Annotated in this window: 56 protein-coding genes, 1 tRNA gene and 1 pseudogene (1 of these 58 cut by a window edge); 22 read left to right on the forward strand and 36 right to left on the reverse strand. The window is 72.5% G+C overall.

Annotated features, from left to right (window positions below):
* From EAH89_RS22330 to EAH89_RS22360, 7 genes and pseudogenes are all read right to left on the reverse strand, one after another.
* Positions 1–273: pseudogene (locus tag EAH89_RS22330) on the reverse strand (transposase); the annotation flags it as partial.
* Positions 274–318: 45 nt separating this feature from the next.
* The gene (locus tag EAH89_RS22335; RefSeq protein WP_140885923.1) at positions 319–1,146 is read right to left on the reverse strand and encodes a CheR family methyltransferase; all 828 of its coding nucleotides are present in this window, start codon (positions 1,144–1,146) and stop codon (positions 319–321) included.
* Entirely contained in the window at positions 1,143–2,444 is a 1,302-nt protein-coding gene (cheB, locus tag EAH89_RS22340; protein WP_140885982.1) for a chemotaxis-specific protein-glutamate methyltransferase CheB, read from the reverse strand. The genes EAH89_RS22335 and cheB overlap by 4 nt, the downstream gene beginning before the upstream one ends.
* A 71-nt stretch (positions 2,445–2,515) precedes the next feature.
* Positions 2,516–2,896 (reverse strand): response regulator, encoded by a 381-nt coding sequence (locus EAH89_RS22345; protein ID WP_140885924.1) that lies wholly within the window; start codon positions 2,894–2,896, stop codon positions 2,516–2,518.
* Positions 2,897–2,909: 13 nt separating this feature from the next.
* Positions 2,910–3,404, reverse strand: a complete 495-nt coding sequence (locus EAH89_RS22350; RefSeq protein WP_140885925.1) for a chemotaxis protein CheW — start codon at positions 3,402–3,404, stop codon at positions 2,910–2,912.
* A 31-nt stretch (positions 3,405–3,435) separates the two neighbouring features.
* Complete coding sequence (locus EAH89_RS22355; protein ID WP_140885926.1) at positions 3,436–6,144, reverse strand: hybrid sensor histidine kinase/response regulator; 2,709 nt, start codon at positions 6,142–6,144, stop codon at positions 3,436–3,438.
* An 85-nt stretch (positions 6,145–6,229) separates the two neighbouring features.
* Positions 6,230–6,838, reverse strand: coding sequence for a histidine phosphotransferase family protein (locus EAH89_RS22360; RefSeq protein WP_140885927.1), 609 nt, complete (start codon positions 6,836–6,838; stop codon positions 6,230–6,232).
* A 125-nt stretch (positions 6,839–6,963) separates the two neighbouring features.
* On the opposite strand from EAH89_RS22360, the gene EAH89_RS22365 reads away from it, so the two are divergent.
* The 4 genes from EAH89_RS22365 to EAH89_RS22380 all read left to right on the forward strand — a co-directional run bounded on the left by EAH89_RS22365 (position 6,964) and on the right by EAH89_RS22380 (position 9,425).
* Entirely contained in the window at positions 6,964–7,143 is a 180-nt protein-coding gene (locus EAH89_RS22365) for a DUF3553 domain-containing protein (RefSeq protein ID WP_140885928.1), read from the forward strand.
* Positions 7,140–7,895, forward strand: coding sequence for a sulfite exporter TauE/SafE family protein (locus EAH89_RS22370; protein WP_241667153.1), 756 nt, complete (start codon positions 7,140–7,142; stop codon positions 7,893–7,895). Before EAH89_RS22365 ends, EAH89_RS22370 begins: the two co-directional genes overlap by 4 nt.
* An 87-nt stretch (positions 7,896–7,982) precedes the next feature.
* Positions 7,983–8,984 carry a GTP 3',8-cyclase MoaA gene (moaA, locus tag EAH89_RS22375; protein WP_140885929.1) on the forward strand — a complete coding sequence of 334 codons (1,002 nt, stop codon included), beginning with the start codon at positions 7,983–7,985 and terminating at the stop codon, positions 8,982–8,984.
* A 24-nt stretch (positions 8,985–9,008) separates the two neighbouring features.
* Complete coding sequence (locus tag EAH89_RS22380) at positions 9,009–9,425, forward strand: hypothetical protein (RefSeq protein ID WP_140885930.1); 417 nt, start codon at positions 9,009–9,011, stop codon at positions 9,423–9,425.
* 37 nt (positions 9,426–9,462) lie between these two features.
* Here the strand turns inward: EAH89_RS22380 and EAH89_RS22385 are convergent, their stop codons facing one another.
* Complete coding sequence (locus tag EAH89_RS22385; RefSeq protein WP_241667154.1) at positions 9,463–10,305, reverse strand: tripartite tricarboxylate transporter substrate-binding protein; 843 nt, start codon at positions 10,303–10,305, stop codon at positions 9,463–9,465.
* A 227-nt stretch (positions 10,306–10,532) separates the two neighbouring features.
* On the opposite strand from EAH89_RS22385, the gene EAH89_RS22390 reads away from it, so the two are divergent.
* Genes EAH89_RS22390 through EAH89_RS22400 form a run of 3 tightly spaced genes read left to right on the forward strand, consistent with a single transcriptional unit; the run spans position 10,533 to position 12,864 of the window.
* Positions 10,533–11,882: a replication-associated recombination protein A gene (locus EAH89_RS22390; RefSeq protein ID WP_140885932.1), complete on the forward strand. Its 1,350-nt coding sequence runs from the start codon at positions 10,533–10,535 to the stop codon at positions 11,880–11,882.
* Positions 11,879–12,268 carry a fluoride efflux transporter CrcB gene (gene crcB, locus EAH89_RS22395; RefSeq protein ID WP_140885933.1) on the forward strand — a complete coding sequence of 130 codons (390 nt, stop codon included), beginning with the start codon at positions 11,879–11,881 and terminating at the stop codon, positions 12,266–12,268. The genes EAH89_RS22390 and crcB overlap by 4 nt, the downstream gene beginning before the upstream one ends.
* On the forward strand, positions 12,265–12,864 hold the full coding sequence (locus tag EAH89_RS22400; RefSeq protein ID WP_140885934.1) for a DUF938 domain-containing protein: 600 nt from the start codon (positions 12,265–12,267) through the stop codon (positions 12,862–12,864). Before crcB ends, EAH89_RS22400 begins: the two co-directional genes overlap by 4 nt.
* 1 nt (position 12,865) lies before the next feature.
* Here EAH89_RS22400 and EAH89_RS22405 read toward each other — a convergent pair whose 3' ends face one another.
* Positions 12,866–13,930 carry a GNAT family N-acetyltransferase gene (locus EAH89_RS22405; RefSeq protein ID WP_161993716.1) on the reverse strand — a complete coding sequence of 355 codons (1,065 nt, stop codon included), beginning with the start codon at positions 13,928–13,930 and terminating at the stop codon, positions 12,866–12,868.
* A gap of 99 nt (positions 13,931–14,029) precedes the next feature.
* Here EAH89_RS22405 and EAH89_RS22410 point away from each other — a divergent pair, with 99 nt between their 5' ends.
* Positions 14,030–15,004: an RluA family pseudouridine synthase gene (locus tag EAH89_RS22410; protein ID WP_140885936.1), complete on the forward strand. Its 975-nt coding sequence runs from the start codon at positions 14,030–14,032 to the stop codon at positions 15,002–15,004.
* A gap of 34 nt (positions 15,005–15,038) precedes the next feature.
* Positions 15,039–17,555, forward strand: coding sequence for an AsmA family protein (locus EAH89_RS22415; protein WP_140885937.1), 2,517 nt, complete (start codon positions 15,039–15,041; stop codon positions 17,553–17,555).
* A gap of 59 nt (positions 17,556–17,614) precedes the next feature.
* Here the strand turns inward: EAH89_RS22415 and EAH89_RS22420 are convergent.
* Positions 17,615–17,687 (reverse strand) — tRNA-Ile (locus tag EAH89_RS22420).
* Positions 17,688–17,706: 19 nt separating this feature from the next.
* Complete coding sequence (locus EAH89_RS22425; protein WP_140885938.1) at positions 17,707–18,939, reverse strand: E22 family MetX-like putative esterase; 1,233 nt, start codon at positions 18,937–18,939, stop codon at positions 17,707–17,709.
* A gap of 221 nt (positions 18,940–19,160) precedes the next feature.
* On the opposite strand from EAH89_RS22425, the gene ppa reads away from it, so the two are divergent.
* Complete coding sequence (gene ppa / locus EAH89_RS22430; RefSeq protein WP_140885939.1) at positions 19,161–19,685, forward strand: inorganic diphosphatase; 525 nt, start codon at positions 19,161–19,163, stop codon at positions 19,683–19,685.
* Positions 19,686–19,822: 137 nt separating this feature from the next.
* On the opposite strand, the gene EAH89_RS22435 is transcribed toward ppa, so the two are convergent.
* Together EAH89_RS22435 and EAH89_RS22440 are read right to left on the reverse strand one after the other, a co-directional pair.
* Positions 19,823–21,025 (reverse strand): MFS transporter, encoded by a 1,203-nt coding sequence (locus EAH89_RS22435; protein ID WP_140885940.1) that lies wholly within the window; start codon positions 21,023–21,025, stop codon positions 19,823–19,825.
* Positions 21,026–21,145: 120 nt separating this feature from the next.
* Positions 21,146–21,970, reverse strand: coding sequence for an alpha/beta hydrolase (locus EAH89_RS22440; RefSeq protein ID WP_140885941.1), 825 nt, complete (start codon positions 21,968–21,970; stop codon positions 21,146–21,148).
* Positions 21,971–22,196: 226 nt separating this feature from the next.
* Here EAH89_RS22440 and EAH89_RS22445 point away from each other — a divergent pair, with 226 nt between their 5' ends.
* Complete coding sequence (locus tag EAH89_RS22445; protein ID WP_140885942.1) at positions 22,197–22,499, forward strand: hypothetical protein; 303 nt, start codon at positions 22,197–22,199, stop codon at positions 22,497–22,499.
* A 16-nt stretch (positions 22,500–22,515) separates the two neighbouring features.
* Here EAH89_RS22445 and EAH89_RS22450 read toward each other — a convergent pair whose 3' ends face one another.
* The 4 genes from EAH89_RS22450 to EAH89_RS22465 form a co-directional block, all read right to left on the reverse strand.
* Positions 22,516–23,067 carry a GNAT family N-acetyltransferase gene (locus EAH89_RS22450; RefSeq protein WP_140885943.1) on the reverse strand — a complete coding sequence of 184 codons (552 nt, stop codon included), beginning with the start codon at positions 23,065–23,067 and terminating at the stop codon, positions 22,516–22,518.
* A 10-nt stretch (positions 23,068–23,077) separates the two neighbouring features.
* Positions 23,078–25,018, reverse strand: a complete 1,941-nt coding sequence (gene rpoD / locus EAH89_RS22455; RefSeq protein ID WP_140885944.1) for an RNA polymerase sigma factor RpoD — start codon at positions 25,016–25,018, stop codon at positions 23,078–23,080.
* Between the two features lie 76 nt (positions 25,019–25,094).
* Complete coding sequence (gene dnaG / locus EAH89_RS22460) at positions 25,095–26,987, reverse strand: DNA primase (protein ID WP_140885945.1); 1,893 nt, start codon at positions 26,985–26,987, stop codon at positions 25,095–25,097.
* 44 nt (positions 26,988–27,031) lie between these two features.
* Positions 27,032–27,490: a GatB/YqeY domain-containing protein gene (locus EAH89_RS22465; protein WP_194152357.1), complete on the reverse strand. Its 459-nt coding sequence runs from the start codon at positions 27,488–27,490 to the stop codon at positions 27,032–27,034.
* 155 nt (positions 27,491–27,645) lie between these two features.
* Here EAH89_RS22465 and carA point away from each other — a divergent pair, with 155 nt between their 5' ends.
* The 5 genes from carA to EAH89_RS22490 all read left to right on the forward strand — a co-directional run bounded on the left by carA (position 27,646) and on the right by EAH89_RS22490 (position 34,620).
* Positions 27,646–29,034: a glutamine-hydrolyzing carbamoyl-phosphate synthase small subunit gene (gene carA, locus EAH89_RS22470; protein WP_140885947.1), complete on the forward strand. Its 1,389-nt coding sequence runs from the start codon at positions 27,646–27,648 to the stop codon at positions 29,032–29,034.
* Positions 29,035–29,065: 31 nt separating this feature from the next.
* Positions 29,066–29,314, forward strand: coding sequence for a hypothetical protein (locus EAH89_RS22475; RefSeq protein WP_140885948.1), 249 nt, complete (start codon positions 29,066–29,068; stop codon positions 29,312–29,314).
* Between the two features lie 86 nt (positions 29,315–29,400).
* The gene (gene carB, locus EAH89_RS22480; RefSeq protein ID WP_140885949.1) at positions 29,401–32,649 is read left to right on the forward strand and encodes a carbamoyl-phosphate synthase large subunit; all 3,249 of its coding nucleotides are present in this window, start codon (positions 29,401–29,403) and stop codon (positions 32,647–32,649) included.
* 197 nt (positions 32,650–32,846) lie between these two features.
* A complete protein-coding gene (greA, locus tag EAH89_RS22485; protein WP_140885950.1) occupies positions 32,847–33,320 on the forward strand; it encodes a transcription elongation factor GreA in 474 nt (157 codons plus the stop codon).
* Positions 33,321–33,330: 10 nt separating this feature from the next.
* Complete coding sequence (locus EAH89_RS22490) at positions 33,331–34,620, forward strand: threonine ammonia-lyase (protein WP_140885951.1); 1,290 nt, start codon at positions 33,331–33,333, stop codon at positions 34,618–34,620.
* A gap of 8 nt (positions 34,621–34,628) precedes the next feature.
* Here EAH89_RS22490 and EAH89_RS22495 read toward each other — a convergent pair whose 3' ends face one another.
* Positions 34,629–35,108: an Lrp/AsnC family transcriptional regulator gene (locus EAH89_RS22495; RefSeq protein WP_241667155.1), complete on the reverse strand. Its 480-nt coding sequence runs from the start codon at positions 35,106–35,108 to the stop codon at positions 34,629–34,631.
* Positions 35,109–35,321: 213 nt separating this feature from the next.
* On the opposite strand from EAH89_RS22495, the gene trxB reads away from it, so the two are divergent.
* The 3 genes from trxB (at position 35,322) to EAH89_RS22510 (ending at position 37,961) form a co-directional block, all read left to right on the forward strand.
* Entirely contained in the window at positions 35,322–36,311 is a 990-nt protein-coding gene (gene trxB, locus EAH89_RS22500; RefSeq protein WP_140885952.1) for a thioredoxin-disulfide reductase, read from the forward strand.
* Positions 36,311–37,198, forward strand: a complete 888-nt coding sequence (locus EAH89_RS22505; RefSeq protein ID WP_194152358.1) for a LysR family transcriptional regulator — start codon at positions 36,311–36,313, stop codon at positions 37,196–37,198. The genes trxB and EAH89_RS22505 overlap by 1 nt, the downstream gene beginning before the upstream one ends.
* 388 nt (positions 37,199–37,586) lie before the next feature.
* Positions 37,587–37,961 (forward strand): DUF6481 family protein, encoded by a 375-nt coding sequence (locus EAH89_RS22510; protein WP_140885953.1) that lies wholly within the window; start codon positions 37,587–37,589, stop codon positions 37,959–37,961.
* Positions 37,962–38,033: 72 nt separating this feature from the next.
* Here EAH89_RS22510 and EAH89_RS22515 read toward each other — a convergent pair whose 3' ends face one another.
* Positions 38,034–38,939, reverse strand: coding sequence for an NAD-dependent epimerase/dehydratase family protein (locus EAH89_RS22515; protein WP_140885954.1), 906 nt, complete (start codon positions 38,937–38,939; stop codon positions 38,034–38,036).
* Positions 38,940–38,955: 16 nt separating this feature from the next.
* Complete coding sequence (locus EAH89_RS22520) at positions 38,956–39,966, reverse strand: Bug family tripartite tricarboxylate transporter substrate binding protein (protein ID WP_140885955.1); 1,011 nt, start codon at positions 39,964–39,966, stop codon at positions 38,956–38,958.
* 176 nt (positions 39,967–40,142) lie between these two features.
* Here EAH89_RS22520 and EAH89_RS22525 point away from each other — a divergent pair, with 176 nt between their 5' ends.
* On the forward strand, positions 40,143–41,024 hold the full coding sequence (locus tag EAH89_RS22525; protein ID WP_140885956.1) for an alpha/beta fold hydrolase: 882 nt from the start codon (positions 40,143–40,145) through the stop codon (positions 41,022–41,024).
* A gap of 94 nt (positions 41,025–41,118) precedes the next feature.
* A complete protein-coding gene (locus tag EAH89_RS22530; RefSeq protein WP_140885957.1) occupies positions 41,119–42,816 on the forward strand; it encodes a methyl-accepting chemotaxis protein in 1,698 nt (565 codons plus the stop codon).
* Positions 42,817–42,848: 32 nt separating this feature from the next.
* On the opposite strand, the gene EAH89_RS22535 is transcribed toward EAH89_RS22530, so the two are convergent.
* Positions 42,849–43,676, reverse strand: a complete 828-nt coding sequence (locus EAH89_RS22535; RefSeq protein ID WP_140885958.1) for an NAD kinase — start codon at positions 43,674–43,676, stop codon at positions 42,849–42,851.
* Positions 43,673–44,536, reverse strand: coding sequence for a carbon-nitrogen hydrolase family protein (locus EAH89_RS22540; RefSeq protein WP_140885959.1), 864 nt, complete (start codon positions 44,534–44,536; stop codon positions 43,673–43,675). The genes EAH89_RS22535 and EAH89_RS22540 overlap by 4 nt, the downstream gene beginning before the upstream one ends.
* A 156-nt stretch (positions 44,537–44,692) precedes the next feature.
* Here EAH89_RS22540 and EAH89_RS22545 point away from each other — a divergent pair, with 156 nt between their 5' ends.
* On the forward strand, positions 44,693–45,661 hold the full coding sequence (locus tag EAH89_RS22545) for a Bug family tripartite tricarboxylate transporter substrate binding protein (protein WP_140885960.1): 969 nt from the start codon (positions 44,693–44,695) through the stop codon (positions 45,659–45,661).
* Positions 45,662–45,671: 10 nt separating this feature from the next.
* On the opposite strand, the gene EAH89_RS22550 is transcribed toward EAH89_RS22545, so the two are convergent.
* The 14 genes from EAH89_RS22550 to rpsH all read right to left on the reverse strand — a co-directional run.
* On the reverse strand, positions 45,672–45,857 hold the full coding sequence (locus EAH89_RS22550; protein ID WP_140885961.1) for a hypothetical protein: 186 nt from the start codon (positions 45,855–45,857) through the stop codon (positions 45,672–45,674).
* A gap of 79 nt (positions 45,858–45,936) precedes the next feature.
* Positions 45,937–46,416, reverse strand: coding sequence for a hypothetical protein (locus EAH89_RS22555; RefSeq protein ID WP_140885962.1), 480 nt, complete (start codon positions 46,414–46,416; stop codon positions 45,937–45,939).
* Entirely contained in the window at positions 46,413–46,838 is a 426-nt protein-coding gene (gene rplQ / locus EAH89_RS22560) for a 50S ribosomal protein L17 (protein WP_140885963.1), read from the reverse strand. The genes EAH89_RS22555 and rplQ overlap by 4 nt, the downstream gene beginning before the upstream one ends.
* A gap of 25 nt (positions 46,839–46,863) precedes the next feature.
* Positions 46,864–47,889, reverse strand: a complete 1,026-nt coding sequence (locus EAH89_RS22565) for a DNA-directed RNA polymerase subunit alpha (RefSeq protein ID WP_194152359.1) — start codon at positions 47,887–47,889, stop codon at positions 46,864–46,866.
* Between the two features lie 16 nt (positions 47,890–47,905).
* Positions 47,906–48,304 carry a 30S ribosomal protein S11 gene (gene rpsK / locus EAH89_RS22570; protein ID WP_043835425.1) on the reverse strand — a complete coding sequence of 133 codons (399 nt, stop codon included), beginning with the start codon at positions 48,302–48,304 and terminating at the stop codon, positions 47,906–47,908.
* Position 48,305: 1 nt separating this feature from the next.
* A complete protein-coding gene (gene rpsM, locus EAH89_RS22575; RefSeq protein WP_140885964.1) occupies positions 48,306–48,683 on the reverse strand; it encodes a 30S ribosomal protein S13 in 378 nt (125 codons plus the stop codon).
* 199 nt (positions 48,684–48,882) lie between these two features.
* Positions 48,883–49,533 carry an adenylate kinase gene (locus EAH89_RS22580; protein WP_140885965.1) on the reverse strand — a complete coding sequence of 217 codons (651 nt, stop codon included), beginning with the start codon at positions 49,531–49,533 and terminating at the stop codon, positions 48,883–48,885.
* Positions 49,530–50,915, reverse strand: a complete 1,386-nt coding sequence (secY, locus tag EAH89_RS22585; RefSeq protein ID WP_140885966.1) for a preprotein translocase subunit SecY — start codon at positions 50,913–50,915, stop codon at positions 49,530–49,532. The genes EAH89_RS22580 and secY overlap by 4 nt, the downstream gene beginning before the upstream one ends.
* A gap of 97 nt (positions 50,916–51,012) precedes the next feature.
* The gene (rplO, locus tag EAH89_RS22590) at positions 51,013–51,504 is read right to left on the reverse strand and encodes a 50S ribosomal protein L15 (protein WP_140885986.1); all 492 of its coding nucleotides are present in this window, start codon (positions 51,502–51,504) and stop codon (positions 51,013–51,015) included.
* Positions 51,505–51,519: 15 nt separating this feature from the next.
* Positions 51,520–51,705 (reverse strand): 50S ribosomal protein L30, encoded by a 186-nt coding sequence (gene rpmD / locus EAH89_RS22595; RefSeq protein WP_140885967.1) that lies wholly within the window; start codon positions 51,703–51,705, stop codon positions 51,520–51,522.
* Positions 51,698–52,351: a 30S ribosomal protein S5 gene (gene rpsE, locus EAH89_RS22600; RefSeq protein WP_140885968.1), complete on the reverse strand. Its 654-nt coding sequence runs from the start codon at positions 52,349–52,351 to the stop codon at positions 51,698–51,700. The genes rpmD and rpsE overlap by 8 nt, the downstream gene beginning before the upstream one ends.
* 12 nt (positions 52,352–52,363) lie before the next feature.
* On the reverse strand, positions 52,364–52,726 hold the full coding sequence (gene rplR, locus EAH89_RS22605; protein ID WP_140885969.1) for a 50S ribosomal protein L18: 363 nt from the start codon (positions 52,724–52,726) through the stop codon (positions 52,364–52,366).
* Positions 52,726–53,259: a 50S ribosomal protein L6 gene (rplF, locus tag EAH89_RS22610; RefSeq protein WP_140885970.1), complete on the reverse strand. Its 534-nt coding sequence runs from the start codon at positions 53,257–53,259 to the stop codon at positions 52,726–52,728. The genes rplR and rplF overlap by 1 nt, the downstream gene beginning before the upstream one ends.
* A 15-nt stretch (positions 53,260–53,274) precedes the next feature.
* Positions 53,275–53,290, reverse strand: the final stretch of a protein-coding gene (rpsH, locus tag EAH89_RS22615; RefSeq protein ID WP_140885971.1) for a 30S ribosomal protein S8. Its footprint extends 383 nt past the window's final position; 16 of the gene's 399 nt are visible here — the last part of the coding sequence; its start codon lies off the right edge, out of view — the gene reads right to left on this strand; the stop codon is at positions 53,275–53,277.

A 53,290-nucleotide genomic window follows, 5' to 3' on the forward strand; every position in this document is an offset into this window, starting at 1 on the left:
GTTCCTGCGCCATGCTCAGCAGGCGCTCCCACACGCCCAGGCGCGACCAGCGTATGAAGGTCTGTGCAGCCAGCCCGTGGCGTTCGGAGCAGTGCTCCGAACCCACCAGAGCCCCTCCTCCACCGGCAGGGCCCGCCACTTCGCGCCGTTGTCGTGTCGCCAGAGGATCGCGCCGATGGTCCTGCGCAGGTGCTGCGGCGGCACCTTGGCGTGCGGGCGGCAGGCCTCGACCAAGGGCTCCAGCACTGCCCACTGCTGGTCCGTCAGCGCCATCGCACCCTCCGCAAAGCCGGAGAACACAGGCATCTTGCCAAGGATTCAGGCGCTAACAGACCCTAGAACTGGAGTGTGGGACAACGCATAGACGCCGCGCTCACCTTCGACTGACGCAAAACGTGTCGTCAAACCGAGCACAGTCTCCGCCCCACCAAGGTAGAGAACGCCATCCGGCGCCAACCGGTCCGCCAATGCGGAAAGCACACGCGTCTTCGTTGACGCGTCAAAGTAAATAAGGACATTTCGGCAGAAGATCACGTCGAAAGTTCCGAGCGGACGAAGATCAGCCAGCAGATTGCCCGTCTCAAAGCGTGCAAGAGCTCGCATGGCGGGTGATATCCGCCACTGTGTGCCTTCCTGCTTGAAGTGCTTCACCAGCATCTGAACCGGCAACCCCCGCTGCACTTCGAACTGGGAGTAGACGCCTTCACGAGCCCGACGGACCACGTCGGTGCTGAGATCAGTTCCGACAACCTCGAGGCGGGACGCCAAGCCGAGGGCGTCTGCCACCATGGCGACCGAATATCCTTCCTGCCCCGTGGAGCAAGCGGCCGAGAGGACACGCAGACGATGCCCGAGAGGGCGCGTTGCGGCCAAGCGCGGCAGGACGCGCCGAAGATGCTCGAAAGGCTTCCCATCACGAAAGAAGAAGGACTCGTTCGTTGTTAGGGCCTCGGTGACCGCCGCCGCCAGACGTTCGCTCGCTGGCCCGCGCAGCTTCGCCGCCACGGCATCCAGATCGGGCAACGCGTGCTCGCGCATCAAGCCACCAAGCCGTGTGTCGAGCATGTAGGACTTGTCGGCGCCCAGAACGATGCCGGCGCGCGCGTGCACCAGCCCAGCAATCGTCTCAAACGCAGTTCCGCTCACGACGCCATCCTCCCCGCCTCAGTCCCTACTCCGCTCAGCATCGCCGAAACCCGTGGTCCCAAACGTTCCGGCGGGAGGATTTCTCTCGCAAGCCCAGCACGCGCGACCGCGCCGGGCATTCCCCAGACCACGGAAGAAGCCTCGTCCTGTGCCAGAACGATACCGCCAGCCGCAACAAGGCTACGGCAGCCTTCAAGGCCATCCTGGCCCATACCGGTGAGGATCACAGCCAGAACGCGTCCGTCACACGCGCGCTGAGCACTGCGGAGCATTGGATCCACCGCAGGCCGGCAGAAGTTTTCGGGGGGGTCGTCCCTCAGCCTCGCGGTCAATCCACCGGTGCCGCGCTCAATGAGCAGATGCTTGTCGCCGGGTGCGACATAGGCTCGGCCGTTCTGCAAGACCTCCCCGTCCCTGGCCTCGGCGACTCGAAGCGAGCCGAGACGATCCAGGTGATCCGCCAACATTGCGGTGAATCCGGCGGGCATGTGTTGAACAATCACGATTGGAACGACGGGTGCCCCGTTGAGCGACCGAAGGAAAGCGGCAAGCGCTTGCGGACCACCGGTCGACGACCCGATGGCGAGGAGAGACGGCGCTCCAGAGGCCTTTCCTGCTCGGGACAACGCAGGGGGCGGAAGCTCGGACGCACTCGCGACGCCCGGCGCCGGTACGCGCGCCAAGACTCGCTTGACAGGCGGTGCCGCCTTGAACACCGAAGGCGGGGGCCCCGTTGGCCTTGGCGGAGGCATGGTCGTCGCGGATCGGAGAACACGAGTGTCTGAGGGAACTGGCTCGTCCGCGGTCGTGTTGGACATGACCGGGGTGGCCGGACCCGCGTTGGGCGAGACCACGGCGACAGCGCTCACGGGGGTGACCGGTGCAGCGGCCAGCGCGGCGGTCCGGCGGCGCATGCGTGCCCAGCCCTTGACCTTCTCCAGCAGCTCAGCCCGGAAGACGGGGTCCGATGCTCCGCCACGACCGGCACCGGGCTTCGGGATGTAGTCAGACGCGCCGGCCCGCAGTGCGGACATCGCCTCCGCCGCGCCGCGCTGCGTCACCGCGCTCGCGACGATAACCGCCAAGCGAGGGTCGGCGCGTAGCAGCCGAGGCAGAGCGGCAAGACCGTCCAGCACCGGCATTTCGAGATCGAGAAGAACCACGTCGGGTCGCGCTTCAGCCAAGGCATCCAGCGCTTGCTGCCCGTCGCCCACACGGGAGACGACCTCGATCTCAGGGTCGGCACTCAGCAGTCCGGCGAGGATGCCGCGCACGGTCTGGCTATCATCGCAGATCATGACGCGCACCGGGCGCCCTTGGGAGGGGGTGCCAGGCTTCGCGCCGGGCGACCCGCCCGGCCAGTCCCCGCTCACGCCGCCGCGTCCGGCAGCAATCCGAGCACTTCGAGCTTGCCTGCCAGGATCGCCTCGTCGAACGGCTTCATGATGTACTCCTGGGCGCCACCCTCGAGAGCGACGACGATCCGGGAGAAGTCGGTCTCCGTCGTACAGAGCATGATGCGCGGCTCATCCGGGCCGAACTCTTCCCGGGCAAGCCGGAGGAAGGTGATGCCGTCCATCACGGGCATGTTCCAGTCCAGCAGCACCAGCGTCGGCAGCGCGGCGCGGCAGGCCTCGAGGGCTTGCTGGCCGTCCTCGGCCTCCCGCACCACGAAGCCCTGCGCCTCCAGCATACGGCGCGCGGCCCGGCGGACGGTGCGGCTGTCGTCCACGACGAGACAGTCCGGCATCTCCCTTCTCCTCTCAACCGATGTCTAGGATGCGCTCGACATCCAGCATGATGAGCAGCCTTGAGGCGCCCCCACCGCTGCTGTCCGGCACGTCTTGGTGAACGCCGGCGCAGACCTCGCGCCAGAGGGGATCAAGGGTCGGCGGGTTAGGGGCCAGGCTCGCTTCCGGGAGCGCCAGCACGTCGCCGACGGAGTCCGCGAGCAGCGCGTAGAGCTCGCCACCCCCTTCCACGACCACGCTCATGGGAGGCGAGGCGTTGGGATCGCGCGACGGCAGGCCGAGACGGCGGCGCAGGTCGACCGCGGTCACGATGCGGCCGCGCAGGTTCAGGCCACCCGCGACCTCGGGAGGAGCCAGCGGGATGGGCGTGATGGCCTGCGGTCCCAGGATGTCGCGCACACCGAGGACGGGAACACCGCAGAGCTGTCCGGCGACCGTCAGGGTGAGAACAGAAGTTTCGGCGGTTGCCGGCACGGTGGCACGCCGGGTAGCGAGGGCAGCGTCCATGAGCATCTCCTAATGATCGTGACGGGTCGGCTCAGTTGCCGCCGGACGCCTGGACCGAGGCGAGGCAGCCGCGCAGCGCGCCCAGGAGGGCGTCGCGGTCGAACTTCGGCACGTGGTCCATGAAGCCCGCCTCCCGGCTGCGCCGGACCGAGGCGTCGTCCGTGTGCGAGGTGAGGGCGATCATCGGCGTCTCGTGCCAGCTGCCGCCATCCCGCACGGCGCGGGCGAGGCCCAGGCCGTCGAGCTCGGGCATCTCGATGTCCGACACGATGACGTCGAAGCTGTCGCCGGCCTCGCGCAGCTTCAGGGCCTGGGTGCCGCTGGCGGCCGCCGTCACCTCGAAGCCGGCGGCGCTGAGGGCGGGGACGAGCATGTTGCGGAAGAAGGCGCTGTCCTCCACGACCAAGACCCGTGTGCGGCGCGACGAGGCGGAGCGATTCGAGCCGAACCAGTGGTCCCCGGCCTGGCGCAGCCACCAGGCGCAGTCCACCACCTCCGTGGCGCGCCCCGAGATCACGGCCGTGCCGAGGTAGCCGGGGCGCTCCTGACCGCTCTCGATCTTGAGCATCTCCTCGACGACGTCGAGGATCTCGTCCACGGCGAGGCCCATGGCGCGGCCGCTGTCGTTGAAGACGAGCACGGCCTGGCGTCCGCCCGGCGCCGGCGGCACCCAGTGGTCCGACATCGGGACCAGCGGCATCAGGGCGCCGCGGTACTGGACGACCGGCTTGCCGTGGGACATCTCGATCCGCTCCGCGGGCAGGTCCTCCAGCCGGGCGACCAGCCCGAGCGGCACCGCGCGCGGCCCGCCGTCTCCCGCGCGGAAGAGCAGGAGGGACAGGCGCTCGGCCGAGGTGGCGGTGGTGACCGCCGCGCTCCGGCGATCCTCCTGCACGCCCTCGGCGCCGACGCCGGTGGCCCGGGCGATGCCGTTCGGATCGAGGATCATGATGACCGACCCGTCGCCGAGGATCGTGTTGCCGCTGAACATGGTGACGTGCCGCAGAATGGGCGCGACGGGCTTCACCACGATCTCCTCGGTGTCGAAGACGCGGTCGACAATGATGCCGAAGAGGTTCTGCCCCACCTGCGTGACCACGACGAAGCCGCCGCGCTCCGCGGCCGACGCGTCGGGCACCCGGTCATCGAGGCGCAGCAGCCGGGAGAGGGACACCAGGGGCAGCAGTCGGTCGCGGAGGCGCAGGACCGGAGCGTCCTTGATGTGCATCACGCCGTCGCCGGCCCGGACGAGCTCCACGACGCCGATCTGCGGGATGGCGAAGCGCTCGCCGCCGGCCTCGACGATCAGGGCGGAGACGATGGCCAGGGTCAGGGGGATCTTGATGAGGAAGGTGGTGCCCTTCCCTTCCCGCGACCGGAGGTCGATGGTACCGCCGATCTTCTCCACGTTGGTCTTCACGACGTCCATGCCGACGCCGCGGCCGGAGACGGAGGTGACCGCCGCGGCGGTGGAGAAGCCGGCGCGGAAGATGAAGCGCTGGATGTCGCGCTCGCCCATGCCGGCGAGCTCCTGCTCGGTGGCGAGGCCCTGGGCGAGCACCTTCGCGCGGATCTTCTCGACCGGCAGGCCGCGCCCGTCGTCGCCGACCTCGATGATGATGTGCCCGCCCTCGTGATAGGCGTCCAGGATGATGCGCCCGGCCTCGGGCTTGCCGGCCTCGCGGCGCTCCGCCGGCCCTTCGAGGCCGTGATCGCCGGAGTTGCGGACCATGTGGGTCAGCGGGTCGCGGATCATCTCGAGCACCTGGCGGTCGAGCTCGGTCTCGGCGCCGCGCATCTCGAGCTCGATCTTCTTGCCCAGCTCGCGCGAGAGGTCCCGCACCAGGCGCGGCAGGCCCTTCCAGGCGTTGCCGATCGGCTGCATGCGGGTCTTCATCACCCCCTCCTGCAGCTCGGAAGTGATGTGCGACAGGCGCTGGAGCGGGCCGGTGAGCGCGGTGTCGTTGCGGGCGCGGGAGAGCTGCAGGAGCTGGTTGCGAGTCAGGACGAGCTCGCTGACGAGCGTCATGAGGCTCTCGAGCACGTCGACGTTCACGCGCAGCGTCTGGGCCACGCCCACGCCTTCGGTGGCGGGGGCCGGCTCGGCCGGGGGCGCCGCCGCGCGGACGGGGACGGGGACGGGGGGCTCGGGGGTGGCGGGCTCGGGGGCGGCCGGGGCGCTGGCCGTCTCGGCCGGCGCGGGCTTCGCGCGGCGCGCGCGGGCGGGCTTCGCACCGCCCTTGGCGGGGGCCTGCGCCGCGGGCGCGGAGGGCGCCGCGGCGTCGACGACCGGCCCGGTCGCGCCGCTCGTCCCGCCGGCGGGCTCGCCGGCCGGCGGCGGGGCGGCGTCCTCGACGGGGGCGTGGCCCGCGAAGACCGCGTCCAGCTCGGCGATGATGGCGCTGTCGTCGCCGGCCGGCTCGTTCCCGGACGCTTCCAACCCGGCCATGATCTCGCGGACGCGGTCCACCACGCGCAGGATGAGCGACACGCCGCCCGAGGTGACGGCGAGCGAGCCGTCCCGGTAGCGGCCGAGGACGTTCTCGCCGGCATGGGCCACGCGCTCGAGGCGGCCGAGGCCGAGGAAGCCGCAGGTGCCCTTGATGGTGTGGATGAGGCGGAAGATCTCGCCGATCGTCCGGGGATCGTCCGGGTGACGCTCGAGTCGGAGGAGGGCCGTGTCGAGTCCGGCCAGCCCCTCGCTCGTTTCGGTAAGAAAATCGGCGATCAAGTCGTCCATGGGAACCCCGCGAGCCATATGCGGGGATCAACATGCCGGTCGGTGCCCGAAGATTTGGTAAAGCACCGCCCGATTCCTGGCGTCGCTAGGCGACGCGCTGCCTCGCTTCCGGCATGAGCGTGAGCGGGGCGGCGGCGCCGTCCCTCCCGAGCGCCAGGGCCGGCCCCATCCCCGCCGCGGCGGCCAGGTGCAGCAGCAGCGGCGCCATGACGTCGCGCGGGCCGGAGACCTCGTCGCCGGCCAGCGCGGCGGTCAGGCAGGGCGGCCAGGCGGCGTTGCGTCCCTCCGGCCAGACCGCCAGCCCGCTCGCCTCGCCCGCCAGATGGACCGTGCCGCCGCGCGGCAGGGCCTCGCTGGCCAGCATGACGGCGGCCAGCGCCGCCTGGGCCAGCGGCGCCGGGAGCGTCGCCTCGGACAGGCCCGAGAGGTCGGCGGTGACGCGGCCGCTGGCGAGCGCGCCGTCGAGCAGTTCCGAAAGGCCGTTGCGGCCGAGCGGCCCCGCCCCGGCCCCGGCCACCGCCCGCCAGAGGCGCAGCCGCAGCCGCATGGCCGCGGCCCCGTCGCGGGCGACGGAGAGGGCCTCGACCGGCTCCACCTCCGCGAGGTCGAGGGCTCCGGACAGCGCGCCTAGCGGGCCGCCGATGTCATGGCATATACGCGCGCTGAGGTCCTGCGCGAGGGACAGCACGTTCATCCGTGCGCTCCTGTTGGGAGTGCCGCTTTTGCCACTCCCGTGCTTGATGGCTAGTAAAGCGACCGGCCGGAGAAGTCGCACCCCGGCGTCCGCGGCGCGGCACAGGGAGCGGACTGCAGTATCATATGAACAGCATTTTCGAACCCGGCCAGTATGTCAGACACCCGGCCCGCCCCGATTGGGGAATCGGCCAGGTCCAATCCGTGGTCGGAGATCGCGTCACCGTCAACTTCGAGAACGCCGGCAAGCTGCTCATCAACACCGCGCAGACCATCCTGGAGATCGTCGACGGCGCCGGTCCGTGAGCGATCTCGCCGGCGCCTTCGCGGAGGCGGTCCTCCACCTGTCCTTTCTCCTCGCCGCGCTCGGCGTCGGGGTGGCGGGGGTGATGCGGGGCTATTCGGGATTCGGGACCGCCATCCTGCTGGCCCCGATCCTCTCGACCCTCTGGGGGCCGCGGGCGGGCGTGCCGGTGCTGCTGCTCATGGAGCTCGTCGTCTCCGTCCAGCTCCTTCCCCGCTCCTTCAAGGAGGCGGACCGCCGGATGGTGCTGCCGATCGGCCTGGCCGCCGTGCTGGCGACGCCGCTGGGGGCGGGGGTGCTGCTCTACGCGGACGGCCTCGCGCTGCGGCGGGCCATCGGGGCGCTGGTGCTCGTCTTCGGCCTACTGCTGCTCTCGCCCTGGCGCTACCGGGGCGCGCGGCCGCTCCCGCTCAACGTCCTCGTCGGGGCCGTCGGCGGGCTGCTCAAGGGGGCCACGGGCATGTCGGGGCCGCCGATCATCCTCTACTTCCTCTCGGGGCCGGAGGAGGCGCGGCGGCACCGGGCCAACCTGATCCTCTTCTTCGGGCTGATCGCCATCGTCGCGGTCGTCCCGCCCCTGATCGGCGGCCTGATCGACGCGACCGCGCTGATCCGCACCGCGGCCCTGCTGCCGCTGATGGTCCTCTGCGTCCGCCTCGGAACCCGGCTGTTCCACGTGATCCCCACCGTCTGGTACCGCCGCTTCGCCTTCGGTGCCCTCGTGCTGGCGGGCTCGATCGCGCTGCTGGCATAGCCGCCACCCTTGCGAAGGGCGGGGTGAGCGGCCCAAATCGGGGCGAGAGGCGCCCTCCCCGGCGCCCGTCGAGGAGTGCCCCCCTTCATGCTCGATCCGTTCCGCCGGCGGATCTCCTATCTCCGGGTTTCGGTGACGGATCGCTGCGACCTCCGCTGCGTCTACTGCATGGCCGAGGACATGACCTTCCTCCCCAAGCGCGAGCTCCTCACGCTCGAGGAACTAGAGCGGCTCTGCGGCGCCTTCATTGACCTCGGCGTCGAGCGAATTCGGCTGACCGGCGGGGAGCCGCTGGTGCGGCGCGGGGTCATGCAGCTTTTCGAGGCGCTCGGGCGCCGGATCGGCCCGAAGGAGGCCGGGCCCGGTCTTCGGGAGCTGACGGTGACCACCAACGGCACCCAGCTGACGAAGATGGCGGACGGCCTCTTCCGGGCGGGCGTGCGGCGCATCAACGTGTCGATGGACACGCTGGACCCCGCGACCTTCACCGCGGTCACCCGCTGGGGAAAGCTCGACCAGACGCTCGACGGCATCTTCGCGGCCAAGGCGGCGGGGCTGGCGGTGAAGATCAACGCGGTGGCGCTGAAGGGGGTGAACGAGGACGAGTACGACCGCCTGATCGCCTGGTGCGGCGAGCACGGCTTCGACCTCACCCTGATCGAGACGATGCCGATGGGCGACGTCGCCGGCGACCGGACGGACCAGTACCTTCCGCTCTCGGCCGTGCGGCGGCGGATCGCCGAGCGCTGGACCCTGGTGCCGAGCGAGCACCGCACGGGCGGCCCGGCGCGCTACGACACGGTGGCGGAGACCGGCCAGCGCCTCGGCTTCATCACGCCGATGACCCACAATTTCTGCGAATCCTGCAATCGCGTGCGGCTGACCTGCACGGGCACCCTCTACATGTGCCTTGGCCAGGAGGACGCGGCGGACCTTCGCGCCCCCCTTCGCGACCCCTCGGTCGGCGATGCGGGCTTGCGGGACGCGATTCTCTCCGCCATTGCGCGGAAGCCGAAGGGGCATGACTTCGTCATAGGGCGGGACGCCCGCCCCTCGGTCGGCCGGCACATGAGCGTGACGGGCGGTTGAGACGAGGGGACGGAGGGACGCGGCGTGCTGAATTCGGAACTCGCCGCAAGGCTGGCGATCCCGGGGCTGCCGGAATGGAGCGGGCTGGTCATCCTCCTGCTCGGGTTGCTCTTCGTCCTGGCCTTCGTGATGATGCCCTTCAGCGTCTTCGGCACGAAGTCGCGGCTGGACGCGATCGAGGCGCAGCTGGACGAGGTCCAGCAGGAGATCCGCAGCCTCGCCCTGCGCCTGCCGGAGCCGGGCATGCGGCGCCGCGCAGCGGCCGAGGACGGTTACGAGGATTCCGTCATGCGGTCGGACCCCTCCCCCCGGGATGACCGCTTCCGGGACGAGCGCGCGCCGCGCATGACGCCGCCAATCCCGCCCCCGCCGGCCTGGCCGGAGGCGGGGCGCGAAGCGGGACGGCGGGCCGAGCCGCGCCTGGGCCCGCCGCGGCGCTGAACGGGCGCCGGCCGGCGCGATACGCGGCGCCGCGCCGTCAGCCCGCCTCGATCCTCGCGCTCCGCACGATGTCGGCCATGGCCGCCCTCTGGGCCGTGACATAGGCCGCGAAGGTGGCGGGGTCGGTGCCGACCGGAATGGCGCCGAGGGCCTCCAGGCGCTGCCTCACCGTCCCATCGGCCAGCGCCGCCGTCGAGGCCTCGAACAGACGCTGCACCACCGGCGCGGGCGTCCGGGCGGGGGCGTAGAGCCCGTTCCACTCGTTCAATTCGTAGCCGGGGAAGCCCTGCTCCGCGATCGTCGGGATGTCCGGCAGGGGCGGGATGCGCGCCGCCGTGGTGACGCCGAGGGCCCGGAGGCGGCCGTCACGCACGAGCTGGACGGAGGAGGAGACGGTGCCGAAGACGAAGGCGGTGCTGCCGCTCATCATGTCCTGCAGCGCCGCCGTGCCCCCCCGGTAGGGGACGTGCTGGATGTCGAGGCCGGCGCGCTGGAGGAAGAGGGCGGCGGCGAGATGGGCGGCCGTGGCGTTGCCCGAGGACCCGTAGGAGAGGTTCGGCTGCCCCTTCGCCCAGGCGATGAACTCGGCAAGCGAGCCGGCGGGGACCCGGGCGGGGTCCACGACGAGGAGCTGGGGAAGCACCACCACCTCGCTGATGGGCGCGAAGGCCGTGCCGTAGTCGAAGGGCAGACCGCGCAGCACGAAGGGGTTCACCACATGGGCGAGGGCGTCGACCATGATGGTGTGGCCGTCCGGGGCCGAGCGGGCGAGCTCCCCGGCGCCGAGGCTGCCGCCCGCGCCCGGGCGGTTCTCCACCACGACGGGCTGGCCGAGGGCCGCGCCCATGGGCGTCGCGAGGAGGCGGGCGGTCGTGTCCACGCCGCCGCCGGGCGTGTAGGGCGCAAGCAGCCGTATCGGGCGGCTGGGCCAGGCGAGCTGGGCCTCCGCCCCTCCGGCCCGGAGCGCCGACAGGGCGAGGATGGCGGCGCCGAGGGCGCGGCGGGTCGGCTGGGGCCTGGCGATTCCTCCGTGCCTCCTGTCTAGCCCGGATCGGCCAGGCCGGCGCCCCCATCGAACCGCGAGCCGGCATCGCCTATCCTGGGCGCATGCCCCCCCGCCGCCCCGCCTCTGAGGATCTTTTCGGCGCCGACGAGCCGCCCCCTTCCGCCGCGCCCGCGGGCCCCCGGCCGCTGGCGGACCGGCTGCGGCCGCGGACGCTGTCGGAGGTGGTCGGGCAGGACCAGCTCCTGGGATCCCAGGGATCGCTGCGGCGGATGCTGGACCGGGGCGCCTTGGCCTCGCTCATCCTCTGGGGCCCGCCGGGGGTGGGAAAGACCACCATCGCCCGCCTCCTCGCCGAGGAGGCGGGGCTGCGCTTCGCCTCCCTCTCGGCCGTCTTCTCGGGGGTGGCGGACCTCAAGCGCGCCTTCGACGAGGCCCGGATGCGGCGGGCGGGCGGGCAGGTGACGCTGCTCTTCGTCGACGAGATCCACCGCTTCAACCGGGCGCAGCAGGACGGCTTCCTGCCGGTGGTGGAGGACGGGACCGTGGTGCTGGTGGGCGCGACCACGGAGAATCCCTCCTTCGCCCTCAACGGCGCCCTGCTGTCGCGCTGCCAGGTCATGGTCCTCAAGCGGCTGGACGACGCGGCGCTGGAGCTCCTCCTCGCGCGCGCGGAGGCTGAGGGCGGGCGGCCGCTGCCGCTGGACGAGGCCGCCCGGGCCACGCTGCGGGCCATGGCAGACGGCGACGGGCGCTACCTGCTGAACATGGCGGAGCAGCTTCAGGCCCTGCCCGCGGGGACGCGCGCACTGGACGTGGCCGGTCTCTCCTCGCTCCTGGCCCGCCGCGCCGCGCTCTACGACAAGGACCGGGAGGAGCACTACAACCTCATCTCGGCCCTTCATAAGTCCCTGCGGGGCTCCGACCCGGACGCGGCGCTCTACTGGTTTGCGCGGATGATCAAGGGCGGCGAGGACGCCCGCTACATCGCCCGCCGGCTGCTGCGCTTCGCCTCCGAGGACGTGGGGGCGGCGGACCCGGCCTCGCTCACCCTCGCCCTCGCGGCCTGGGAGACCTACGAGCGGCTGGGCAGCCCGGAGGGGGAGCTGGCCCTGGCGCAGCTCGTGCTGCACCTGGCGGCGGCGCCGAAGTCGAACGCGGCCTACGCGGCCTGGAAGGCGGCGCAGGCGGCCGCGGGCGAGACGGGCAGCCTGATGCCGCCCGCCAACATCCTCAACGCGCCGACGAAGCTCATGAAGAGCCTCGGCTATGGGCGGGACTACGCCTACGACCACGACACGGAGGAGGGCTTCTCCGGCGCGAACTACTTCCCGGACGGGATGGAGCGGCTGCGGCTCTACCGCCCGACCGAGCGCGGGGCGGAGGCACGGGTGGCGCGGCACCTCGAGCGGCTCGAAGCCCTGCGGGACGAGATCCGGGGAGGCGGCCGGTGAACCCGCTTTCGCTCGGGCCGGTGCTCTGCGTGGCCGCGGGCGGCGCGGTCGGCTCGGTGCTGCGGCACCTCGTGGGGGTGATGGCGCTGCGCCACGCCGGGGCGGACTTCCCCTGGGGAACCCTCGCGGTGAACGTGGTGGGCAGCCTCGCGATCGGCGCCATCGGGGGGGCCGTGGCGGACGGGGCGGCGCTGGCGCCGGAGCTCCGGCTTTTCCTCGTGACGGGCGTCCTCGGCGGCTTCACCACCTTCTCGGCCTTCTCGCTGGACACGGGCGCGCTGTTCCAGCGCTCCCCGGCGCTGGCCGCGCTCTACCTGGCCGTGACGATCGGCGGGGGGCTCGGGGCCTTCGCCCTCGGCTGGCTCCTCGGGCAGCGCGCGGCATGAGCGGCGACCCGCGCCGTCACGCGCCGGCGGCGGCGCGGAACCGGGAGCCCATCCTCGCGGTGCTGCGCGGCTGGCTGCCGGCCCGGGGCCTCGTGCTGGAGGTCGCGAGCGGGTCCGGCGAGCACGCCGCCCATTTCGCGGCGGCCCTGCCCGCCCTCGACTTCCAGCCGAGCGACCCCGATCCCGCGGCCCTCGCCAGCATCGACGCCTGGGCGGAGGGGCGGCCGAACATCCGGCCGGCGGTCGCGCTGGACGCGGCGGCGCCGGGCTGGCCGGTGGACCGGGCGGACGCGGTGCTCTGCATCAACATGATCCACATCGCGCCGCCCGCGGCGACGGAGGGTCTGCTGCGCGGGGCCGCCGCGTGCCTTCCGGCCGGGGGCACCCTGATCCTCTACGGCCCCTACCGGGTCGGCGGGCGCCACACGGCGCCGAGCAACGCCGCCTTCGACGCCGACCTCCGCGCGCGGAACCCCTCCTGGGGCCTGCGCGACCTGGAGGCGGTCTCGGCACAGGCGGCGGCGCAGGGCTTCGGCGCCCCGGATATCCGGGAGATGCCCGCGAACAACCTCATGCTGCGCTTCCGCCGGCCCTAGCTCAGCTTCGCGAGGGCTTCCGCCCGTGGGAGACCTCCGGCGTGCCGCGGAAGAGCGACATGTGGGTGTGGGTGGCCACCCAGGGGTCGCCGATCGTCTCGCGGGCGAAGGTGACGGTGGCGCGGCCGAGGCGGTCGAAGGGCGACCCGTCCTCGCGGTAGCCCGTGGAGTCCCAGACCGCCATGCCCGTCGCGTGGAGGCGGTCGGGCGAGACGACGGCCTGCACCCCGTCCAGCCGCCAGGTGAAGCCGTCGATGGTCGGCCAGACCCGGCGCCACTGGTTGGCCTCCGCGTTGTCGCGCCCGTTCATGAAGTCGGTGTGGGTGCCGAAGGCGATGAAGTCCTCCGCGAAGAGGGCGCGGGCCGGGGCGAAGTCCACGGCGCGGACGTGCTCGGCCAGCCGTGCGAACCAGTCCCGGATGAGGGCGATGTCCTCGGGGGCGACGGGGGTTCCTGCCTTCACGGCCATGGGGCGCTCCTCTGTTCCTGTGCCCTCCCGCTTGAGGACCGGGATCGCCGGCGGCGCAAGCCCCTCGCGGCGCCCCGGGGCGCGGACCTCGTGGACGACGATCCGTTCCTCCCGGCCACGGGCGGGCGCCAGGTCCACGCGCTCCCCCACCCGCCGCATGCCGAGGGCGCGCATGACGGCGAGGGAGGCGTGGTTGTCGGGCTGCGCGCCGGCCTCGACGACCGCGACACCGAGGCGGTCGAAGGCGGCCGGGAGCAGGGCCGCCGCCGCCTCGCGGATATAGCCCCGCCCCTGGTGGGGCTCCGCGCACCACCAGCCCATGGTGGCGCGGTCCGCGTCGCCGCGCTTGCGCAGCGCGTGGACCCAGCCGACCAGCGCCTCGTCCTCCGTGCGGCGGACGACGCCGGCAAGGCCGATCGCGCGCCACTCGACGATGCGCGCCCGCATGAGCGACGCCGTCCAGGGGATGGGCCAGGCGGCCAGGCGGGCGGAGATCGCCGGCGTCATCAGCGCGGCGAGCGGCCCCGCGTCCGCGCGGACCGCCGGGCGGAGGGTGAGGCGCGCGGTGCGGATCGGCGGGAAGTCGTGCTCGCGCATGCCGGGACCTTGCTCGAACGGGGCCCTGCTGCGAAGTGCCCCCGCTGCGAAGTCCTGGGGTGCGCGCCGCCCCGGGGGCGGTGCTAAACCCGGGCCACCATGAGCATCACCCATCAGACCGTTCTCGCCGACGAGGCTGACCTCCGGCTGGACCGCTGGTTCCGCCGGCATCACCCGAACCTGACCCAGGGGGCGCTGCAGAAGATGCTGCGCACCGGGCAGGTGCGGGTGGACGGCAAGCGGGCGGAAACCGGCACCCGGCTGGCCCCCGGGCAGGAGATCCGGGTGCCGCCCATGCCCGAGGCCCCCTCCCCCGAGCCGGCCCGGCCGGCGGTGTCGGAGCGCGACGCGGCGATGCTCGAGCGGATGGTCATCTACCGCGACGATTCCGTCATCGCGCTCGACAAGCCCCACGGCCTGCCCGTGCAGGGCGGCCCGAGCATCGCGCGCCACCTGGACGGGATGCTCGACGCGCTGCGCTTCGGGCACGAGGAGCGCCCGCGCCTGGTGCACCGCCTGGACAAGGACACCTCGGGGGTCCTGCTGCTGGCGCGCACGGCAACGGCGGCGGCGCGGCTGGCCGCGGCCTTCCGGGGGCGGGACGCGCACAAGACCTACTGGGCGCTCGTCGTCGGGCGCCCGCACCCGCTGGCGGGGCGCATCAACATGCCGCTCGCGCGCCAGGGCGGGCCGCGCGGCGAGCGCACGGCCCCGGCCGGCGAGGGCGACGACGGCGCGGCCGCGGTCACCGATTTCCGGGTGGTGGACAACGCCCGCAAGCACGTCTCCTGGCTCGAGATGAACCCGCTGACGGGGCGGACGCACCAGTTGCGCGTGCACGCGGCGGCCGCGCTGAAGTGCCCCATCCTCGGCGACGGCAAGTATGGCGGGGCGGCCGCCCACCTGGAGGGGATGTCGGGGCTGCTGCACCTCCACGCGCGCACGATCGAGCTGCCGCATCCCGAGGGCGGCACCCTCTCGGTCTCCGCGCCCCTGCCGCCCCACATGAACGAGAGCTTCGCCTTCCTCGGCTTCGACCGGCCGCGGACGCCGCCGGCGAAGCGGGTCCGCTGACGTTTCCAGCGAAGGTCACGCCAGGAGCCGCGCCATGAACCCGCCCCCACGCCAAGGATCGCCCCGCCGGATGCGGCCCTGGCTGGTCGGTCTGCTCGTGGTCCTCGTCGGCCTGCCGCTCGCCGGCTACGCCGCGCTCCTCCTCGTGCTGAACTCGGATTGGGTGCGGCCGCGGGTGGAGGCGGCGGTCCGGGAGGCGACGGGCCGGGACTTCACCCTGTCCGGCCCCGTCGGCCTCAAGGCCTCCCTGGTGCCGGTGGTCACGCTCGACGGGCCGGTGCTGGCGAACGCGCCGGGCGGCTCCCGGCCCGAGATGCTGCGCGCGCGCCGGATCGAGGCCGAGGTGGCGCTGCTGCCCCTGCTGTCGCGCCGGGTCGAGCTGCGGAGCCTGGCGATCCTCGGCGCGGACCTGCTCCTGGAGGTGGACGCCGCGGGGCGCGGCAACTGGCAGTTCGTGCGGGCGCCGCGGCCCGAGGGGGCGCCCTCGTCGGCCCCCGCCGCGCCCTCCCGGCCCTTCGGCCTCGATGTCGGCGCCGTGACGCTCGAGGCGAGCCGGGTCACCTGGCGGTCCGGCGGGCGGGAGGAGATGGTCGAGGTGCCGCGCCTCGTTCTGCGCGGGTCCGAGCAGGGCCTCCTCGCCGAGGGGCAGGTGGTCGCGCGCGGGGTGGCCGCCACGGTGAACGGCTCGGCCGGTCCGCTCGCCGCGCTGCTGGGCGAGGCCGCCGGCGAGTGGCCGTTCCGCCTCGGCCTCTCGGCCCCCGGGCTGAACGCGGAGGCGGGCGGGGCGCTCGCCCTGCCCTTCCGCGGCGGCTGGCGGGCGCGCCTGGCCGCCACGGCCGACACGGCGGCGCGGCTGGCGCCGGCCTTGCCGGGTGTTTCGCTGCCGGAGGCGCGCGGGTTGTCGCTGGTAGCGGAAACCGACGCGGAGAGCGGGCTGAAGGCGCTGCACGTCTCCCTGGCCGAGGCCACGCTCCGCCCGGGCGCGCCGGGCCTCCTGGCCGGGCCGCTGCGGATCGACGCCGCCGGGCCGGACGCGCCGGTCACGCTCGGCGGCACGCTGCGGAGCGGCGCGCTGGCTGTGAATCTCGGGGCGCAGGGCCCGTCGCTGCGGACCCTGGTGGCGGGCGGGGGCGGGCCGGTCGCCATCACCCTCGAGGGCGAGGGGCTGGCCGGAAGCGTGAACGGGGCGGTGGCGCCGGGGCGGAGCGTCGCGGGGACGGACTGGGTGGTCTCCCTCCGCGCGCCCGACCTCCGGGCGCTCGGCGCGCGGGCCGGCTTCGCCGCCGCGCCGGGCCTGCACGAGGCCGCGCTGGACGGCCGGGCGCGCGTGCTGGCGGACGGGGTGGACGTGCTGGAGCTCGTGCTGGCCTCGCGCGAGGCGGCGGGGCGGGCCAGCTTCGGCTGGCGCGTCGGAGCGGTGCCGCACGGCCAGTTGCGCGCGGTGATGGAACGGGTAGACGCCGACGCCCTGCGCGCTGCGGCGCCCGCCGCACCGGCCCCCGCCGAGGCGGCGCCGGTGACCGCGCCTACGCCCACTCCCGGCGCGCGGCCGGACGGGCGGGTCATTCCCGAGCGCCCGGTGGACGTCTCCGCGATCCGGGACGCGGGCTTCAGCCTCGACGCGGAGGCGACCGTCGCCCTGCTGCGCTCCGGCGGCGCGGACTGGCGGGACCTGTCGCTGCGGGCGGTGCTCGAGGGGGGCAAGCTGACCGCGGAGCGCGTCTCGGCCGTGACACCGGGCGGCCCGCTCGCCGGGCGCTTCGCCGTGGAGGCCGAGGGGCCGGCGCCGCGCCTGTCCCTGGCGCTCCGCAGCGGCGAGGGTGGGGTGGAGGTGGGCGCCCTCCTCCGGGCGCTGGGGGTGTCGCCGCCGGTCTCGGGTCCCGCGGCGCTCGACCTTTCGCTCGCCGGGACCGGCGCCAGCACGCGGGCGCTCGCCGCCAGCCTGTCGGGCCATCTGGGGCTCGCGATGACGGGCGGGCAGCTCGACCCGCGGCTGCTGGCCGGGGCGGCGTCGGCCCTGCGCGGCGCCATCCCCGGCGAGGCCCTGGGCAGCGCGTCGGAAATCCGCTGCCTCGCGCTCCGCTTCGACCTCGCCGGCGGCGTCGCGCAGTCGAGGGCGCTCCTCCTCGACACGCGGGTCGCGAGCACCACCGGCGCGGGCGCGGCCAATCTCGGGGACGAGACCCTCGCCTTCCGGCTGCGGCCGGTGGTGCGGGTCGGGGACCTGTCGATGACGACGCCGCTCGGCATCACCGGCCGCTTCGGGGCGCCGCGCTTCTCGGTCGATCCCAACGCCGCGGCGGCCGCGGCGGCGGGGGTTCTGGGCGGGTTGGCGCGGCGGTCGGACGACGGGGAGGCGGCCGCGCTCGGCGCCCTGGCCGAGGGGCTTCTCGGCGGGCGCGGCGCGGCCCCGGCCGGGGGGCACTGTGCGGCGCAACTGGCGGTGGCGCGGGGGGAGACGGCGGCGGTGGGCACGGCGCCCGCGGCGCCGGCCCCCCGGGCACGGGAGCCGCGCGTGCCGGACCTGCTGCGGGGTCTCCTCGGCCGGTAGGTCGCCGGCCCCGTCACCATGGGGGCGCGAAGGCTTGGCCTCAGCGGCGGTGAGAGGGATGGGCCGGGCAGGAATCGAACCCGCAACCAAGCCGTTATGAGCGGCCAGCTCTGACCGTTGAGCTACCGGCCCTTCCCCTGCGTTCCTTAGATCAGGCTCCGGTTCCGAGGAAGGTGCGGATCGCGCCCTCGGCCTTGTTCATGCTCGCGACGCCCTCGAGGTGGCCGAGCCCGCCCTCCAGCTCGAAGACCGTCACCGGGCGTCCCGCCTTGCGGAGGGTCTCGCCGAGGTCGCGGCCGTAGGCGATGGGGAAGATGTGGTCGCCCGGCGCGGGAAGGACGAGCCAGCTCGCCTTGCTGCGGGCCAGCGCCGCGGCGCTGTCGGGGTACTCGTTGAGGAAGAGCTGATTCGCGCGGGTGAGATAGATGAAGGCGTTGGCGTCCGCCGTCTTCGCGCGGGCCGCCGCGGCCTCGTCGAGGAAGCGCTCCACCGCGAAGCTGTCGCCGATGCGGCGGGCGGGGTCCTGGCCCTCCGGCGCGCGGCGGCCGAACTGGGCCAGGCTGCCGCGGTCGCGGGCCTGGAGGGTGACGATCTTCAGCGCCTCGGCCAGGCCGCGCAGCGGGGGCTCCCGCCCGGCGCCGTAGTAGTCGCCGTTCCGCCAGTTCGGGTCCATGCGGATGGGAACCTCCCAGATCTCCATCCAGCCGAGCAGGAAGGCGTCGAACTCGCCGGTGACCACCGAGGGCATGACGCGGTCGATCATGTCCGGGTAGGCGCAGGCCCACTCGATCGCCTGCAGCGCGCCCATGGAGGGCCCGGCGACGAGGGCGAGGCGCTTCACGCCGAGGCTGTCGAGAAGGCGCTTCTGCACCTCGATGAAGTCCCGCATGGAGACCACCGGGAAGGTCATGCCGAAGGGGCGGCCGGTGGAGGGGTCGATCGTCGCGGGGCCGGTGCTGGTGGTCGTCGCGTCGTTGAGGTTGAGGTTCACCAGCGTGTCGGAGGAGACGACGAAGAACCGGTCGGTGTCGATCGCCTTGCCGGGGCCGACGATGTTGTCCCAGTAGCCGGCGGGGCCGTTGGGCGAGAGGCGGCCGAAGGCGTGGCTGTTGGCGGAGAAGAAGTGGGTGATGAGGACGGCGTTGTCGCCGGCCGCGTTCAGCGTGCCCGCGGTCTGGTAGCCGATCCGCGCGTTGGGCACGACGCCGCCGCCGCGGGTGCGGTACTCGCCGGCCTCGAAGACCTGCTTGCGGACGACGAGCGGCTGGCCGGCCGGCGCCTGCGCCCGGGCGGGCCGCGGCGCGAGGAGGGCGGGGGCGGCGAGCGGCGCTGCGAGGAGGGGAGCGGCGAGCAGCGCGCGTCGGGCAATCGTCGGATGGTCCATGGCATGTCCCCTTCGCCGTTTCGGGCGCGCCATGCTGGCGGGGGAGCGGGGCGGCGGCAAGCCGGCGAATGGCTGGCCGGAATTGCTGCTCCGGGCCGGCGCTGCTAGAGCCGCCGCGATCGTTCGCCGCATTCCGCGGCGACGCGCCCCCGCCGCGTGGACGGGGATGCGCCGGCCGCGCGAGCGGCGCGGCGCCCACGAGAGCCAGGACCGCAGCCCCCATGAACCCGAGCCTCATCCCGACCGGCAAGGCCCCGCCCTACGACATCAACGTGGTCATCGAGATTCCCGAGGGTTCCTCGGTGAAGTACGAGCTGGACAAGGACTCCGGCGCGGTGGTGGTGGACCGCTTCCTCTTCACGCCGATGGCCTATCCGGCGGCCTACGGCTTCGTTCCCGGCACCATCGCCGACGACGGCGACCCGACCGACGCGCTGGTGCTCACCCCGGCCCCCGTGGTGCCCGGCTGCGTGATCCGCTGCCGCCCGATCGGCGTGCTGCTGATGGAGGACGAGGCGGGGCAGGACGAGAAGCTCGTCTGCGTGCCCCACGACAAGATCCACCCCTTCTTCTCCGACATCCAGTCCTGCGACGACCTGCCGAAGATCACGCGCCAGCAGATCGAGCACTTCTTCGCCCGCTACAAGGACCTCGAGCCCGGCAAGTGGGTGAAGATCACGGGTTGGGGCTCGGCGGAGAAGGCGGCGGAGCTGATCCAGCAGGGCATCGCGGCCGCGGCCAAGTAGGGAAAGGTGCCACCCCGGCGGCCCGCCTGCCGCCGGGAACCGGTCCCTCCCCTACCCCGGCGCTTTCGGGAACGATCCCGGCCGCCTTTTCTACGCCACGGGTGTGATGGGCTGCCGAATGCCCCACACCCTCCCCTTCATGGCCCGGGCCTCGCCGGTTCCGCCGCTTCGCGCGGCGTGACGCCGGCGCCAAGGCGGGGAAGGACGCGCGCTGCCAGGAGGGCCGCCGCGAGGACAATGGTGGCGCCCACCAGCCCCGCCGAGGCGAAGCCGAGATGGTTCCGGGTGAACCCGCCGATGGCCGCGCCCGCCCCCTGCCCGAGGGAGACCAGGGAACCGTTGAGGGCGAGGGCCAGGGGCGTCGCGGCGCCGGCCAGGGCCGCGAGGCGCGCCTGGAGGATCGGCACCACCGCGAAGAGGGCGCCCGCGCTCAGCACGATGGTCAGGGCCAGCAGCCAGGCCGAGCGGGCGCCGCCCCAGCCCGCGAGGAGCGAGGCGTAGGAGAGCTGGCAGAGCAGCAGGAGCACCAGCGCCGCGAGGAGCGCCGTGCGCCCCTTCGGCGAATCGGCGGTCCGGCCGCCGGCGGCGAGCCCGAGGAGGGACCCGACGCCGATGCAGGCCTGGAAGGGGCCGACGGCCGCGCCCGCGAGCCCCGTGACCTGGTTCACCAGCGGCCCCGTGAAGGCGACGACGCAGAAGGAGCCGACGAAGGCGAGGAAATTCGTGGCGAAGGCCGCGCGCACGGGGGGGATGCGCAGGAGCGCGCCGGGGCTCGGCCGTGGGCCCGGGATGGGCGGCACCCGGGGCATGACGGCGAGAAGGGCCAGGAGCGCCAGCGCCGCGATGGCGGCGCTGAGGGCGAAGCAGGCGCGCCAGCCATAGGCGCCGCCGACCGCGGAGCCCAGCGGAAGCCCGAGCATGAAGGCGAGGGTCAGCCCGCCGAGGACGAGGGCCAGCACCCGGCCGCGCTTCTCCGGCGAGACGAGCTGGGCCGCGGTGGCGCCACCGACCGCCCCCACGAGCGCCGCGCCCGTGCCCGTGACGAGGCGCAGGCCGATCAGGGCGCCGAAGCCGGGGGCCGCCATGCAGGCGAGGTTGCCGAGCAGCAGGATGGCCAGGCCGACGATGAGGATCGCGCGGCGCTCAAGGCGCGCGAGGAGGACGGCGAAGACGGGCGAGCCGATCGCGAAGGTGACGGCCGAGGCGGTGATCGCCAGCCCCGCCGTGCCGACGGGGATGCCGAGATCGGCCGCCATCTCGGAGAGAAGCCCCCCGAAGACGAAGCCCTGCGTGCCGACCGCGAAGTTGACGACGAGGAGCGCGTAGATCGCGGGCGGCATCAGCGGGCCCGCCCGGGTGATGCATGGAATCCGGGAGGCGGTGGCGGCTGCATGGTCCCATCCGCGTCCATGGCGTGGCCGGCGTCAACGGGGAAGGCGCGCCCTCCCCGTTGACGGGTTTCAGCCGATGCCCGCGAGGAGCTCCACCACGCGGCCGGGGTCGGGGATCTCGACGTCGTGCGGCACGGGCAGCTCCACGTAGCGCCAGCCCTGCTTGGCCTTGGCGCGCTGCCGGCTCGGCTCGATCGAGGCGAGCGCCGGGTTGGTGTAGGCGACGTAGGTGACGGGCAGCCCGGCGCCGGCCGGCTTCGCCAGGCGCATCGCGCTCTCGTAGGTGCCGATGGGATGCGGGCGCAGGCGGCGCATGAACCAGTCCTTGTTGGGGCTGGCCGGGATCGGGAAGCCCTCCGGCCCCGGCACCGGGAGGGCGACGCCGCCGCCCTGCTCCTGCGCGACCTTGCGGCGGCCGTCCGCCATGCCCGCCGGCAGGATGTCGAACACCTTCTCGCCGTTCTCCGGGATCAGGGCGTCGAGGTAGACGACGTGCCGGACGCGGTCCGTCATCCGGTCGGCGACGCCGGTGACGGCCACGCCGCCGTAGGAATGGCCCACGAGAATGATGTCGCGGAGCTCGTCGGTCTCGATGACGTTCATGACGTCCTCGACATGCGTGTCCACGGTGATCTGGCGGGAGAGGAGGTGGCTGCGCTCGCCAAGGCCGGTCTGGGTGGGGGTGCGGACCTCGTGCCCCATCCGGCGAAGGCCAGCGGCGACGTCGCGCCAGATCCACCCGCCGCCATAGGCGCCGTGGACGAGCACATAGGTCTTGGCCGCCCCCGCCGGCGCCGCGCCCGGGGCGGGCGCCTGGGCCTGGGCCTGCGCCTGGGCCAGCGTCGCGGCCGCCGGTGCGGTGGCGAGCGCGCCGATCATCGCCCTCCGGTTCATGGGGTCTTCCTCCTGGTTTTGTTGGACGGAAGGCTAGGGAGGCGCGGTGGGGGGGTCAACGGCCCGTCCGCCGGACGCGTTCCGGAGGCGTTCCCGGGGAGGCGCAACACAAGCCCGTCAGGCGGCGGCCGGCGGTCGCGACAACGACGTTTCATGAACCGTAAAGTCGCCCGGGAGATGGTGTGGCACCGTCGCGAACCCGGGGCAGAGGGGAAAGGAGGAATCCATGAAGGCCGCTGATCTCGAGGCAGCCTGGGCATGGGACCGCCTCGGCCCGGAGCAGCGGACCCGCTGGGGCCGCAGCGTGGTGGCCTCCCGCATCATCGACATGAGCCAGGCCCAGGGACTGACGGGACCGGCGCGGGACAACTTCGCGATGCGCGAGTGGATGTCCGCCTACTGCCTGGCCGACGAGCGGGCGAAGCAGGACAAGGAGGCGCAGGCGCTGTCCCAGTCGCTCTGGGTGCACTTCATCGCCGTGGCGACGCGCGGGTTCAGCGTGGTGGAGGAGTTCGCGCGGGAGCACTGACGGCGCCCCGCCCGTGCTATCCCGCCCGCTGCGGCAGGCGGAGGCCGAGGTTGTCCGGCACCGGCCATTCCTCCCGCACCCGGCGGATCACGCGGAAGCCGGCGGCGATATAGTTCGGCAGCGCGCGGGGATGGTCGGCCGTGCAGGTGTTGACCGTCAGCAGGGAGCAGGGCCCGGACCAGGCGACATCGATCGCGTGGCGTAAGAAGGCGCGCCCTAGGCCCTGGCCGATCGCGTGGGGCATGAGGCCGAAATAGGACAGGTTGGTCGTCCCGTCCCAGCGCCGCTCGATCTCGTGGAAGCCCGCGGGCTCGCCGTCGCGGTAGAGCACCTGAATGGAGGTGGCGGGGTCCCGCAGGATGGCCGCGATGCGCGAGTCCGGCAGCGTGCGGCGGAGCCACCAGCAATGGTCGCGGCCGACGCCGTCGTAGAGGTAGCGGTAGAAGCCGACGGTGCAGCGGGGCACCGGCAGCACGGCGACCCCGGGCGGAAGCGCCGCCGGCGGGTCGGCCGGCGGGCGCTCCATGCGGAGGAAGGTGACCTCGACCTGGACGGGGGTCGTGGGCATTCCCGGGGTCTTAGTTGTCGAGGAAGGAGCGCAGCTTGCGGCTGCGGGTCGGGTGCTTGAGCTTGCGCAGCGCCTTCGCCTCGATCTGCCGGATGCGCTCGCGCGTCACGTTGAACTGCTGCCCGACCTCCTCCAGCGTGTGGTCGGTGTTCATACCGATGCCGAAGCGCATCCGCAGGACCCGTTCCTCGCGCGGGGTGAGGGAGGAGAGCACGCGCGTCGTCGCCTCGCGCAGGTTGGACTGGATCGCGGCGTCGAGCGGGATGATGGCCGCCTTGTCCTCGATGAAGTCGCCGAGATGGCTGTCCTCCTCGTCGCCGATCGGCGTCTCGAGGGAGATCGGCTCCTTGGCGATCTTGAGGACCTTGCGGACCTTCTCCAGCGGCATGCCGAGCTTCTCGGCCAGCTCCTCCGGCTGCGGCTCGCGGCCGATCTCGTGCAGCATCTGGCGGCTGGTGCGCACCAGCTTGTTGATCGTCTCGATCATGTGCACGGGGATGCGGATCGTTCGCGCCTGGTCCGCGATGGAGCGCGTGATCGCCTGGCGGATCCACCAGGTGGCGTAGGTCGAGAACTTGTAGCCGCGGCGGTACTCGAACTTGTCGACCGCCTTCATCAGGCCGATGTTGCCCTCCTGGATGAGGTCCAGGAACTGCAGGCCGCGGTTCGTGTACTTCTTGGCGATGGAGATCACGAGGCGGAGGTTGGCCTCGATCATCTCCTTCTTCGCCTGCGTCATGTCGCGCTCGCCGCGGGAGACGGTCGCGTAGACGCGCTTGTACTCGCCCACCGGCAGGCCGGTGAGGGCGGCGACCTTGCCGATCTCGTTGCGGATGTTCTCGGCGTCGTCGCGCGAGTGGGCAAGGAAGGCCTGCCAGCCCTTGCCCTTCAGCTTGGCGATGCGGTCGAACCAAGCGGGGTCCATCTCGGCCCCGGCCCAGTGCTCGAGGAACTCGGCGCGCTTGACCTTGTGGCTCTCGGCGAGGCGCAGCACTTGGCCCTCAAGGCCGACGAGGCGGCGGTAGAGGCCCTTGATCTGGTCGACCAGCTCCTCGATCCGGTTGTTGTGCAGGTGCACCTTCTGCACGAGCGCCACGATCTCGAGGCGCTGCTTCTCGTAGGACTTCTCCGAGCGGCCGGCGAGCTCGCCGCCAGAGGTGTAGGTGTCCATCCGCTTGACGGACATCTTCTCGAGCTTGGCGTAGCCGGCCTCGATGGCCTCGAAGGCGGCGAGCGCCTCGGGCTTCAGCTTCTCCTCGAGGGCGGATAGGGAGAGGCCGACACCCTCGCCCTCCTCGCCTTCCTCGAACTCCTCGGCCTCGGGCGGCGGGCCGTCGGGCATGTCGGCGTTGTTGGTGGCCTCGAGGTCGATGACGTCGCGCAGCAGCATCTTCCCGTCGCGCACGGCCTCGTGCCAGCCGACGATGGCGCGGAAGGTGAGCGGGCTCTCGCAGAGCCCGCCGATCATCATGTCGCGGCCGGCCTCGATCCGCTTGGCGATGGCGATCTCACCCTCGCGCGAGAGCAGCTCCACGCTGCCCATCTCGCGGAGGTACATGCGGACGGGGTCGTCGGTGCGGCCGAGGGACTCCTCGTCGACGTTGCCGCCGGACTCCTCGTCGTCCGCCTTCTTCTCGGCGTCCTCCTCGCCTTCCTCGCCTTCCGCCTTGGCGACGGGCTTCTTGTCGGCCTCCTCGTCAACGCTCTCCTCGGCCTCGACGAGGTTAATCCCCATCTCCGAGAGGCTGGCCATGGTGTCCTCGATCTGCTCGGAGGTGAAATGCTCCTGTGGAAGGGCGGCGTTCAGCTCGTCGTAGGTGACGTAGCCGCGCTCCTTGCCCTTCGCGAGCATCTTCTTGATCGATGCCACGAGGCTGTCCTGCATGACGCCCTCGACCGCCTCGTCGCGGTGATCCGTCGTCTCCGTGCCGTTCGCCACCTTGGTCGCCATGCTCTTCTCCCGCCACGGGTGAACCCTCCGGGAAGCGGGTGCGGCCGCCGCCGGGGGGTCGAAAAAGGTCTCTACTCTATGGAGAGGCGCTCTCGGCTCCGCTCTCCAGCTCCGCCTCCAACCCCGTCTCGCCGCGGCGGAGCGCGGAGAGGGCCTGGCTGAGGCGGATGACGCGGGATTGGGCGGCGGCGTCGTTCGCTGCCACCAGGTCCCGCCCCGCCGCGTCCAGATCCTCGACCAGCGCGCCCTCGCCTCGAAGGAAGCCGAAGAAGTGCCACCAGCCGTCGAGGGTCTCCGCGGGCTGGGCATCGGGGCTCGCCTCCCGCGGGAGGCCGGGCGCGCCCATGACCCAGGCCCGGGCCTCCTCCAGGCCGGTCGCGTTCAAGTGGTCAACCAAATCGGCGGAGTCAAGCGACGCTGCCGCACCTTCTGACACATCCGTGAGGGCGCGGCCCGCGTGCCACGCCAGGAGCGCGGCCTGGAGGGCCGAAGGCGGGCCGTGGGGAAGCTCGAGCAGGGCGAAGGCCTCCTCGACCTCGTTCAGCAGCCAGGGATGGGCGAGGGTGATGGCCAGGAGGCAGCGGGCCTGCTGCAGACGCGTGTTCCCGGCCTCGGGCGCGGCGCGGGGCGGCAGGCGGGGCGGCGGCCGGAACGGGGCGCCCTTGCGGGCGCCGGGGGTGAAGGGCGGGCGGGGTGGACGCGGCGGGCGGCTGCTCTCGAAGAAGCGGTTGAGGAGGGCGCTGCGGTACTCGGAAGCGAGGGATTTGTCGGGGATGCGCCCGGCCGCGGCGGCCAGGTCGTTGCGGAAGGCGGCGCGGCCCTCCGGCGTGCCGAGCGGCCGGCCCTCCGCCATGAGGTCGTAGATGGCGACCGAGAGGGGCTTGGCCGAGGCGAGAACGGCCTCGAAGGCCGGGGCGCCCTTCTTGGCGATGAGGTCGTCGGGATCCTGGCCCTGGGGGAGCGTCGCGAAGTGCAGCGTGCGCTCGGTGCCGATGAGGGGCAGGACCATCTCGCTGGTCCGGGCCGCCGCGCGCCGGCCGGCGGCATCGCCGTCGAGGCAGAGCACTGGCTCGGGCGTGATGCGCCAGACCTCCTCCATCTGCTCGGCCGTCAGCGCGGTGCCGAGGGGGGCGACGGCGCCCTCGAAACCCGCCTGGTGGAGGGCGATGACGTCCATGTAGCCCTCGGCCACGACGAGGCGGGCCTTGCCGCGGAAGACGGCCTCCCGCGCCATGTCGAGGCCGTAGAGGGTCCGCCGCTTGGAGAAGACGTCGGTCTCGGGGCCGTTAAGGTATTTCGGCTGCCCCTCCCCCAGGATGCGCCCCCCGAAGGAGACGATCCGCCCGCGGCGGTCGCGGATGGGGAACATGACGCGGTTGTAGAAGAAGTCGTTGTAGGCCCCTTCCCGCCCCTCCGCCGGCTTGGTCAGCCCGGCCTCGGCGAGCTGGCGCGGCTCGATCCCCAGCGGCTTGAGGTCGGCGGCGAGCGCCCCGCGGCCGGCGCCCGACCAGCCAAGGCCGAAGCGGGCGATGGTTTCCTCCGTCAGGCCGCGCCCCCGGAGGTAGTCGAGCGCGGCCCGCCCCTCGGGCGCCCGCAGGCGGCGCTGCATGGCCTCGCAGGCGACTTGCAGGACGTCGTGCAGGTCGCGGGCCCGTGCCTCCTTCGCCACCTGCCGCGGGCTTTCGCGAGGGACCTCGAGGCCCGCCTCCCCGGCTAGGCGCTCGACGGCCTCGCGGAAGGCCAGGCCCTCGGTCTGCATGGTGAAGCCGATGGCGTCGCCGTGCTGGCCGCAGCCAAAGCAGTGGTAGTGGTCGTCGTAGACGTAGAAAGAGGGAGTCTTCTCGTTGTGAAACGGGCAGCAGCCCTTCCACTGGCGGCCGTTGCGGGCGAGCCGGACCCGGCGGCCGATGAGGGGCGCGAGGGGCGTGCGGGCGCGGAGTTCGTCGAGGAAGTTCGGGGGAAGGGCCATCCTGTCCCCCTTCTACCTTTTCGCCGGCCCGGGCTGTAGCGGTCTCAGCCGCCGAGCGCCGCCTTCACCATCGGCCCGGCCTTGCCCATGTCGAGCACCGCGGCGTGCTTTGCCTTCAGCGCCGCCATCACCTTGCCCATCTCCTTAACGGAGGCAGCACCGGTCTCGGCGACCGCCTCGCGGACCGCGGCCTCCATGGCGGCGTCGTCCATCTGCTGGGGCAGGAAGGACTCGATGACGGCGATCTCGGCCTCCTCCTTGGCGGCGAGCTCCTCCCGATTGCCCTGGCGGTACATCTCCACCGACTCCCGCCGGGACTTCACCATGCCGCGGAGAAGGGAGGTGATGGCCTCGTCCGGGATGGCGTCCACGCCTGAGGGGCGGGCGGCGATGTCGGCGTCCTTCAGCTTGGCCATGATCATGCGGATGGCCGAGGTGCGGGCGGCGTCCCCGGCGCGCATGGAGGCCTTCATCTCCTCGGTGAAGCGGGCGCGCAGGCTCATCATGGGTCTCCTTGGTCTCGCGGCCGCGGTTTAGAGGGGATCGGCGCGCGCGTCTGCCCGGGAATGAGGAAGCAGGGACCACTGGGAAGTGGTTTCCCATCCGGCCCGCCGTTTTCCCCTTCCATTGGGAAGTGGTTTCCCACATATCCCTGGGTATGCGAACGGTCGAGCAGATCCTGAGCCTCATGGGCGGCGCCAGCGCTGCGGCAGCGCATTGCGGCGTTGGCACGGAAGCTATCCGGAAATGGCGCCAGGCACGCGCCATCCCGCCGCGGCACTGGCCGGCCGTGCTGGCGGCGACGGGGCTTGCGCTGGACGATCTGCCACGCGCCGATGCTGACCCGACAACCACCCCGCCCCAGGAGCCCGTCATGACCCCTGCCCCGAACCAGACGGCCGACGCGGTGCCGGAGGGCGCGACGGCCTGCCTCGTCCTCGGCAGCGGCGCGGTGTTCTGGGGGCACGGCTTCGGCGCCGCCGGCAAGCGCGTGGGGGAGGTCTGCTTCAACACGGGCATGACCGGCTACCAGGAGACGCTGACCGACCCGTCCTACGCCGGGCAGATCATCACCTTCACCTTCCCCCATATCGGCAATGTCGGCGCCAACCCCGAGGACGTGGAGACGACCACGGCGGCCGCCCTCGGCCTTGTGGTGAAGGCGGACCTCACCGAGCCCTCCAACTACCGCGCGACCCGCCACCTCGACGACTGGCTGAAGAGCAACGGCCTGCCGGGCATCTCGGGCGTGGACACACGGGCGCTGACGGTCCTCATCCGCGACGGCGGCCCCCCGAACGGGGTGATCTGCCACGCGCCGGACGGCGTCTTCGACCTGGCGGCGCTCCGGGCGGAGGCGGCGGGCTGGCCGGGGCTCGAGGGAATGGACCTCGCGCGCGAGGTTTCCTGCCGCCAGTCCTATTCCTGGGACGAGAGCCTTTGGGCCTGGGGCCAGGGCTACGGCAAGCAGACGGCGCCGAAGCACAAGGTGGTCGCGGTCGACTACGGGGCGAAGCGCAACATCCTGCGCTGCCTGGCCGATGCCGGCTGCGAGGTGGTGGTGGTGCCGGCGACCGCCACCGCGGAGGAAATCCTGCGCCACTCGCCGGATGGCGTCTTCCTGAGCAACGGCCCCGGCGACCCCGCGGCGACGGGCGAGTACGCCGTGCCGGCGATCCAGGGGGTGCTGGAGGCAGGCAAGCCGGTCTTCGGCATCTGCCTCGGCCACCAGCTCCTGGCGCTCGCGCTCGGCGCGAAGACCTACAAGCTCGACCGCGGGCACCGCGGGGCGAACCAGCCGGTGAAGGACCTCGCAACGGGGCGGGTGGAGATTACCTCGCAGAACCACGGCTTCGCGGTGGACGACAAGTCCCTGCCCGAGGGGGTGCGCGTCACGCATGTGAGCCTCTTCGACGGCTCGAACGAGGGCATCGCCTGCGAGGCGAAGCGGGCCTTCTCCGTGCAGTACCACCCGGAGGCCTCGCCCGGGCCGAGCGACAGCCACCACCTCTTCCACCGCTTCACCGGGATGATGGCGGCGGGCTGAACGTGCCGCCCGCCGCGACGGAGGATGCCGCGTGATTCGGCTGCTGTTCCTCGCGCTGCCGCTCTCGCTGCTGGCCTGGTGGACGCTCACCCGCGTCGGCCAGCCGCGGGACCGCGCCTGGACGGGCGGCGTCGCCATCTCCTTCGTGGCGCTGGGCGGCGTCGTCTTCTTCTCCGGCGAGGGGTTCGAGACCGGCCGCGCGGTGGCCGCCGCCCTCTGGGCCGGGGTGCACCTGCTGCTGTTCCTCCTCCTCAAGCCATTCCTTGGGCGCGCGCGATGACGCGCCCGCCCGCCGGTCCCGGCGCCCATCTCGGCGCCCTGGGCGCCCCGTCCCCGATCCTTTTCCCGCCCCGGAGGGCCTGAGCCATGCCGAAGCGCACCGACATCAAGTCCATCATGATCATCGGCGCCGGGCCGATCATCATCGGGCAGGCCTGCGAGTTCGACTATTCCGGTGCCCAGGCCTGCAAGGCGCTGCGCGCCGAGGGCTACCGGGTGATCCTGGTGAACTCCAATCCCGCGACCATCATGACCGACCCGGAGCTGGCGGATGCGACCTATGTCGAGCCGATCACGCCCGAGATGGTCGAGAAGATCATCGCGAAGGAGCGCCCGGACGCCATCCTGCCGACCATGGGCGGGCAGACCGCGCTGAACACCGCGCTCAAGCTCGATGCCTCCGGCGCGCTGGCAAGGTATGGCTGCGAGCTGATCGGCGCCAAGGCGGAGGTGATCGACAAGGCCGAGGACCGGCTGAAGTTCCGCGACGCCATGACCAAGATCGGCATCGAGAGCCCGCGCAGCCACATCGCCCACACCATGGCCGAGGCCTGGGAGGGGCTCGACATGGTGAAGCTGCCCTGCGTGATCCGCCCCTCCTTCACCCTCGGCGGCACGGGCGGCGGCATCGCCTACAACCGCGAGGAGTTCGAGCAGATCGTGGCCTCGGGCCTCGACGCCTCCATGACCACCGAGGTGCTGATCGAGGAGAGCGTGCTCGGCTGGAAGGAGTTCGAGATGGAGGTGGTCCGCGACAGCGCGGACAATTGCATCATCGTCTGCTCCATCGAGAACCTCGACCCGATGGGCGTCCACACCGGCGATTCCGTGACCATCGCGCCCGCGCTGACGCTGACGGACAAGGAATACCAGCGGATGCGCGACGCGAGCATCGCGTGCCTGCGCGAGATCGGCGTCGACACCGGCGGGTCGAACGTGCAGTTCGGCATCAACCCCGCCGACGGCCGCATGGTCGTCATCGAGATGAACCCGCGGGTGTCGCGCTCCTCGGCGCTGGCCTCCAAGGCCACGGGCTTTCCGATTGCCAAGGTCGCGGCGAAGCTGGCGGTCGGCTACACGCTGGACGAGCTCGCGAACGACATCACCGGCACGACCCCGGCGGCCTTCGAGCCGACGATCGACTACGTCGTCGTGAAGATCCCCCGCTTCACCTTCGAGAAGTTCCCGGGCACGCCCAACACCCTGACCACTGCCATGAAGTCGGTGGGCGAGGCGATGGCGATCGGGCGATCCTTCCCCGAGGCGCTGCAGAAGGGCCTGCGCAGCCTCGAGACGGGCTTCTCCGGGCTGGACGAGCTGCCGGTCCCCGGCGACGGCTCGCCCGAGGCCCATATCGCGGCCCTCGCGACGCCCACGCCCGACCGCATCCTGACGGTGGCCCAGGCCTTCCGCGCCGGGCTCGGCGTCGACGAGATCCACGCCGCCTGCAAGTTCGACCCCTGGTTCCTGCGCGAGGTCGAGAAGATCGTGGCCGCGGAGGCCGGGGTCATCCGCGACGGACTGCCGGCGGACGCGAACGGGATGCGCCGGCTCAAGGCGCTCGGCTTCTCCGACAAGCGCCTGGCGAAGCTCGCCGGCCTGCACGAGCCGGAGGTGGAGGCACGGCGGACGCGGCTCGGGGTGAAGCCCGTCTACAAGCGCATCGACACCTGCGCGGCCGAGTTCGCCTCGGGCACGCCCTACATGTACTCCACCTACGAGGGCGGCTTCGGCGCCCCGGTCTGCGAGAGCGACCCGACCGACCGGACGAAGGTGGTCATCCTCGGCGGCGGGCCGAACCGCATCGGGCAGGGCATCGAGTTCGACTACTGCTGCGTCCACGCGGCCTACGCCCTGCGCGAGGCCGGGTTTGAGACGATCATGGTGAACTGCAACCCCGAGACCGTCTCCACCGACTACGACACCTCCGACCGCCTCTACTTCGAGCCGCTGACGGAGGAGGATGTCGTCGCCCTCATCCGAAAGGAGCAGGAGCGGGGCACGCTGCTCGGCTGCATCGTCCAGTACGGCGGGCAGACGCCGCTCAAGCTGTCCCAGGCGCTCGACCGGGCGGGCATCCCCATCCTGGGGACCAGCGCGGAGGCGATCGACATCGCCGAGGACCGCGAGCGCTTCCAGCAGCTGCTGAAGGGCCTCGGCCTCAAGCAGCCGCAGAACGGCATCGCGCGGAACCTCGACGAGGCCGTGGGGGAGGCCGAGCGGATCGGCTACCCCGTCGTCGTGCGCCCCTCCTACGTCCTCGGCGGCCGGGCGATGGAGATCGCGCACAACCACGAGCAGCTTCTCCGCTTCGGCAAGGAGGCGGTGAAGGTCTCCGGCGAGAATCCCATCCTTATCGACCAGTACCTGCAGGACGCGATCGAGGTGGACGTGGACTGCATCGCGGACAGCGCGGGCGAGGTCTATGTCGCGGGGGTGATGGAGCACATCGAGGAGGCCGGCATCCATTCGGGCGACAGCGCCTGCTCGCTCCCGCCCTACTCCCTGCCGCCCGCCATCATCACGGAGCTGAAGGCCGAGACGGAGGCCATGGCGCGGGCGCTGAAGGTGCGCGGGCTGATGAACGTGCAGTACGCGGTGAAGGACGGGGAGATCTTCGTCCTCGAGGTCAACCCGCGCGCCTCCCGCACCGTGCCCTTCGTCGCCAAGGCGACCGGCATCCCCGTGGCCAAGATCGGCGCGCGGGTGATGGCGGGGGCGAAGCTGGCCGAGTTCAACCTCGACGACACCACCATCTCCCGCCACGTCGCGGTGAAGGAGGCGGTTTTCCCCTTCAACCGCTTCCCAGGCGTTGACGTCCTGCTCGGGCCGGAGATGAAGTCCACCGGCGAGGTTATGGGCCTCGACCTCTCCTTCGAGCGCGCCTTCCTCAAGTCCCAGATGGGCGCGGGCGTGAAGCTGCCGGAGGGGGGCACGGCCTTCGTCTCGGTCAAGGACGCCGACAAGGCCCACGCGGTCTCCCTCGCCCGCCGCCTGTCGGAGATGGGCTTCGACCTGCTGGCCACGCGCGGCACCGCGGTCCGCCTGCGCGAGGCCGGCCTGGCGGTGCGGGTGGTGAACAAGGTGCTGGAGGGACGGCCCCACTGCGTGGACGCCATCAAGTCCGGGGACATCCAGCTGGTGATCAACACGACCCACGGCGGCCGCTCGGTCAGCGACAGCTTCGACATCCGCCGCGGGGCCCTCACCCAGGGCGTGCCGCACTACACCACGGTGGCCGGCGCCCGGGCGGCGGTGCACGCCATCGCGGCGCTCCGGGCGGGAACCCTTGATGTGGCGCCGTTGCAGGCGTATTTTCGACCTTCGTTCTCGTAACGGGCTTCCGGGCCCCGACCGAATGGGGCGGGACCGGCCAGGCCGGCGCCCGCCCCAAAGCGTTTCACCCCGCCGTGCATCCCCTGGAACCATCCCGGGGACGCGCGGCGGTGGCATCTCCGGCCATCCGATGCCCCTTCGCGGGGGCACCGGGCGGCTTCCTTGAGTCCGTGTCGCCAATGGGGGGATTACCGCCCGTGCAGAAGTTCCCGATGACCGCCGAAGGGCTTGCGCGCCTCGAGGATGAGCTCCGTATCCTGCGGGCCGAGGAGCGGCCGGCGGTGATCCGCGCGATCGCCGAGGCCCGCGCGCACGGCGACCTCTCGGAGAACGCCGAGTACCACGCGGCCCGCGAGAAGCAGTCCTTCATCGAGGGCCGGATCGCGGACCTCGAATCCGTCATCCCCTCGGTCGAGGTGATCGACGTCTCGCGGCTCTCCGGCGACCAGGTGCGCTTCGGGGCCCGGGTGACGATCGTCGACGAGGAGACGGAGGACGAGAAGACCTACCGGATCATCGGCGCCTACGAGGCCGACATGAAGAACGGCTCGATCTCCATCTCCTCCCCCCTCGCCAAGGCGCTCATCGGGCGCAAGGTCGGCGACAGCGTCGAGGTGCCGGCGCCGGGCGGCGCCCGTTCCGTCGAGATCACCGCCGTCTCCTACGGCTGAGGGTCGCGCCATGCCCCTCGCCCGCGCGGCCGCCCCCTCCCCGGCCGCCGCGAGCGCGCCCGCGCCCGGTGCCCTGGCGCCGTCCGACCTCCGGCCCGCGGCCGTGACGCTGGCCGACGTGCGCGCCGCGGCCGAGCGGATCCGCGGCGCGGTGCTGCGCACGCCGCTCGTGGAGCCGCAGGCGATCCGCCGGATCGCGGGGGCCGAGGTGCTCCTCAAGCTCGACAACCTCCAGGCGACGGGCGCCTTCAAGGAGCGCGGCGCGGCCAACCGGCTGGCCCTGCTCTCCGCGCGGGAGCGGGCGGCGGGGGTCATCGCCATGTCCGCCGGCAACCACGCCCAGGCCGTGGCTCGCCACGCGGCGCTCCGCGGCGTCTCCGCCACCATCGTCATGCCGCGCTTCACGCCCGCGACGAAGGTCGTGCGGACCGAGGGCTGGGGCGCCAACGTGGTCCTGCACGGGGAGACGCTGGCCGAGGCCGCGGCCCACGCGCACGAGCTGGCGCTGCGGGACGGGCTGGTCTTCGTCCACCCCTACGACGACCCCGCGGTGATCGCCGGCCAGGGCACCATGGCCCTCGAGATCCTGGAGGACGCGGGCGAGCTCGACGCGCTGATCCTGCCGGTGGGCGGGGGCGGGCTGCTGGCGGGCTGCGCGGCCGCCGTCGCGGAGGCGCGGCCGGGCCTCAAGGTCTACGGCGTGGAGGTGCAGGGCTACCCGGCCATGGCGCAGCGCCTGGCGGGGCAGCCGGTCTCCGTGGGCGGGCCGACGGTCTGCGAGGGCATCGCGGTGCGCGACGTCGGCGAGCTGCCCTTCGCCATGCTGCGCGACATGGGCGTCGAGGTCCTGGTCGTGCCCGAGGCCACGGTAGAGCAGGCCATCGCCGTGCTCGCCGAGAACGCAAAGGTGACAGCCGAGGGTGCCGGGGCGGCCGGGCTGGCCGCGATCCTCGCCTTCCCGGCCCTCTTTGCCGGCAAGCGCGTGGCCACCACGGTCTGCGGGGGCAACATCGACCCGCGCATCCTCGCCAACGTGCTGCTGCGGAACCTCCTGCGGGACGGGCGCTTCCTGCGCCTCCATCTCGAGATTCCCGACCGTCCCGGGGTCCTGGCCGACATCTCCGCGCGCGTGGCGGCGGCGGGCGGCAACATCATCGAGGTGAGCCACCAGCGCCTCTTCGCCTCACCCTCCGTGCAGACGGCCGAGCTGGAGCTGATGGTCGAGGTGCGGGACTCCGTCCAGGGCGCCGCGATCGTGTCGGCGCTGGAAGCCGGGGACTACGTCGTCCGCCGGGGGTAGCGCCCGGCTCAGCCCTCCACGGGAACCCCGGCCTCGTCCTTGGAGGTGCGGATGGTCTGGAGAGTGCGCACCAGGCTGACGGTGGGCGCGCCGGTCAGGCGGTTCGTCAGCTCGTTCTCGTGCGCGGGGCTGCGGGCGACGAGGCGCAGCAGGAAGTCCCCCCCGCCCCGGATCATGTGGCACTCCCGCACCTCCGGCCAGTCGCGCACCATGGCCTCGAAGGCCTCCAGCACGGGAAGCTTCTGGCTCTCGAGGCCCACCACCGCGAAGAAGGTGATCTCCCAGCCCAGCGCGGCCGGCTCCACGTCCGCGTGGTAGCCGCGGATGACGCCCGTGTCCTCCAGGCGACGGACGCGGCGGAGGCAGGGGGGCGCGGAGAGGCCGACGCGGGCGGCGAGGGCGACGTTGGTCATGCGGCCATCGGCCTGCAGCTCGCGCAGGATGTCGCGGTCGGTCGCGTCGAGGCTGGCGGGGCCGAGATCTCTCAAGGGCGTTGCTTCTCTCGGGCCGTCGCCGGCTTCTGCTGGAACGCGGTTCCCCGGGCCGCCTTGGGGAACCCTGTGGCCCGCGCGCTTCACGGGGGCGGACTATCCTCCGTCCGGGGGGCAGGCTTCAAGGGCACTCCGTCTTGGGGTGGTGCAACCCGGGTCGGGCACCGATATGGTGCGGCCGCGACTCTGCATTGCATCCGGGACATTGACGTGGCCGAGACCCACCGCACGCGACTCCTCATCCTTGGCGCCGGCCCCGCGGGCTACACCGCGGCCATCTACGCGGCCCGCGCCGGGCTGGAGCCGATTCTCGTCGCCGGGCTGCAGCCCGGCGGGCAGCTCACCATCACGACGGATGTCGAGAACTACCCGGGCTTCGCGGCCGCGGTGCAGGGTCCCTGGCTGATGGACCAGATGCGGGCCCAGGCGGAGCATGTCGGCACGCGGATCATCCAGGACGTGGTGACGGAGGTGGCGCTCGGCGCGCGGCCCTTCCGCGCCAAGGGCGACTCGGGCGACCTCTACGAGGCGTCCGCGCTGGTGATCGCGACCGGCGCCCAGGCGCGCTGGCTCGGCATTCCCGGCGAGAAGGAGCTGTCGGGCTTCGGCGTCTCGGCCTGCGCCACCTGCGACGGCTTCTTCTTCCGCGGCAAGGAGGTGGCGGTGATCGGCGGCGGGAACTCGGCGGTGGAGGAGGCGCTCTACCTCGCCGGCCTCGCCTCCAAGGTGACGCTCATCCACCGGCGCGACAGCCTGCGGGCCGAGCGGATCATGCAGGAGCGGCTGTTCAAGCACCCGAAGATCTCCGTGATGTGGAACACCACCGTGGAGGCGGCGCTGGCAAACGAGGACCGCTTCCCCGCGCTGCGGGCGCTCAAGCTAAAGGACATCGTCGGCGGCGGGCACTTCGAGCTGCCGGTCCACGGCATGTTCGTCGCCATCGGCCACGACCCCGCCACCGCCCTCTTCCGCGGCCAGATCGAGACGGACGAGGACGGCTACATCGTGACGGAGAAGGGCTCGGCGCGGACGAGCGTGCCCGGCGTCTTCGCCGCCGGCGACGTGCAGGACCGGATCTACCGCCAGGCCGTGACGGCTGCGGGCAGCGGCTGCATGGCCGCGCTCGACGCCGAGAAGTGGCTCGCCCACATCCCCGACGACGCCCCCTCCCCCGCCGCCTACGACGCGGTGGACGCCTGATGCCGCTGGACTGGGACAAGCTGCGCGTCTTCCACGCGGTGGCGGAGGCGGGTTCCTTCACCCATGCCGGGGACACGCTGAACCTCAGCCAGTCCGCGGTGTCCCGCCAGATCCAGGCGCTGGAGGAGAGCCTGGCGGTGCCGCTCTTCCACCGCCACGCCCGCGGCCTGATCCTGACGGAGCAGGGCGAGACGCTGAACAAGACGGTGCGCGAGGTCTTCGCCAAGCTGGCCATGACCGAGGCCCTGCTGACCGAGAGCCGGGAGCGCGCCGCCGGGCGGCTGAAGGTGACGACGACGACGGGCTTCGGCTCCACCTGGCTCGCGCCCCGGCTGGAGAAGTTCCTCAAGCTGCACCCCGAGGTCACCGTCACCCTGCTGCTGGACGACACGGAGCTGGACCTCGCGATGCGGGAGGCCGACCTCGCCATTCGCATGCACCCGCCCCGCCAGCCGGACCTCATCCAGCGGCACATCGCGACTTTCGGCTGGAAGGTGGTGGGCTCCCCGGACTATCTCCGCGGCGCCGGAATGCCGGCGCGGGCGGAGGACCTGGATGCCCATCGGCTGATCATCTACGGCGACTACCGGCCGCCGGTGGACGACATCAACTGGCTGGCCGAGGCCGGGCGGCGCCCGGGATCGCCCCGGCGGGCCGTGGTGGAGGTGAATTCGCTGACGGCGATGCTCCGCGCCGTCCGCTCGGGCCTCGGCCTCGCGGCCCTGCCGGACTACATGGGCGAGGACCTCGCCGAGCTCGTCCCCGTCCTCACCGAGCTCAAGACGCCCAAGATTGAGGCCTTCTTCGTCTACCCCGAGGAGATGCGGAACTCGAAGCGCGTGGCCGTCTTCCGCGACTTCCTGGTGGCCGAACTCGCGGGGATGTAGCGGCGTGCCATACCGCCACCGCATGGCGGGTCGCCCAACTTGGCGCGGCGAGGCTGTTACAGACGGGGCTAGCCTTTGCCTGTTCGGTGGTTGATCCGAACGGGTCCCTTGGACCCCGCGTCTCCCAGACGTGAAGCCTCCCTGTATGACTTGGCCGCCGGTCTCTGGATCGGCGGCCTTCTTTTTCGCCCCTCCCCCGGGCCTAGGCGGGCAACGTCCTTGTTGATAGCGCGCCCCCCGGTCCCCATGCGGCATGGCTGCATGCCGCCGTTACGGGCTTTCTTTTTTGCCCGGGCGATGCCACCTGACGCGCATTCCGCGATGCGGCCCCTCCGGCCCGGTTGACCGGCCCGATCCCCGCGGCGGGATCCCACAGCAGAGAGCAACGATGCGAACCCTCAAGGGCACAGAGTTCAGCGACCGCAGCAAGAATTCCACGGAGGCCAAGAAGGCCTTGCTGGAGCGCTTCAAGGCGCGCCCCGCCGCGGATGACCCGACCATGCTCGCCCGGCAGGAGGAGCGCCGGCGGATCATCGAGGCGCGGGAGATCCGCGAGGCGGAGCGGCGGCGGCTGAAGGAGGAGGAGAAGGCGCGCCAGGAGGCGGAGCGCCTGCGCCTGATCGCCGAGGAGGAGGCCCGCCAGGCCGATCTGGCACGCCAGGCGGCCGAGGCCGCGGAGCAGGCGCGGCTCGCGCTCATCGAGGCGAAGGCCGAGCGCGACCGGCGCTACGCGGCGCGCAAGGCGCGGACGCGCGGCCGCTAGGCTCCTCCCGCTCGCGCCGCTCCGGCGCCGTCGGTTCCGCAAGGGGCCGGCGGCGTTGCTGTGTCCGGCGGTTCAGGCGGAGAGGCGCGCCGCGTGGGCGCGGATGATCGGCTCCAATCCCTCGTCGGCCAAGTCCTCCGAGAAGGCCGGGTGCAGCGTGCCGAGGCGCGCCGGCCATCCTTCCACCAAGCGCGCGACGCGGTGGTCGGGCCGGCAGGTGATCCCGCGGCCGTCGATCCCCATCCCGGCCAGCACCTCGAGCGCGGCGGCGGCGGAGCCGGCGAGCGAGGGAACGTGGAGGAGGCGGGCCGGCACCGTGCCCAGCGCGGCGCGCAGGACGAGGCCCGTGACCGCCCGCAGCGAGGCCACAGGAATCGCGTGCGCCGGCGGCAGGGGCGCGGCGAAGGGCCGGCCGCGAAGGGCCGCGTCGATGAGGTCGGAAAGGAAGCCCGCGCCGGGCGGGGCCGTCCGCGCGGCCGTGCGGACGAGGGTGACGGGAAGGCGCAGGACCACGGCGTCGGCGCCGTCCTGCCGCGCCGCGTCCTGCAGGAGCCGCTCGGCGGCGAGCTTCGTCGCGCCGTAGACGGAGCGCGGCGCGGGCGCCGCGTCTTCCCGGGCCACCGCCTCCCCCGCGCCGAGGACGGCGATGCTGGAGAGAAGGAGGATCCGCGGCGGCGCGGGCTGCGCGGCCGCCCAGCGCAGCACGGCGCGGGTGCCCTCCTGGTTGATCCGGCACGCGGCCGCGGGATCGGCCTCGCTGGCCTGGCTCGTCAGGGCGGCGGCGTGGACGACGAGGTCCGCCGCCGGCGCCACCCGCTCGATCGCGCCGATGTCCGCGGCGATAAAGCGCGTGCCGGCCGCGTCGGCGGGCGCGACGCGGTCGAGCCCCGTCACCGCCTCGACCCGCGGGTCGGCCGCGAGGGCCGCGGCGATGTGGGCGCCCAGGAAGCCCGCGGCGCCCGTCACGAGGGCGCGCACGGCGCCAGCGCGCCCCTTACTCCGGCTTTACGTTGGCAGTGCGGATGACCTCGGCCCAGCGGGCGATGTCCTCCCGCAGGAAGGCGGCCATGGCGTCGGCCGGGCGGACGTTGACGGTCATGCCCACCTCGGTCGTCCGGACCCGGACGGGCTCGCGCGCCATGGCGGCGAGGGTCACCTCGCGCAGCCTGGCGAGCGCGGGCGCCGGCACCGCGGCGGGGGCGAAGAGCCCGAACCACGCGTCCGCCTCCACGCCCGGCACCCCGGCCTCCGCCAGGGTGGGCAGCGCGGGAAGGTGCGGGGAGCGGTTCGGCGAGGCGACCGCCAGGGCGCGCAGCTTGCCCGACTGGACCTGGGTGAGGACCGTCGGCGCCGTGGCGAAGGAGAGCTGGACATGCCCGCCGAGCAGGTCGTTCAGCATCGGCGAGGAGCCGCGGTAGGGCACGTGCACCATGTCCACGCCCGTCTTCGCGCGGAAGAGCTCGAGGGTGAGGTGGGAGGCGGAGCCCTGTCCCGTCGAGGCGCAGGTGAGCTTGCCCGGCTGGGCGCGCGCCAGCGCCAGCAGCTGCGCGACGGTCTCGGCCGGGACGTCCGGCCGCACCACGAGGATGTGCTGGAGGTCGGCCAGCCCCGCGATCGGCGCGAAGTCCCGCACCGGGTCGTAGCCGCCGCCGTCCGGCAGGAGGGAGATGTTGGTGGCGTGGGTCTGGTTGGAGGCGAGCATGATGGAGGTGCCGTCCGCCGCGCCGGTGGCCACCCGCCGCGTGCCGATGGCGCCGGCGCCGCCCGCGATGTTCTCCACGATCACGGGGGCGTTCAGGTCCTTCGCCATCTCCGCCGCCACCAGCCGCGCGAGGACGTCGGTCGGCCCGCCCGCCGGGTAGGGCACGACCAGCGTCACGGGCCGGGCGGGGGACCAGGTGGGTTGCGCCAGGGCCGGGCGGGCGGGCGCTGGCGCCAGGAGGAGGGCCGGCAGCGCCAGCGCGCGGCGGCGCGCGAGGCGGGGCGACATGGGGCGGAGGCTCACGGCGGGATCCTTTCCCTTCCTGGTGGTTCGCGGCCTCGGCGGCGCTGGGGCGGGAGCGATGGCACGGATTGACGGCGGGGGGAACGGGCTGACGCGCGGTCCCGGCCGGGGCAGGATGCGCGCCGGCCGCCCGGCGCCCGCCAGGGGGCGGGCCCGGCGGCCGCGTGGGAGGCGGCATGATCTTCGAGGGCTTCACGCTCGAGACCCGGGAGGCGAACGGGGTTCCGGTCCGCCTCCGGCGCGGCGGCGACGGCCCGCCGCTGCTCCTGCTGCACGGGAACCCGCAGACCCACGCGATGTGGCACCGCGTGGCGCCGGTGCTGGCGCGGCGCTTCACGGTGGTCTGCCCGGACCTCCGGGGCTACGGCTTCAGCGGCAAGCCCGCGCTCTCGCCGGACAGCGCGGCCTTCTCCAAGCGCGCCATGGCGGCGGACCTGGCGGCGCTGATGGAGGGCCTCGGGCACCGGCGCTTCGGCGTGGTCGCGCATGACCGCGGCGCGCGGGTGGCCCATCGCCTGGCGCTCGACCACGCGGCCCTGGTGGACCGGCTCTGCGTCATGGACATCGTGCCCACGCTCGCGCATTTCGAGCGCACCGACATGGCCTTCGCCATGGGCTACTGGCACTGGTTCTTCCTCGCCCAGAAGCACCCGCTGCCGGAGCGGATGATCCGGCGGGACGTGGAGGACTGGTTCCGGCTGCAGACCTCGCGCGAGCCGAAGGACGACGGCTTCTTCCACCCGGAGGCGCGGGCCGACTACCTGGCGGCGCTGCGGCTCGAGGGAACCGTGGAGTCGATCTGCGAGGACTACCGCGCGGCCGCGGGCATCGACCTCGACCACGACCGAGCCTCCCGCGCGGCCGGCGAGCGGGTGCGCTGCCCCCTTCTCGTGCTCTGGGGCGCCAAGGGCCGGATCGGCACCTGGTACGAGCCCCTGAAGATCTGGCGCGACTTCGCGGACGGGACGATCGAGGGCCATCCGGTGAACAGCGGCCACTACCTCGCCGAGGAGGCCCCCGGGGAGGTGCTGGAGGCGCTGGACGGCTTCCTCGGCTGACCGGGAGTCGGCCGGCCCGCCTTTCCGCCCCAAGGAACGAAGATTTCACCATTCCGCGTCAGGATCGGCTCCCCACGGCTCCCGGGACATTCCGATGCGCAGACCCTCGTTCCGCCTTTTCGACCGCGTGCCGCTCAACGCGCGCCTCATCGGGGGGGCGCTCCTGCTGCTCGCCCTGTCCCTCGGCAGCAGCAACTGGCTGCTCCTCCAGAAGGCCGAGTCGGAGCTCACCGAGCAGCTCCTGCTCGGCGTGCAGTCCCGGCTGAACATGCTGGTCGAGCGGATCAAGGAGCTCGGCCCGCTCGAGGAGCGCGCGGACGGCCTCTACGCCGGGCCGCAGCGCCTGAACGGCTGGAGCGAGGGCGTGGAGCTGCTGGAGCGGGCCAGCGGCAACTCGGCGGCCATCATGCACCACGACGTGCGCGTCGCGGTCAGCGGCGTCATGGCGCCGCGCGTCCTCAACACGAAGGTGACCGAGCCGGCGGTGGTCGAGGGGGTGCTGCGCCGCGGCGAGCCGGTCGTGGTCCGGTTCAAGCTCGACGGCGTGCCCCGGATCTCCCGCTTCATCCCGCTGAAGGACGCCCAGGGGCGGGTGCTGGGCATGATCGCCCACGGGGCGACCCTCGCCCAGATCGACGAGGCCCTGGCCGGGATGCGGCTTCGCGCCGGCATCATCGGCGGGGGCGCGGTCGTGCTGGGCGGGCTGGCCATGTGGCTGCTGATCGGCGCCTCGCTGCGGCCCATCGGGCGCCTGGCCTCGGCCGTGCAGGGCGTGGCCGACGGCAACACGACGGTCGACGCGCACACGGTCGCCGCCAGCACGCGGCGCGACCAGATCGGGGTGCTCGCCCGCGCGGTCTCGGCCATGCAGAACGTCCTCGGGCGGGCGCGCGAGGTGGAGGCCGAGGCGGCCGCGCGCCACGAGCAGGCCGCGGCCCGGGAGCGCCAGGCGACGATGGACCTCGCCGAGAACGTGCAGCAGGGCCTGGAGAGCATTGCGCAGCGCGTCCAGGCTTCCGCGGCGGCGGTGCGCGACGGCGCGGCCGCGCTGACGGAGCTCGCGGCGAGCACGGCCCAGCGCGCGGAGGCCGGGACGGTCAGCGCCCGCGAGACCGCGCAGAGCACCGGCACGGTCGCCGCGGCGGCGGAGGAGATGGCCGCCTCCGTGCAGGAGATCGCCCGGCAGGTTTCGGAGGCGGCGGCGGTCGCGGCGAAGGCGGTGACGCAGGCGCGCGCGACGGACGCCACCGTGCGCGGCCTGGCCGAGGGCGCGGCGCGCATCGGCGACGTGGTCCGGCTGATCAACGACATCGCCGGGCAGACGAACCTCCTCGCCCTCAACGCGACGATCGAGGCGGCGCGGGCGGGCGAGGCCGGGCGCGGCTTCGCGGTGGTCGCGAGCGAGGTGAAGAGCCTCGCCACCCAGACCTCCAAGGCGACGGAGGAGATCGGGGCGCAGATCGCGGGCATGCAGGCCTCGACCACGGCGGCGGTGGAGGCGATCCAGGGCATCGGCGGCACGATCGACACGCTGTCCGGCATCGCCGGGAGCATCGCGACCGCCATCGAGCAGCAGCACGCCGCGACGCAGGAGATCGCGCGCAGCGTGGCGGGCGCGGCGCAGGGCGCCGCGGCGGCGGACCGGACGATGGGGGAGATCGCGACCGCCACCGACGACTCGCGCCGGGCGGTGTCCGGCCTGCAGCGGACCAGCGACGAGATGGCCGCGAGCGGGGAGGCCCTGCGCTCGGAGATCGGCGCGCTGGTGACCCGTCTGCGCCACGCCGCCTGAGCCGGCCGGGGACGGGCACGGCCGGCCCGTCCTCAGACCGTGAACTGCTCGGCCAGGATGCGCTCCGGCAGGCCGTGGTCGGGGTCGAAGAGCATCGTGAGGCGGTGGGTGGTGGTCTCGCAGATCTCCACCCGCCGCACGTCGCGCACCTCGGTGTAGTCCGCGACCGCGGCGACGGGGCGCTTCTCCGTCTCCAGGATCTCGAAGGCGACGGAGGCGTTGCCGGGCAGCAGGGCGCCGCGCCAGCGTCGCGGGCGGAAGGCGGAGATCGGCGTCATCGCCAGGAGGTTGGCGCCGAGCGGGATGATCGGGCCGTGGGCCGAGAGGTTGTAGGCCGTGCTGCCCGCCGGCGTCGCCACGAGGATGCCGTCGCAGATCAGCTCGGGCAGCCGCACCTTCCCGTCCACGAGGATGCGGATCTTGGCGGCCTGCCGCGTCTCCCTGAGGAGCGAGACCTCGTTGATGGCGAGCGCCTCCTCCACCAGGCCCTCGGCGTTCGTGGTGCGCATCCGCAGGGGCTGCAGGAGGGCGGCCTGGGCCGCGCGAAGCCTCTCCGGCAGGCTGTCCTCCCGGTAGGGATTCATCAGGAAGCCCACGCTGCCGCGATTCATGCCGTAGACGGGCAGGTTGCGGCCGAGGAAGCGGTGCTGGGTCTCCAGCATGGCGCCGTCGCCGCCCAGCGCGACCACGACCGCCGCGTCCTCGATCGGGCAGTCCCCGTAGAGCGCCGCGAGGCGTTGATGGGCCGCGGCTCCCTCGGGCGTCGCGGCCGAGTGGAAGGCGATGCGGCCGCCGAGATCCGCGGGCAGCTCGCGCGGCGCGTCGGGGTCGGGGGCGCCGCCGAGAAGGGCCGCCGTCATGCCGTCGGCGCGGCCGGTCGGTGGTCCAGGGGAAGGCGGCGGTGCTCCAGCACGGGCATGTCCGCGCGGACGCGGGCCGTGATCGCCGGGTCGATCCGCGCCGTGGCCCAGCCGGTGCCGTCCGAGCACTTGGCGACCACGTGGCCCCAGGGATCGCAGATGAGCGAGTGCCCGAAGGTGTGGCGCGGGCCCTTGGGCTCCATGTGCTGGCCCCAGGTGGCGGGCGCGGCGATCCAGCACTGCGTCTCGATGGCGCGCGCGCGGACGAGGACCTCCCAATGATCCTTGCCGGTCTGGAGGGTGAAGGCCGCGGGCAGGAAGATCAGTTCGGCCCCGGCCTGGCGGAGCGAGAGGAAGAGCTCGGGGAAGCGGACGTCGTAGCAGATGGCGAGGCCGCAGGCGGTGTCGCCCGCCCGCGCCGTGACCACCGCGCTGCCCGCGTCGTAGGTGCTGCTCTCCCGGTACCCGGTGCCGTCCGGCGCCGTGATGTCGAAGAGGTGGAGCTTGCTGTAGCGCGCCACCTCCCGCCCGTCGGGCGCGAAGAGCAGGCTGGTGTTCCGCAGCCGGTCGCCCACCCGCTCGCCGATGCTGCCGCCGTGGACGTGGATCCGGTTGGCGACCGCCATGGCCCGCAGCGCCTCGTAGGCCTCCCCGCCCCGGGCGTTGGAGCCGGGCTCGGGCAGGAGCTCGGCCGCGGCCAGCTTGGTGGCCCGGTCCCCACCGAGGCAGGTCCAGATCTCGGGCAGGGCGACGATGTCCGGCCGGTCGGCCTCGATGGCGGCGGTGGACAGGCGCTCCGCCTGGGCGATGTTGGCGGCCTTGTCGGCGCCGGGGTTCATCTGCACGACGCTGACGCGCATTCAGGGCTCCGAGTGGCAGGGTCTCTGTCCGGGCGCATCAAGCGCGCGCCGGCGGGCGGGGGCAAGGGTGCCGCGGACGGTGCCGCGCCGTCCCCGGACTTGACGGCGCCGGCCGGCGCGGCCTCCATCCGCGGCAAGCAGCTTGGGGAGGCCCGGATGATTGGTCGTCGCGCACTCGCGGGGGGAGCAGCGGCCCTGTCGCTGCCGGGCCGGGCCCGGGCACAGGCCGCCTTTCCCAGCCGGCCGATCCGGCTGATCGTGGCCTTCGCGGCCGGCGGGGCGGCGGACAGCGCGGCGCGCGTCCTCGCCCCGAAGATGGGGGAGCGGCTGGGCGTCTCCGTGGTGGTGGAGAACCGCACGGGCGGCAGCGGCTCGAACGGGGGCGCCGCCGTCGCCCAGGCCGCGCCGGACGGGCACACGCTGCTCTGGGACGCCTCCTCGCACATCGTCAACCCGAGCCTGCTGAAGGGCCTCTCCTTCGACTACACCACCGCCTTCCTGCCGGTGACCCTGGCCACCACCTTCCCGCAGGTGCTGGCCGTCAAGGCCGACAGCCCGGCTAGGAGCGTGGCGGAGTTCGTCGTGCTGGCGAAGGCCCGGCCCGGCGCGCTCAACATCGGCACCCAGGGGAACGCGACCGCCGGGCACCTCGCCCTCGCGCAGCTGCAGCGCCTAGCCGGGATCGAGCTGACCCACGCGCCCTATCGCGGTGGGGCAGATGCCGCGCGGGACCTCGCGGCGGGCGTGCTGGACGGGGCCTTCATCACCGCGCTGTCCGCCGGGCCGATCGCCGATTCCGGCCGCGCGCGCCTGCTGGCCGTGGCGACGGACGCGAGGCTCCCGTCCCGCCCGGCGGTCCCGACCTTCGCGGAGGCGGGCATCCCCGGCCTGACCATCGCCGAGTGGTGCGCCCTCTTCGCCCCCGCCGGCACGCCGCTCCCCGTGGCGGAGCGATTGCACGCCGCCGTGGCCGGGGCGCTGGCCGATGCGGAGGTGCGGGCGCGGCTGGAGCAGATCGTGGCCCTTCCCGTCGGCTCGTCCCCGGCCGAGTTCGCGCGCTTTGTGCGCGAGGGGCGCGAGGCCATGGCGACGCTCGTGCGCGAGGCGGGAATTCGCGCGGAGTAGCCGTGCCGTCTCAGGCCATCCGGTCCGGCGGCCCGCCAGACCCCGCCTTGGCCGCGATCCCGCTGACGATCGCGACCACGAGCGCCACCCCGGCCACCGCGAGAAGAGCCAGCGAGAAGCCGAACTGCAGCACCCGCGCGAGGATCGCGAGGAGGACGAACACCACGGCCAGGCCAATCGTCCAGCGCATCATCATGGGAACCGTTCCTTCCGCGTGAGAGGGTGGAACGGGAGGAACAGCCGGCCGTTGCGGCCGGTCGCCCCGCTGGCGCGGGCTACTCCGCCCGGAAGTGACGAAGATCGGGCGCGACCGCCAGCACCGCCTCCGCGAGCGGCGCGGGCCAGGGCGCGCGCCGAACCGGCACCGTCAGGCTGGCCTCGCCCTCGTCGAGGAGCAGGAGGTAGAGCCGCTCCGTCTGAGTGTCGTATCCAAGGAAAAGCCCGGCCGTTGCGCAGTCCCCGCCGTCGCAGGTCCAGCCGAAGACGTAGCGCTCCTCCGCGGTCTGGAGGGCGGCCGGCGCGGCGGCGCGGAGGTGCCGTAGAACGTAGGTCTGCCGGCCCCGCGTCACCGAGCGGAGGATCACGACGACATCGGGGTGCGCGGCCAGCGCCGGGACCGGCTGCCCGGCCAAGCCCAGGGGAGAGGGCGCGCGGTCCACCTGCGCCGCGGCCGAGCCCGCCAGCAGCACGAAAAGAAGAAGGGCGAGTGGTTGCCCACCCGCCCTTCGTCCAAGCCATCGCCGAAGCGTCTTCACGCCTCCGCGGTCTCCTCCTCGGCCACCTCGGGCCGCGGGCCGCTGTCGAGGCCCTTGGCGGCCACGTCGCGCTCGATGAGCTCGATCACGGCCATCTGCGCGGCGTCGCCGTAGCGGATGCCGGCGCGCAGCACACGGGTGTAGCCGCCCGTGCGGGCCGCGTAGCGCGGGGCCAGCGTGTCGAACAGCTTGCGGACCACCAGCGGGTCGCGGATCTGCGCGGCCGCCTGGCGGCGGGCGTTCAGGTCGCCGCGCTTGCCGAGCGTGATGATGCGCTCGACATAGGGACGCAGCTCCTTCGCCTTCGGCAGCGTGGTGGTGATCTGCTCGTGCTTGAGCAGGCTGGTCGCCATGTTCCGGAACATGGAGATCCGGTGGCTGGATGTGACGTTGAGCTTCCGCCCGGCCATTCCGTGACGCATTGTCTCTACCCTTCCCGGACGGCCGTCAGAACGGCTCGTCCACCTTCCGCGCCAGATCTTCGATGTTTTCCGGCGGCCAGCCGGGGACGTTCATGCCGAGGCCGAGACCCATGGAGGTGAGCACCTCCTTGATCTCGTTCAGCGACTTGCGGCCGAAGTTCGGCGTGCGCAGCATCTCCTGCTCGGACTTCTGAACGAGATCGCCGATGTAGACGATGTTGTCGTTCTTCAGGCAGTTCGCCGAGCGGACGGAGAGCTCCAGCTCGTCGACCTTGCGGAGCAGGTTGCGGTTGAACGGCAGGTCGTCCTCGACCTCGGCGGCCCGCGCCTCGCGCGGCTCGTCGAAGTTGATGAAGAGCTGCAGCTGGTCCTGCAGGATGCGCGCGGCGAGCGCCACGGCGTCATCCGGCGCCACGGTGCCGTCCGTCTCGACCGTCAGGACGAGCTTGTCGTAGTCTGTGCGCTGGCCGACGCGGGTCGGCTCCACGCGGTAGGCCACGCGGCGCACCGGGGAGTAGATCGCGTCCACCGGGATGAGGCCGATCGGCGCGTCCTCGGGACGGTTCTCGGACGCCGGGACATAGCCCTTGCCGGTCGCGACGGTCAGCTCGGCGTTGAGCTTCGCGCCGTCGTCGAGCGTGCAGATGACCAGATCCGGGTTGGCGATCTCGATGTCGCCGGTCACCTGGATCTGCCCGGCCGTCACCTCGCCCGGGCCGGTCGCGGTGAGGGAGAGGCGCTTGGAGCCCTCGCCCTGCATGCGGATGGCTAGGCGCTTGATGTTCAGGACGATGTCGGTGACGTCCTCGCGGACGCCGGGAAGGCTGCTGAACTCGTGCAGCGCGCCCTCGATCTGCACGGCCGTCACCGCCGCCCCCTGGAGGGAGGACAGCAGGATGCGGCGCAGCGCGTTGCCGAGCGTCATGCCGAAGCCGCGCTCCAGCGGCTCCGCCACGATGGTGGCCGTGCGGGAGGGGTCGTTGCCCCCTTCCACGTCGAGACGCTCGGGCTTGATCAGGGAACGCCAGTTGCGATCCATCGCGCCACTCATGGTGGTGGTTCCCCTCTCAGACCCGACGGCGCTTGCGGGGGCGGCAGCCGTTGTGCGGGATGGGCGTCACGTCCTTGATGGCCGTCACGTAGAAGCCGACGGCCTGGAGGGCGCGCAGCGCGCTCTCACGGCCCGAACCGGGGCCCGAGACCATGATCTCGAGCGTCTCCATGCCGTGCTCGCGGGCCTTCTTGCCCGCGTCCTCGGCGGCCACCTGGGCGGCGTAGGGCGTGGACTTGCGGCTGCCCTTGAAGCCCTGGGAGCCCGAGGACGACCAGGCGATCGCGTTGCCCTGGCTGTCCGTGATCGTGACGATCGTGTTGTTGAAGGAAGCGAGGACGTGCGCCACGCCGGAAGAGATGTTCTTCCGTTCCTTCTTGCGCGGGCGGGACCCGGCGTTCGGCTGACGCGCCATCTTACTTCGTCACCTTCTTCTTGCCGGCGATCGCGACCGCCTTGCCCTTGCGGGTGCGGGCGTTCGTGTGCGTGCGCTGGCCGCGCACCGGCAGGCCGCGGCGATGGCGGAGGCCGCGGTAGCAGGCCATGTCCATCAGGCGCTTGATGTTCATCGCGACCTCGCGGCGGAGGTCGCCCTCGACGCGGTAGTCGGTGTCCAGCGTCGCGCGCAGGCGAAGCAGCTCGTCCTCGGAGAGCTGGTTCACCCGGCGCTCCTCGGGGATGCCGAGCTTCGCGCAGATGTCGGCCGCGTTCTTGGGGCCGATGCCGAAGATGTAGCGCAGCGAGATCTGCACGCGCTTGTTGTCGGGGATGTTCACGCCGGCGATACGCGCCACGGTGCTCTCCTGGAGCGTTCGCTCCGTTCGGGCCGGTCGGCGAAGCCGCCCGGCGAGGTGATCCTGACCCGGCCGCGGCGGCGGCAGGGCCAATCGGTGGAAGACGGGAACCGTCCGTGCAAGCGGGATCGCGGCTAGGTGGGGCCCGCCGCGAAGAGGGGCGATTTAGGCGGCCCGCGCCGCCGAGTCAAGCCAGGAGTCAGTGGCCATCGAGGATGGCCTCGAGCTGGCTGGCCACCGTGCCCATGTCGGCCATGCCGTCGACCTGGCGGAGCTTGCCCTGGGCCTCGTAGTAGGGGAGCAGCGGCGCCGTCTGGCGGTGGTAGGCCTCGAGGCGCGCGGCCACCGTCTCGGCCTTGTCGTCCGCGCGGCGGATGAACTCGTGGCTGCCGCAGACGTCGCAGGCGCCCTCCTTCTGCGTCGGCTTGAAGCGATCGTGGTAGCCGGTGCCGCAAGAGGCGCAGGTGAAGCGCCCCGCGATGCGGTCCACCAGCGCCGCGTCGTCGACCTTCAGCTCGATCACGTGGTTCAGGGCGAGGCCCATCTCCGCCAGCATGACGTCCAGCGCCTCGGCCTGGGGGACCGTGCGCGGGAAGCCGTCGAGGATGAAGCCGCTCGCGCAGTCGGGCTTCTGGACCCGCAGCGCCAGCATCGCCGTGATGATCGCGTCCGGCACGAGGTCGCCGCGCTCCATGATGGCGCGGGCCTCGCTGCCGATGGCCGAGCCGGACTTCACCTCCGCCCGCAGCATGTCGCCCGTCGAGATCTGGGCGATGCCGTGCCGGTCCTGGAGGGTCTTGGCCTGGGTCCCCTTCCCCGCTCCCGGCGGGCCAAGAAGTATCAGGTTCATCGCCGGGCGCTTCCTCCACGGGGGGTGACAGGGGCAGGGCCGCCGCGCCCACCGACGCGGGACTTGCGAATCAGCCCCTCGTACTGATGCGCGAAGAGATGGGACTGCACCTGGGCCACCGTGTCCATCGTGACGGAGACGATGATCAGCAGGCTGGTGCCGCCGAAGTAGAAGGGGACGCCGTACTGGCTGATGAGGAATTCGGGGATGAGGCAGACGATGCAGAGGTAGATGGCGCCGACCAGGGTCAGGCGGCTCAGCACGCGGTCGAAGTACTCGGCCGTCGCCGCGCCCGGGCGGATGCCGGGGACGAAGCCGCCGTACTTCTTCAGGTTGTCCGCCGTCTCCTGCGGGTTGAAGACCACCGCCGTGTAGAAGAAGGCGAAGAAGATGATCAGGGCGACGTAGAGCCCCATGTAGAGCGGCTGACCGTGCGCGAGCAGCGCCGCCATGCGGGTGATCCAGGTGTCCTCGCCCTGCGTGGCCGCGAAGCCCGAGAAGGTCGCCGGCAGCAGCAGGAGGGAGGAGGCGAAGATCGGCGGGATCACGCCGGCGGTGTTCAGCTTCAGCGGCAGGTGCGTCGAATCGCCGCCGAACATGCGGTTGCCGACCTGGCGCTTCGGGTACTGCACGGGGATCTTCCGCTGCGCGCGCTCCATGAAAACCACGAAGGCGATCACGGCCAGGGCCATCAGCAGGAAGAAGATGATGAAGAAGGGGCTCAGCGCGCCGGTGCGGCCGAGTTCCAGCGTGGAGACCAGCGCGTGCGGCAGGTTGGCCACGATGCCCGCGAAGATGATCAGCGAGATGCCGTTGCCGACGCCCCGCGCCGTGATCTGCTCGCCCAGCCACATGAGGAACATCGTCCCGCCGACGAGGGTCGTGATGCAGGAGACGCGGAAGAAGAGGCCGGGGTCGAGCACCGCCGCCCCGAAGTTCCCGCGCATGCCCTCGAGCCCGATGGCCAGCCCGTAGGCCTGGAAGAAGGCGATGAGCACAGTCAGGTAGCGGGTGTACTGGTTGAGCTTCTTCCGCCCAGACTCGCCCTCCTTCTTGAGGGCCTCCCAGGAGGGGATCGCCGCGGACATGAGCTGTACGATGATCGAGGCGGAGATGTAGGGCATGATGTTGAGCGCAAAGACCGTCATCCGGCCGAGCGCGCCGCCCGTGAACATGTCGAACATGCCGAGGATGCCGCCGCCGTGCTGCGACAGGATCTCGGCCATGACGGCCGCGTCCACGCCCGGCACCGGGATGTAGGTGCCGAGGCGGTAGACCAGCAGGGCCCCCAGGGTGAACCAGAGCCTGCTCTTCAGCTCGGTCGCTCGCGAGAGCACGCCGAGGTTGAGATTGGCCGCGAGCTGCTCGGCGGCGGACGCCATGGGAATGCCCTCTCTCACGACTGCGGCGCCGGGGGATTTTACCCGCGGCGCCGCAGAAAGGTCCAATAGATCAGGTAGCGGCCGCTACCCACCGCGATCAAGCCGCGGGGGTTTCCTCGGCCGCCGCCGCCTCGCGAACCGTCACGCTGCCGCCGGCGGCCTGCACCGCGGCGATCGCCGCCGCCGAGGCCCCGGCCACCGAGACGGTCACGGGGCGCGTGATGCTGCCCTTGGCCAGCAGGCGCACGCCGGCCTTCTTGCCGAGGCGAACGAGCCCGGCCTTGACCAGCGCCGTCTCGTCCACCGTCTCGCCGGCCGGAAGGACGCCGGACTCCAGCGCCTTCTCGATCGAACCGACGTTGATGACCGCGTACTCGACCCGGAACAGGTTGTGGAAGCCGCGCTTGGGCAGGCGGCGGTACAGCGGGAGCTGACCACCCTCGAACCCGTTCAGCGAGACGCCCGTGCGGGCCTTCTGGCCCTTGACGCCGCGGCCGCTCGTCTTGCCCTTGCCGGAGCCGATGCCGCGACCGATGCGCTTGAACTTCGGGCGGGCGCCCTCGTTGTCGCGCAGCTCGTTGAGCTTCAATGGGAGCTTCATGGCTCAGCCCACCTTGATCAGATGCGCGACCTTGCGGATCATCCCGCGCACGGCGGGGGTGTCCTCGAGCTCACGCGTCCGGTTCATCTTGTTCAGGCCGAGGCCAATCAGCGTCTCTCGCTGACCGGGCTTGCGGCCGATCGGCGACCCGACCTGGGTCACCTTCACGGTTGCCTTGGTGTCAGACATTGCCGGCCTCCGCCGTCGTCTCCGCGGCGCCGCCACGGGGCGGGTTGGGGAGAAGGTCGGCCACCTTCTTGCCGCGACGGGCCGCGACCGCCCGGGGGGAGGTGCAGCGCGCCAGGCCGGCGAAGGTCGCCTTGACCATGTTGTGCGGGTTCGTGGTGCCCGTGCACTTCGCGACGACGTCGCCCATGCCCAGGACCTCGAAGACGGCGCGCATCGGGCCGCCCGCGATGATGCCGGTGCCGGCCGGGGCCGCGCGCAGGATCACGCGGCCCGCGCCGAACTCGCCGATGATGTCGTGGTGCAGGGTGCGGCCCTCGCGCATCGGCACGCGGATGAGGCCGCGCTTGGCCCGCTCCGTCGCCTTGCGGATCGCCTCGGGCACCTCGCGCGCCTTGCCGGCGCCCCAGCCCACCCGGCCCTTCTCGTCACCGACCACGACCAGGGCGGCGAAGGAGAAGCGACGGCCGCCCTTCACCACCTTGGCGACGCGGTTGATGGTGACGAGCTTGTCCTTGAACTCGTCGTTCTCGCGATCGCCGCCACGGTTGTCGCGGTTGTCGTCGCGGCGGCCACGGCCTCGGCGGCGGTCGGCGTCGCCGCCCTCGCCACCCGGACGCGGCGCGTTGGAACGCGGTGCGTATGCCATTCTATCGGCTCCTCAGAACGACAGCCCGCCCTCGCGGGCGCCGTCCGCCAGGGCCTTGACCCGGCCGTGATAGATGTAGGGACCGCGGTCGAAGACCACCTCGGTCACGCCGGCGGCGAGCGCGCGCTCCGCCACCAGCTTGCCGATGGCCGTCGCCGCGTCGAGGTCGGCCCCGGTGCGGCCCCCCTCGCGGATGGGCTTCTCCAGCGTCGACGCCGCGGCGAGCGTGCGGCCCGCCTTGTCGTCGATCACCTGGGCGTAGATGTGCCGGCCCGAGCGATGGACGGAAAGGCGCACGCGCCCCGCCCCCTTCAGCTTGATCTGGTAGCGCGTGCGCGAGCGACGGCGCTGCGTCAGTGCGAGCTTGTTCGGCATTACTTCTTCTTACCCTCCTTCCGGAGGATCGTCTCGTTGTCGTACTTGATGCCCTTGCCCTTGTAGGGCTCGGGACCGCGGTACGCCCGGATCTCCGCCGCCACCTGGCCGACGCGCTGCTTGTCTGCCCCCTCGACCTTGATCGCCGTGGGGCGCTCGGTCGTGATCTTGATGCCCTCGGGGATCGTGTAGCGGATCTCGTGGCTGTAGCCGAGGTTCAGGACGAGGTCCTTCCCCTGCACCGCCGCGCGATAGCCGGTGCCCGTGATCTCCATGGACTTGGTGAAGCCCGTCGAGACGCCCGTGACCATGCTGTTGATGAGGGAGCGCGTGGTGCCCCACATCGTGCGCGCCGCGCGGTCGTCGCCGCGGGGCGCCACGGCGACTTCGCCGTTCTCGATGGTGACGTCCACCTTGTCCGTGACGGGAAGGCGCAGCTCGCCGAGCTTGCCCTTCGCCACGATGGTGCGGTCCTCGAGCGTGATGGTCACGCCCGACGGAACCTTCACCGGATACTTACCGACGCGAGACATGTTCCCTGCCCTCCGTCAGAACACGCGGCAG

Source organism: Muricoccus nepalensis, assembly GCF_006438825.1.
Lineage (GTDB): Bacteria > Pseudomonadota > Alphaproteobacteria > Acetobacterales > Acetobacteraceae > Roseomonas > Roseomonas nepalensis.

Excerpts from the sequence above, each read along its gene's own strand:
- cheB (WP_140885982.1), bottom strand. The coding sequence starts at position 2,444 with ATGATCTGCGATGATAGCCAGACCGTGCGCGGCATCCTCGCCGGACTG.
- EAH89_RS22345 (WP_140885924.1), bottom strand. The coding sequence starts at position 2,896 with ATGCCGGACTGTCTCGTCGTGGACGACAGCCGCACCGTCCGCCGGGCC.
- EAH89_RS22350 (WP_140885925.1), bottom strand. The coding sequence starts at position 3,404 with ATGGACGCTGCCCTCGCTACCCGGCGTGCCACCGTGCCGGCAACCGCC.
- EAH89_RS22355 (WP_140885926.1), bottom strand. The coding sequence starts at position 6,144 with ATGGACGACTTGATCGCCGATTTTCTTACCGAAACGAGCGAGGGGCTG.
- EAH89_RS22360 (WP_140885927.1), bottom strand. The coding sequence starts at position 6,838 with ATGAACGTGCTGTCCCTCGCGCAGGACCTCAGCGCGCGTATATGCCAT.
- EAH89_RS22365 (WP_140885928.1), top strand. The coding sequence starts at position 6,964 with ATGAACAGCATTTTCGAACCCGGCCAGTATGTCAGACACCCGGCCCGC.
- moaA (WP_140885929.1), top strand. The coding sequence starts at position 7,983 with ATGCTCGATCCGTTCCGCCGGCGGATCTCCTATCTCCGGGTTTCGGTG.
- EAH89_RS22390 (WP_140885932.1), top strand. The coding sequence starts at position 10,533 with ATGCCCCCCCGCCGCCCCGCCTCTGAGGATCTTTTCGGCGCCGACGAG.
- EAH89_RS22400 (WP_140885934.1), top strand. The coding sequence starts at position 12,265 with ATGAGCGGCGACCCGCGCCGTCACGCGCCGGCGGCGGCGCGGAACCGG.
- EAH89_RS22405 (WP_161993716.1), bottom strand. The coding sequence starts at position 13,930 with ATGCGCGAGCACGACTTCCCGCCGATCCGCACCGCGCGCCTCACCCTC.
- EAH89_RS22410 (WP_140885936.1), top strand. The coding sequence starts at position 14,030 with ATGAGCATCACCCATCAGACCGTTCTCGCCGACGAGGCTGACCTCCGG.
- EAH89_RS22415 (WP_140885937.1), top strand. The coding sequence starts at position 15,039 with ATGAACCCGCCCCCACGCCAAGGATCGCCCCGCCGGATGCGGCCCTGG.
- EAH89_RS22425 (WP_140885938.1), bottom strand. The coding sequence starts at position 18,939 with ATGGACCATCCGACGATTGCCCGACGCGCGCTGCTCGCCGCTCCCCTC.
- ppa (WP_140885939.1), top strand. The coding sequence starts at position 19,161 with ATGAACCCGAGCCTCATCCCGACCGGCAAGGCCCCGCCCTACGACATC.
- EAH89_RS22435 (WP_140885940.1), bottom strand. The coding sequence starts at position 21,025 with ATGCCGCCCGCGATCTACGCGCTCCTCGTCGTCAACTTCGCGGTCGGC.
- EAH89_RS22440 (WP_140885941.1), bottom strand. The coding sequence starts at position 21,970 with ATGAACCGGAGGGCGATGATCGGCGCGCTCGCCACCGCACCGGCGGCC.
- EAH89_RS22445 (WP_140885942.1), top strand. The coding sequence starts at position 22,197 with ATGAAGGCCGCTGATCTCGAGGCAGCCTGGGCATGGGACCGCCTCGGC.
- EAH89_RS22450 (WP_140885943.1), bottom strand. The coding sequence starts at position 23,067 with ATGCCCACGACCCCCGTCCAGGTCGAGGTCACCTTCCTCCGCATGGAG.
- rpoD (WP_140885944.1), bottom strand. The coding sequence starts at position 25,018 with ATGGCGACCAAGGTGGCGAACGGCACGGAGACGACGGATCACCGCGAC.
- dnaG (WP_140885945.1), bottom strand. The coding sequence starts at position 26,987 with ATGGCCCTTCCCCCGAACTTCCTCGACGAACTCCGCGCCCGCACGCCC.
- EAH89_RS22465 (WP_194152357.1), bottom strand. The coding sequence starts at position 27,490 with ATGAGCCTGCGCGCCCGCTTCACCGAGGAGATGAAGGCCTCCATGCGC.
- carA (WP_140885947.1), top strand. The coding sequence starts at position 27,646 with ATGCGAACGGTCGAGCAGATCCTGAGCCTCATGGGCGGCGCCAGCGCT.
- carB (WP_140885949.1), top strand. The coding sequence starts at position 29,401 with ATGCCGAAGCGCACCGACATCAAGTCCATCATGATCATCGGCGCCGGG.
- EAH89_RS22490 (WP_140885951.1), top strand. The coding sequence starts at position 33,331 with ATGCCCCTCGCCCGCGCGGCCGCCCCCTCCCCGGCCGCCGCGAGCGCG.
- EAH89_RS22505 (WP_194152358.1), top strand. The coding sequence starts at position 36,311 with ATGCCGCTGGACTGGGACAAGCTGCGCGTCTTCCACGCGGTGGCGGAG.
- EAH89_RS22510 (WP_140885953.1), top strand. The coding sequence starts at position 37,587 with ATGCGAACCCTCAAGGGCACAGAGTTCAGCGACCGCAGCAAGAATTCC.
- EAH89_RS22525 (WP_140885956.1), top strand. The coding sequence starts at position 40,143 with ATGATCTTCGAGGGCTTCACGCTCGAGACCCGGGAGGCGAACGGGGTT.
- EAH89_RS22530 (WP_140885957.1), top strand. The coding sequence starts at position 41,119 with ATGCGCAGACCCTCGTTCCGCCTTTTCGACCGCGTGCCGCTCAACGCG.
- EAH89_RS22535 (WP_140885958.1), bottom strand. The coding sequence starts at position 43,676 with ATGACGGCGGCCCTTCTCGGCGGCGCCCCCGACCCCGACGCGCCGCGC.
- EAH89_RS22540 (WP_140885959.1), bottom strand. The coding sequence starts at position 44,536 with ATGCGCGTCAGCGTCGTGCAGATGAACCCCGGCGCCGACAAGGCCGCC.
- EAH89_RS22545 (WP_140885960.1), top strand. The coding sequence starts at position 44,693 with ATGATTGGTCGTCGCGCACTCGCGGGGGGAGCAGCGGCCCTGTCGCTG.
- EAH89_RS22550 (WP_140885961.1), bottom strand. The coding sequence starts at position 45,857 with ATGATGATGCGCTGGACGATTGGCCTGGCCGTGGTGTTCGTCCTCCTC.
- rplQ (WP_140885963.1), bottom strand. The coding sequence starts at position 46,838 with ATGCGTCACGGAATGGCCGGGCGGAAGCTCAACGTCACATCCAGCCAC.
- EAH89_RS22565 (WP_194152359.1), bottom strand. The coding sequence starts at position 47,889 with ATGAGTGGCGCGATGGATCGCAACTGGCGTTCCCTGATCAAGCCCGAG.
- rpsK (WP_043835425.1), bottom strand. The coding sequence starts at position 48,304 with ATGGCGCGTCAGCCGAACGCCGGGTCCCGCCCGCGCAAGAAGGAACGG.
- EAH89_RS22580 (WP_140885965.1), bottom strand. The coding sequence starts at position 49,533 with ATGAACCTGATACTTCTTGGCCCGCCGGGAGCGGGGAAGGGGACCCAG.
- secY (WP_140885966.1), bottom strand. The coding sequence starts at position 50,915 with ATGGCGTCCGCCGCCGAGCAGCTCGCGGCCAATCTCAACCTCGGCGTG.
- rpmD (WP_140885967.1), bottom strand. The coding sequence starts at position 51,705 with ATGTCTGACACCAAGGCAACCGTGAAGGTGACCCAGGTCGGGTCGCCG.
- rpsE (WP_140885968.1), bottom strand. The coding sequence starts at position 52,351 with ATGGCATACGCACCGCGTTCCAACGCGCCGCGTCCGGGTGGCGAGGGC.
- rplR (WP_140885969.1), bottom strand. The coding sequence starts at position 52,726 with ATGCCGAACAAGCTCGCACTGACGCAGCGCCGTCGCTCGCGCACGCGC.
- rplF (WP_140885970.1), bottom strand. The coding sequence starts at position 53,259 with ATGTCTCGCGTCGGTAAGTATCCGGTGAAGGTTCCGTCGGGCGTGACC.